This window comes from Variovorax sp. LARHSF232 (genome assembly GCF_052871435.1).
The window spans coordinates 1-55659 of sequence record NZ_JBIXJS010000013.1 but is presented as its reverse complement, the minus strand read 5'-3'; the positions used below and the strand labels follow the sequence as shown (position 1 = coordinate 55659).

53 protein-coding genes (1 of these 53 only partly in view) are annotated in these 55659 nt (G+C 67.4%); 34 read left to right on the top strand and 19 right to left on the bottom strand.

Translation table 11 applies throughout. The features are described from left to right. The 4 genes from glnA to ACIPRI_RS24165 all read left to right on the top strand — a co-directional run. Positions 1 to 834, top strand: the 3' portion of a protein-coding gene (gene glnA, locus ACIPRI_RS24180; protein ID WP_446624046.1) for a type I glutamate--ammonia ligase. It extends 663 nt beyond the left edge of the window; only the last 834 of its 1497 coding nucleotides appear in the window; its start codon lies off the left edge, out of view; the stop codon is at positions 832 to 834. Between the two features lie 168 nt (positions 835 to 1002). Beyond that, positions 1003 to 1383 (top strand): hypothetical protein, encoded by a 381-nt coding sequence (locus ACIPRI_RS24175; RefSeq protein WP_446624045.1) that lies wholly within the window; start codon positions 1003 to 1005, stop codon positions 1381 to 1383. Next, entirely contained in the window at positions 1380 to 2267 is an 888-nt protein-coding gene (locus ACIPRI_RS24170) for a hypothetical protein (RefSeq protein ID WP_446624044.1), read from the top strand. The genes ACIPRI_RS24175 and ACIPRI_RS24170 overlap by 4 nt, the downstream gene beginning before the upstream one ends. 60 nt (positions 2268 to 2327) lie before the next feature. After that, positions 2328 to 2771: a cupin domain-containing protein gene (locus ACIPRI_RS24165; RefSeq protein ID WP_446624043.1), complete on the top strand. Its 444-nt coding sequence runs from the start codon at positions 2328 to 2330 to the stop codon at positions 2769 to 2771. Positions 2772 to 2789: 18 nt separating this feature from the next. Here the strand turns inward: ACIPRI_RS24165 and ACIPRI_RS24160 are convergent, their stop codons facing one another. After that, complete coding sequence (locus ACIPRI_RS24160; RefSeq protein ID WP_446624042.1) at positions 2790 to 3173, bottom strand: hypothetical protein; 384 nt, start codon at positions 3171 to 3173, stop codon at positions 2790 to 2792. 261 nt (positions 3174 to 3434) lie between these two features. Here ACIPRI_RS24160 and xdhA point away from each other — a divergent pair, with 261 nt between their 5' ends. The 14 genes from xdhA to ACIPRI_RS24090 all read left to right on the top strand — a co-directional run bounded on the left by xdhA (position 3435) and on the right by ACIPRI_RS24090 (position 19747). Continuing rightward, the gene (gene xdhA, locus ACIPRI_RS24155; RefSeq protein WP_446624041.1) at positions 3435 to 5063 is read left to right on the top strand and encodes a xanthine dehydrogenase small subunit; all 1629 of its coding nucleotides are present in this window, start codon (positions 3435 to 3437) and stop codon (positions 5061 to 5063) included. A 2-nt stretch (positions 5064 to 5065) separates the two neighbouring features. After that, positions 5066 to 7483: a xanthine dehydrogenase molybdopterin binding subunit gene (gene xdhB / locus ACIPRI_RS24150; protein ID WP_446624040.1), complete on the top strand. Its 2418-nt coding sequence runs from the start codon at positions 5066 to 5068 to the stop codon at positions 7481 to 7483. A gap of 89 nt (positions 7484 to 7572) precedes the next feature. Continuing rightward, complete coding sequence (locus ACIPRI_RS24145) at positions 7573 to 8520, top strand: LysR family transcriptional regulator (protein ID WP_446624039.1); 948 nt, start codon at positions 7573 to 7575, stop codon at positions 8518 to 8520. 67 nt (positions 8521 to 8587) lie between these two features. Further along, complete coding sequence (locus ACIPRI_RS24140; RefSeq protein ID WP_446624038.1) at positions 8588 to 9946, top strand: NCS2 family permease; 1359 nt, start codon at positions 8588 to 8590, stop codon at positions 9944 to 9946. Between the two features lie 39 nt (positions 9947 to 9985). Continuing rightward, entirely contained in the window at positions 9986 to 11536 is a 1551-nt protein-coding gene (locus ACIPRI_RS24135) for an ABC transporter ATP-binding protein (protein WP_446624037.1), read from the top strand. After that, positions 11523 to 12677 carry an ABC transporter permease gene (locus ACIPRI_RS24130; protein WP_446624036.1) on the top strand — a complete coding sequence of 385 codons (1155 nt, stop codon included), beginning with the start codon at positions 11523 to 11525 and terminating at the stop codon, positions 12675 to 12677. The genes ACIPRI_RS24135 and ACIPRI_RS24130 overlap by 14 nt, the downstream gene beginning before the upstream one ends. An 89-nt stretch (positions 12678 to 12766) precedes the next feature. Next, positions 12767 to 13687 (top strand): ABC transporter permease, encoded by a 921-nt coding sequence (locus tag ACIPRI_RS24125; protein ID WP_446624035.1) that lies wholly within the window; start codon positions 12767 to 12769, stop codon positions 13685 to 13687. A 127-nt stretch (positions 13688 to 13814) separates the two neighbouring features. Continuing rightward, entirely contained in the window at positions 13815 to 14978 is a 1164-nt protein-coding gene (locus tag ACIPRI_RS24120; RefSeq protein ID WP_446624034.1) for a BMP family ABC transporter substrate-binding protein, read from the top strand. A 389-nt stretch (positions 14979 to 15367) separates the two neighbouring features. Continuing rightward, positions 15368 to 15718, top strand: coding sequence for a hypothetical protein (locus ACIPRI_RS24115; protein WP_446624033.1), 351 nt, complete (start codon positions 15368 to 15370; stop codon positions 15716 to 15718). Beyond that, positions 15708 to 16256 (top strand): hypothetical protein, encoded by a 549-nt coding sequence (locus ACIPRI_RS24110; RefSeq protein WP_446624032.1) that lies wholly within the window; start codon positions 15708 to 15710, stop codon positions 16254 to 16256. Before ACIPRI_RS24115 ends, ACIPRI_RS24110 begins: the two co-directional genes overlap by 11 nt. Before the next feature lie 99 nt (positions 16257 to 16355). Further along, on the top strand, positions 16356 to 17354 hold the full coding sequence (locus ACIPRI_RS24105) for an aromatic ring-hydroxylating dioxygenase subunit alpha (protein WP_446624031.1): 999 nt from the start codon (positions 16356 to 16358) through the stop codon (positions 17352 to 17354). A gap of 2 nt (positions 17355 to 17356) precedes the next feature. Next, positions 17357 to 18397, top strand: coding sequence for an adenosine deaminase (locus ACIPRI_RS24100; RefSeq protein WP_446624030.1), 1041 nt, complete (start codon positions 17357 to 17359; stop codon positions 18395 to 18397). 63 nt (positions 18398 to 18460) lie between these two features. Continuing rightward, positions 18461 to 19225: a DUF3943 domain-containing protein gene (locus ACIPRI_RS24095; RefSeq protein WP_446624029.1), complete on the top strand. Its 765-nt coding sequence runs from the start codon at positions 18461 to 18463 to the stop codon at positions 19223 to 19225. A 63-nt stretch (positions 19226 to 19288) separates the two neighbouring features. Beyond that, on the top strand, positions 19289 to 19747 hold the full coding sequence (locus tag ACIPRI_RS24090) for a hypothetical protein (protein WP_446624028.1): 459 nt from the start codon (positions 19289 to 19291) through the stop codon (positions 19745 to 19747). A 4-nt stretch (positions 19748 to 19751) separates the two neighbouring features. On the opposite strand, the gene amrS is transcribed toward ACIPRI_RS24090, so the two are convergent. Together amrS and amrB are read right to left on the bottom strand one after the other, a co-directional pair. Further along, positions 19752 to 20837, bottom strand: coding sequence for an AmmeMemoRadiSam system radical SAM enzyme (amrS, locus tag ACIPRI_RS24085; protein ID WP_446624027.1), 1086 nt, complete (start codon positions 20835 to 20837; stop codon positions 19752 to 19754). Next, a complete protein-coding gene (amrB, locus tag ACIPRI_RS24080) occupies positions 20834 to 21631 on the bottom strand; it encodes an AmmeMemoRadiSam system protein B (protein WP_446624026.1) in 798 nt (265 codons plus the stop codon). Before amrB ends, amrS begins: the two co-directional genes overlap by 4 nt. Positions 21632 to 21796: 165 nt before the next feature. On the opposite strand from amrB, the gene ACIPRI_RS24075 reads away from it, so the two are divergent. Next, on the top strand, positions 21797 to 22906 hold the full coding sequence (locus ACIPRI_RS24075) for a BMP family ABC transporter substrate-binding protein (protein ID WP_446624025.1): 1110 nt from the start codon (positions 21797 to 21799) through the stop codon (positions 22904 to 22906). Between the two features lie 24 nt (positions 22907 to 22930). Here ACIPRI_RS24075 and ACIPRI_RS24070 read toward each other — a convergent pair whose 3' ends face one another. Then, positions 22931 to 24079, bottom strand: a complete 1149-nt coding sequence (locus tag ACIPRI_RS24070) for a glycosyltransferase family 4 protein (RefSeq protein ID WP_446624024.1) — start codon at positions 24077 to 24079, stop codon at positions 22931 to 22933. A gap of 97 nt (positions 24080 to 24176) precedes the next feature. On the opposite strand from ACIPRI_RS24070, the gene guaD reads away from it, so the two are divergent. From guaD to ACIPRI_RS24045, 5 genes are all read left to right on the top strand, one after another. Beyond that, positions 24177 to 25466, top strand: coding sequence for a guanine deaminase (gene guaD, locus ACIPRI_RS24065; protein WP_446624117.1), 1290 nt, complete (start codon positions 24177 to 24179; stop codon positions 25464 to 25466). 154 nt (positions 25467 to 25620) lie between these two features. Continuing rightward, positions 25621 to 26187, top strand: coding sequence for a dCTP deaminase (gene dcd / locus ACIPRI_RS24060; RefSeq protein ID WP_446624023.1), 567 nt, complete (start codon positions 25621 to 25623; stop codon positions 26185 to 26187). Between the two features lie 20 nt (positions 26188 to 26207). Then, a complete protein-coding gene (locus tag ACIPRI_RS24055; RefSeq protein WP_446624022.1) occupies positions 26208 to 27077 on the top strand; it encodes an alpha/beta hydrolase in 870 nt (289 codons plus the stop codon). A gap of 62 nt (positions 27078 to 27139) precedes the next feature. Then, positions 27140 to 28027 (top strand): KPN_02809 family neutral zinc metallopeptidase, encoded by an 888-nt coding sequence (ypfJ, locus tag ACIPRI_RS24050; RefSeq protein WP_446624021.1) that lies wholly within the window; start codon positions 27140 to 27142, stop codon positions 28025 to 28027. An 83-nt stretch (positions 28028 to 28110) separates the two neighbouring features. Continuing rightward, entirely contained in the window at positions 28111 to 29562 is a 1452-nt protein-coding gene (locus ACIPRI_RS24045; RefSeq protein WP_446624020.1) for a DEAD/DEAH box helicase, read from the top strand. 19 nt (positions 29563 to 29581) lie between these two features. Here ACIPRI_RS24045 and ACIPRI_RS24040 read toward each other — a convergent pair whose 3' ends face one another. Then, positions 29582 to 30424, bottom strand: coding sequence for a symmetrical bis(5'-nucleosyl)-tetraphosphatase (locus tag ACIPRI_RS24040; RefSeq protein ID WP_446624019.1), 843 nt, complete (start codon positions 30422 to 30424; stop codon positions 29582 to 29584). Between the two features lie 26 nt (positions 30425 to 30450). Here ACIPRI_RS24040 and ACIPRI_RS24035 point away from each other — a divergent pair, with 26 nt between their 5' ends. After that, a complete protein-coding gene (locus tag ACIPRI_RS24035; RefSeq protein WP_446624018.1) occupies positions 30451 to 31764 on the top strand; it encodes a hemolysin family protein in 1314 nt (437 codons plus the stop codon). Between the two features lie 228 nt (positions 31765 to 31992). Beyond that, positions 31993 to 32277: a hypothetical protein gene (locus ACIPRI_RS24030; RefSeq protein WP_446624017.1), complete on the top strand. Its 285-nt coding sequence runs from the start codon at positions 31993 to 31995 to the stop codon at positions 32275 to 32277. Here the strand turns inward: ACIPRI_RS24030 and ACIPRI_RS24025 are convergent. The 7 genes from ACIPRI_RS24025 to ACIPRI_RS23995 all read right to left on the bottom strand — a co-directional run bounded on the left by ACIPRI_RS24025 (position 32271) and on the right by ACIPRI_RS23995 (position 39668). Beyond that, positions 32271 to 32804 carry a thermonuclease family protein gene (locus ACIPRI_RS24025; protein WP_446624016.1) on the bottom strand — a complete coding sequence of 178 codons (534 nt, stop codon included), beginning with the start codon at positions 32802 to 32804 and terminating at the stop codon, positions 32271 to 32273. The two genes, ACIPRI_RS24030 and ACIPRI_RS24025, sit on opposite strands and share 7 nt — an antisense overlap. A gap of 57 nt (positions 32805 to 32861) precedes the next feature. Next, positions 32862 to 33872 (bottom strand): TRAP transporter substrate-binding protein, encoded by a 1011-nt coding sequence (locus ACIPRI_RS24020; RefSeq protein ID WP_446624015.1) that lies wholly within the window; start codon positions 33870 to 33872, stop codon positions 32862 to 32864. A 33-nt stretch (positions 33873 to 33905) separates the two neighbouring features. Next, positions 33906 to 35186 (bottom strand): TRAP transporter large permease subunit, encoded by a 1281-nt coding sequence (locus ACIPRI_RS24015; protein ID WP_446624014.1) that lies wholly within the window; start codon positions 35184 to 35186, stop codon positions 33906 to 33908. Beyond that, positions 35183 to 35779 carry a TRAP transporter small permease gene (locus ACIPRI_RS24010; protein WP_446624013.1) on the bottom strand — a complete coding sequence of 199 codons (597 nt, stop codon included), beginning with the start codon at positions 35777 to 35779 and terminating at the stop codon, positions 35183 to 35185. The genes ACIPRI_RS24015 and ACIPRI_RS24010 overlap by 4 nt, the downstream gene beginning before the upstream one ends. Positions 35780 to 35998: 219 nt before the next feature. Continuing rightward, positions 35999 to 37846 carry an IlvD/Edd family dehydratase gene (locus ACIPRI_RS24005; RefSeq protein ID WP_446624012.1) on the bottom strand — a complete coding sequence of 616 codons (1848 nt, stop codon included), beginning with the start codon at positions 37844 to 37846 and terminating at the stop codon, positions 35999 to 36001. Next, the gene (denD, locus tag ACIPRI_RS24000; RefSeq protein WP_446624011.1) at positions 37846 to 38862 is read right to left on the bottom strand and encodes a D-erythronate dehydrogenase; all 1017 of its coding nucleotides are present in this window, start codon (positions 38860 to 38862) and stop codon (positions 37846 to 37848) included. Before denD ends, ACIPRI_RS24005 begins: the two co-directional genes overlap by 1 nt. Then, complete coding sequence (locus tag ACIPRI_RS23995; RefSeq protein ID WP_446624010.1) at positions 38859 to 39668, bottom strand: FadR/GntR family transcriptional regulator; 810 nt, start codon at positions 39666 to 39668, stop codon at positions 38859 to 38861. The genes denD and ACIPRI_RS23995 overlap by 4 nt, the downstream gene beginning before the upstream one ends. Before the next feature lie 168 nt (positions 39669 to 39836). On the opposite strand from ACIPRI_RS23995, the gene ACIPRI_RS23990 reads away from it, so the two are divergent. Genes ACIPRI_RS23990 through ACIPRI_RS23975 form a run of 4 tightly spaced genes read left to right on the top strand, consistent with a single transcriptional unit; the run spans position 39837 to position 44087 of the window. Beyond that, positions 39837 to 40916 carry an ABC transporter ATP-binding protein gene (locus tag ACIPRI_RS23990; RefSeq protein ID WP_446624009.1) on the top strand — a complete coding sequence of 360 codons (1080 nt, stop codon included), beginning with the start codon at positions 39837 to 39839 and terminating at the stop codon, positions 40914 to 40916. 45 nt (positions 40917 to 40961) lie between these two features. Next, complete coding sequence (locus ACIPRI_RS23985; protein WP_446624008.1) at positions 40962 to 42290, top strand: ABC transporter substrate-binding protein; 1329 nt, start codon at positions 40962 to 40964, stop codon at positions 42288 to 42290. Between the two features lie 10 nt (positions 42291 to 42300). Further along, a complete protein-coding gene (locus ACIPRI_RS23980; protein WP_446624007.1) occupies positions 42301 to 43206 on the top strand; it encodes a carbohydrate ABC transporter permease in 906 nt (301 codons plus the stop codon). 38 nt (positions 43207 to 43244) lie between these two features. Then, on the top strand, positions 43245 to 44087 hold the full coding sequence (locus ACIPRI_RS23975; protein ID WP_446624116.1) for a carbohydrate ABC transporter permease: 843 nt from the start codon (positions 43245 to 43247) through the stop codon (positions 44085 to 44087). Positions 44088 to 44108: 21 nt separating this feature from the next. On the opposite strand, the gene ACIPRI_RS23970 is transcribed toward ACIPRI_RS23975, so the two are convergent. Further along, positions 44109 to 45428, bottom strand: coding sequence for a lytic murein transglycosylase (locus ACIPRI_RS23970; protein WP_446624006.1), 1320 nt, complete (start codon positions 45426 to 45428; stop codon positions 44109 to 44111). A gap of 111 nt (positions 45429 to 45539) precedes the next feature. Between ACIPRI_RS23970 and ACIPRI_RS23965 the strand changes: the two genes are divergently transcribed. Next, the gene (locus ACIPRI_RS23965; protein ID WP_446624005.1) at positions 45540 to 46868 is read left to right on the top strand and encodes an amidohydrolase; all 1329 of its coding nucleotides are present in this window, start codon (positions 45540 to 45542) and stop codon (positions 46866 to 46868) included. Between the two features lie 3 nt (positions 46869 to 46871). Here the strand turns inward: ACIPRI_RS23965 and ACIPRI_RS23960 are convergent, their stop codons facing one another. The 4 genes from ACIPRI_RS23960 to ACIPRI_RS23945 all read right to left on the bottom strand — a co-directional run bounded on the left by ACIPRI_RS23960 (position 46872) and on the right by ACIPRI_RS23945 (position 50466). After that, positions 46872 to 47657 (bottom strand): metal ABC transporter permease, encoded by a 786-nt coding sequence (locus tag ACIPRI_RS23960; protein ID WP_446624004.1) that lies wholly within the window; start codon positions 47655 to 47657, stop codon positions 46872 to 46874. After that, the gene (locus tag ACIPRI_RS23955; protein ID WP_446624003.1) at positions 47657 to 48580 is read right to left on the bottom strand and encodes a metal ABC transporter substrate-binding protein; all 924 of its coding nucleotides are present in this window, start codon (positions 48578 to 48580) and stop codon (positions 47657 to 47659) included. Before ACIPRI_RS23955 ends, ACIPRI_RS23960 begins: the two co-directional genes overlap by 1 nt. A gap of 27 nt (positions 48581 to 48607) precedes the next feature. Beyond that, the gene (locus tag ACIPRI_RS23950) at positions 48608 to 50062 is read right to left on the bottom strand and encodes a hypothetical protein (protein ID WP_446624002.1); all 1455 of its coding nucleotides are present in this window, start codon (positions 50060 to 50062) and stop codon (positions 48608 to 48610) included. An 80-nt stretch (positions 50063 to 50142) separates the two neighbouring features. Continuing rightward, positions 50143 to 50466: a hypothetical protein gene (locus tag ACIPRI_RS23945; protein WP_446624001.1), complete on the bottom strand. Its 324-nt coding sequence runs from the start codon at positions 50464 to 50466 to the stop codon at positions 50143 to 50145. A gap of 149 nt (positions 50467 to 50615) precedes the next feature. On the opposite strand from ACIPRI_RS23945, the gene ACIPRI_RS23940 reads away from it, so the two are divergent. Next, complete coding sequence (locus ACIPRI_RS23940) at positions 50616 to 51080, top strand: EVE domain-containing protein (RefSeq protein WP_446624000.1); 465 nt, start codon at positions 50616 to 50618, stop codon at positions 51078 to 51080. 66 nt (positions 51081 to 51146) lie between these two features. Beyond that, complete coding sequence (locus tag ACIPRI_RS23935) at positions 51147 to 52139, top strand: S1C family serine protease (RefSeq protein ID WP_446624115.1); 993 nt, start codon at positions 51147 to 51149, stop codon at positions 52137 to 52139. Positions 52140 to 52151: 12 nt separating this feature from the next. On the opposite strand, the gene amaB is transcribed toward ACIPRI_RS23935, so the two are convergent. Both amaB and ACIPRI_RS23925 read right to left on the bottom strand, forming a co-directional pair. Beyond that, positions 52152 to 53663, bottom strand: coding sequence for an L-piperidine-6-carboxylate dehydrogenase (gene amaB / locus ACIPRI_RS23930; RefSeq protein WP_446623999.1), 1512 nt, complete (start codon positions 53661 to 53663; stop codon positions 52152 to 52154). Between the two features lie 25 nt (positions 53664 to 53688). Further along, complete coding sequence (locus tag ACIPRI_RS23925) at positions 53689 to 54837, bottom strand: saccharopine dehydrogenase family protein (RefSeq protein WP_446623998.1); 1149 nt, start codon at positions 54835 to 54837, stop codon at positions 53689 to 53691. Between the two features lie 145 nt (positions 54838 to 54982). Here ACIPRI_RS23925 and ACIPRI_RS23920 point away from each other — a divergent pair, with 145 nt between their 5' ends. Beyond that, positions 54983 to 55432 carry an Lrp/AsnC family transcriptional regulator gene (locus ACIPRI_RS23920; protein ID WP_446623997.1) on the top strand — a complete coding sequence of 150 codons (450 nt, stop codon included), beginning with the start codon at positions 54983 to 54985 and terminating at the stop codon, positions 55430 to 55432. The last annotated feature ends 227 nt before the right edge of the window (positions 55433 to 55659 follow it).

The following is a 55659-nucleotide window of genomic DNA, read 5'->3' as shown; positions in this document are numbered from 1 at the left end:
ATCGTGCTGGGGCTGATGAACGCGGGTGTGCAGGTCGAGGTGCACCACCACGAGGTGTCGACCGCGGGCCAGAACGAGATCGACATGAAGTTCGCGCCGCTGGTTCGGATGGCCGACAACGTGATGGTCTACAAGTACTTCGTCAAGAACATCGCGCGCCGGCACGGCAAGGTTGCCACTTTCATGCCCAAGCCGCTCTTCGCCGATAACGCGAGCGGCATGCACTGCCACCAGAGCCTGTGGAGCGACAAGCGCAATCTTTTCTACGACGCCAAGGGCTGGGCGTTGACGTCGCAGCTGTGCCGCTTCTACATCGGCGGGTTGCTCCAGCATGCGCACGCGCTGATGGCCTTCTGCGCGCCGACCACCAACTCCTACCGGCGGCTGGTGCCGGGCTACGAGGCGCCGGTGAACCTGGCGATGTCGCAGCGAAACCGCTCGGCCGCAGCCCGCATTCCGATGTATTCGGATTCGCCGAACGCCAAGCGTGTCGAGTTCCGCTGTCCGGACCCGACGGCCAATGCCTACCTCGCATTCGCAGCGATGCTGATGGCGGGCCTGGATGGAATCGCCGGCAAGATCGACCCGGGCCCGCCGCTCGACAAGAACATCTACGAGCTGCCCCCTGAAGAAGCCGAGCGCATCCCGAAGGTGCCCGGATCGCTCGACGAATCGCTGCGCGCGCTGGAGAAGGACCATGACTTCCTGTTGCGCGGTGATGTGTTCACCAGGGACGTCATCGAGACCTGGCTGGAATACAAGTGGAAGCACGAGGTCGATCCCGTGAGGCTGCGCCCGCACCCATGGGAGTTCCAGCTCTACTTCGACGCCTGAAGCAGTGCGAAGGCGTTGCGCAATAGCGTCAATCCGACCGTCTTTTTCGGCCCGGGACAGGGACATCAGCCGAAGTCCTACAGGGGCCTGCGGCCCGCAGTAAGACAACGGAATCCTGGTGGTGAAGGTTCCATTTCCGAACCTTCCGGCGAACACAGGAGAGCGTCCATGGCTACTGTCACCTATCCCGCGCCGGCGCACGAATCCTCGGGCCACGCATATGGCAATCTGATCGATCTTGCGAGGTTGCGCATGGGCAGCGCGCATGCGCAGGTCTGCGAAGTCTGCAACACCATCAACAGGGATTCGGCACGCTTGTGCAAATGCTGCGCCTACAAGCTGCCTGCGTTCTATGCAAGCGCAAGCGTGAGTGCGTGTCCCGGTGGCAAGGCCGTGCGGGCCATCCCGCCGCGCAAGCCAACGGTCGATTGGTGGGCGACGGGCCATGCCGTGGCCATGGCGCTTTGCGGCCGGTTCGCCGACTACCGCCGTGGCATTCATCGTTTTCTCGTCGTGCATTTCGCCCCTGCCGCGCAGGCACTGCAATGACGAAGTTCTGCGGCGCATGTCATTCACCCAACCGCGACGGCGCCAGGCACTGCCAATGCTGCGGCGGCAAGTTCTCGGGCGTCGTGTCGGGCTCGACCGTCTTTCATATCCTGGATGAGCCCGACGAGGCGCGGACCGCCTCGCGGCCGGTCGAACCAGGGGTGCCCGAGCCACCACCCTCGCCAGCGCGACAACGCTTGGCAGAAGCACCTCTGCGCGCCGAAACCGGCGCAGACAACGGCTTGGCCATCGTGCGACTGGGGATCGTGATCACGATGCTGTTGGGCGCTTTCGGCGCCTGGTACTGGAACCGCCCGGCGGCAGCATCCAGCAGCGACATGGCCGCGGCCATTGCCAAGCTGGTGGTCGACATCGCGGCGCCATCGCCCAAATCGCCTCCGCCAGCCCTCGTCGCCCCGCAGGGGGCAACGAACACGGCGCAAGCGCATGAAAAGGCAATGCAAGCCGATCCGCAGGCCAAGGACGACCTCGTGCCGGAGATGCCGCGCGCCGCCTTGACCCCGTTGCCGCGACAGCAAGTCGCTGCTTCTCCTGAACGGCCTGCAACGGCCACGGCCGTGCCGCCGCCCGCATCCTTGACGAGGAGGGCGTGGACGCCGCCGCCGCAGGCCATGCAAGCGGCGACCACCCATGAGGCACCGCAAGGCTCGTCTGCCTGCGATGGCAACGCGCTCTGCGTGCCGATGACGCGTTCCAGGCCGGCAGCGGCGAGCGCTGCGGCTCCGGTTGCGGCTGCGGCGGTCGAGGCAGCCAGTCCTGCTGACATGGCTGCGGGCGCCGGAACGCAGCGCGTCATCGTTTTCAAGGGGACGCCGGTCGTCGTGAATGTGGGGGTTCCTGCAGTCCAGTCCGGCGGGCGGTGACGGCTTGTGCCCTCCAGGTGGGGCGCGCAAAATTGCGCTCCCACTTCGGAGGAATGGCGTATGACCACCCCGTACTTTGTCTTGACGCCCGATCAGCGCGAAGTTCCCCTGAACGTGGTCGGTACGCAGGTGACGGTGCTGGCGCCGAATGCTGCGGCGCACAGCTACGGAATCACCTTCCAGCGGGGTGACGAGGGAACGGGGCCGCCCCCGCACAGCCACGACTGGGACGAATCCTTCTACGTCCTCGCGGGCGAGATCGAGTTCGTCTGCGACGGCCACACCTACGTGTGCCAGCCCGGCACACTCGTCCATTTGCAGCGCGGAACGGTGCACACCTTCCACTACGGCAAGGGCGGCGGCCAGATGCTCGAGATCACCGGGCAGGACGCGTTGGCCTCCCAGATGTTCACCGCCGTCGACCGCGAGATTCCGGTGGGTCCGCCCGATATCCCGAAGCTTCTGGCAGTGCTCGGGCGCAACGGGGTTACCGTCGCAGGCTAGGAGCGGACTAGCCGCTGGTCAGATGGCCCGCCAGGCTTCCAGGCAATGCCTGGCCAGCGCCGTCACCCATGGCGGGCAGTCCGGCGCAAAGGCAAGGCCGAAGCGCGGGCTGATCACGAAGTCCGCCTTCTCGAAGGCCGACGGATCGCGATCACGGACAAAGGCCGCCAGTTCGCCAAAGGCCATCTCGATGCCGCCGATGTGCACCATCGGCGCCCGCATCGTCATCTCCTCCAGCCTGCCGCAGTCCTGGAAGCGGTAGATGGCGTCGCCGTAGTCGAGCTCGTTGAGGCCCACGCCATTGCGGCAGGTCGCGGCCGGCGTGCCGCGCGCCTGCAAGACGTGATCCATCGACGCCGAAAAAGGCATGTCGTCGACGCTGACAAAGGGATCGATGTTCATCGGGGGAGGGTGATCGTTGCCGGCGGGCACCAACCGGCAGTGGCAGTGTGCGCGCAAGAAGACAGTCGTGTCCGGGCGGGGCCGACTTGTCCTGCTCGCCGCCTAGGCGCAACATTTGCTTTTGGATTGCGGGTTTCCCCGGGTCACCCATATGGCACGCCACATATCGCCTATGGTTTCGAACATATGCGCGGACCGGCGCAAGGCACTACCTTCCACGGTGGCCCGAATCCGGGCCCATGAACACTTGGCCCCACGAGCATGAGCAGCACCAGCAGCACCCAACCCATCCGCTTCTACCACCGCGGGCAGATCGTCGACGTCAGCGGTGTCCATCCCACCCGCACCGTGCTCGACTGGCTGCGCGACGACGCGCACTGCACCGGCACCAAGGAAGGCTGCAACGAGGGCGACTGCGGCGCCTGCACCGTGGTGATCGGCGAATTGGCGGCGCCCGGCGCGGCTGGCGCGGTCGGCGGCCTGAACCTGCAGACGGTCAACGCCTGCATCCAGTTTCTGCCGACCCTGAACGGCAAGGCGCTGTTCACCGTGGAAGACCTCAAGCGCCAGGCTGGCCCGGCCGCCACTGGCGCACCTGCGCACGGCCATCACGGCAAGCATCCGGTGACCCCGCTGCACCCGGTGCAGCAGGCCATGGTCGACTGCCATGGTTCGCAGTGCGGCTTCTGCACCCCTGGTTTCGTGATGTCGCTGTGGTCCACCTACGAGCACCACCAGGCTTGCGGCACCCAGCCCACCCGCCAGCAGCTGGCGGATGAGCTGTCGGGCAACCTGTGCCGCTGCACCGGCTACCGTCCCATCCTGGACGCTGGCCAGCGCATGTTCGACCTGCCGGCGGTGCGCCTCGATACGCAGCCGGTGGTGGCTGCGCTGCAAGGCCTCAAGGCCGACCAGGCTGCCTTCGAATACACCGCTGCGCTGGGCGCGCGCACCGACCATTTCCACGCCCCCAAGACGCTGGCCCAGCTGGCCGCCCTGCGCGTGGCCAAGCCGCGCGCGCAGCTGCTGGCCGGCTCCACCGACGTCGGCCTGTGGGTCAACAAGCAGTTCCGCGACCTGGGCGACATCATCTACGTGGGCGATGTGGACGCGCTGAAGGTGATCGACGAGCGCCAGGGCGCCCAGGGCCGCGAGCTCTACATCGGCGCCGGCGCCTCGCTGGAAGCCGCGTGGGCCGCGCTGGCGGCTCGCTTCGAAGGGCTGACCGATGTCTGGCTGCGCTTTGCCTCGCCGCCCATCCGCAACGCCGGCACCATGGGCGGCAACGTGGCCAACGGCTCGCCCATCGGCGATTCGCCGCCGGTGCTGATGGCGCTGGATGCGCACATCGAGCTGCGCCAGGGCGAACGGGTGCGCCGCATGCCGCTGACGGACTTCTACCTGGACTACATGAAGAACCAGCTGGAGCCGGGCGAATTCGTGCAGGCCGTGGCCGTGCCGCTCGCAGTGGCTTCGCGCCGGGTGCGCGCCTACAAGATCAGCAAGCGCTTCGATTGCGACATCTCGGCCCTGTGCGGCGCCTTTTCCATCGCGCTGGACGGCAATGACAAGGTGAAGGAAGTGCGCCTGGCCTTCGGCGGCATGGCCGCCACCGTCAAGCGCGCGGCCAAGGCCGAGGCGGCGCTGGTCGGCCAGCCGTGGACCCAGGCCAGCGTGGACGCGGCCCGCCAGGCATTGGCCGAGGATTTCACCCCGCTGAGTGACATGCGTGCATCGGCCGGCTACCGGCTGCAGGTGGCGCAGAACCTGATCACGCGCCTGTGGCTGGAAACGCGCGGCCAGGATGCGCTGCCGCAAGAGGCCACCAGCGTGTGGAGCGTGATGCCGCACGTCGTTGCCGCCACCGCTACCGATGCCGAAGGAGCCTGAAGATGAACAAGCCCATTGATCCCCGCCTGCTCCAGAACGCCGAAGCCTTCGCCGACTACCTGACGAACACCGCGGCGCGCATCGACACCGGCGCCGAAGCCAAGGCGCACGCCCAGGGCGCGCGCGTCGGCATCAGCCGCCCGCACGAATCCGCCGCGCTGCACGTGGCGGGCGAGGCCACCTACATCGACGACATCCCCGAGCTGACCGGCACCCTGCATTGCGCACTGGGCCTGTCGCCAGTGGCCAACGGCCGGCTGACCGGCATGTCGCTCGACGCCATCCGTGCCATGCCCGGCGTGGTGGACGTGCTGACGGCCAAGGACATTCCCGGCAGCAACGACTGCGGCTCGATCGTCCACGACGACCCGATCCTGTGCGACGGCGAAATCCGCTACATCGGCCAGCCGGTGTTTGCCGTGATCGCGAAGAGCCGCGATGCGGCCCGCCGCGCGGCCGCCAGGGCCCAGGAAGCGCTCACGATCGAGGCCGCACCGCCGGTGCTGACGCCGCAGCAGGCGCATGAAAAAGGCCAGTACGTGCTGCCGCCCATGCACCTGGAGCGCGCCACCAGCGAAGGCGGCGCCAAGGCGGCCATCGCGCGCGCGCCGCGCCGGCTGAAGAGCACCTTCGACGTCGGCGGCCAGGAGCAGTTCTACCTGGAAGGCCAGATCAGCTACGCCATCCCGAAGGAGGGCGGGGCGATGCTGGTGCACTGCTCGACCCAGCACCCCAGCGAGATGCAGCACCTGGTGGCGCACGCCCTGCACCTGCACGCGAACGAGGTGCAGGTGGAATGCCGCCGCATGGGCGGCGGTTTCGGCGGCAAGGAATCGCAGTCGGGCCTGTTCGCCTGCGTGGCGGCGGTGGCGGCGCACAAGCTGCAGCGCCCCGTCAAGCTGCGGCTGGACCGCGACGACGACTTCCTCATCACCGGCCGGCGCCACTGCTTCTGGTATGCGTACGAAGTCGGCTACGACGACGAGGGCCGCGTGCTGGGCGCCGAGATCACCATGGTGTCGCGCGCGGGCCATTCGGCCGACCTGTCGGGCCCGGTGATGACCCGTGCCATGTGCCACTTCGACAATGCCTACTGGCTGCCGGACGTGTCGATGCACGGCTACTCGGGCAAGACCAACACGCAGAGCAACACCGCCTTTCGCGGCTTCGGTGGTCCGCAGGGCGCCATCGCCATCGAGAACATCCTGGATTCGATCGCGCGCGACCTGGGCCGCGACCCGCTCGACGTACGGCGCATCAACTTCTACGGCAAGACCGAGAACAACGTGACGCCCTACCGCCAGGTGGTGAGCGACAACATCATCCACGAGCTGGTGGGCCAGCTGGAGACCAGCAGCGACTACCGCGCGCGCCGCGAAGCGATTGCGCAGTTCAATGCGGGCAGTCCGGTGCTCAAGCGCGGCATCGCGCTGGCGCCGCTGAAGTTCGGCATCTCCTTCAACGTCAAGCACTTCAACCAGGCCGGCGCGCTGGTGCATGTCTACACCGACGGCTCGATCCTGGTGAACCACGGCGGCACCGAGATGGGGCAGGGCCTCAATACCAAGGTGGCGCAGGTGGTGGCGCATGAGCTGGGCGTGCGCTTCGAGAGCGTGCGCGCCACGGCAACCGACACCAGCAAGGTGGCCAACACCTCGGCCACTGCCGCATCGACCGGCGCCGACCTGAACGGCAAGGCCGCGCAGGACGCGGCGCGCCAGATCCGCGAGCGCCTGGCCGCCTGCGCCGCTGCGCGGCATGGCGGCAAGGCAGAAGACGTGCACTTTGCCAACGACCGGGTTGTGGTCAACGGCCGCACGCTGGACTTCTCCACCGTGGTGGGCGAGGCCTACATGGACCGCGTGCAGCTCTGGTCCGACGGCTTCTACGCCACGCCGGGCCTCAGCTGGGACCGCGAGACCATGACCGGCCGGCCCTTCTACTACTACGCCTACGGCGCCGCCGTGAGCGAAGTGGTGGTGGACACGCTGACGGGCGAATGGAAGCTCTTGCGCGCCGACATCCTGCACGACGCCGGCCGCTCGCTGAACCCGGCGGTGGACATCGGCCAGGTGGAAGGCGCCTTCATCCAGGGCATGGGCTGGCTCACCACCGAAGAGCTGGTCTGGCATCCCAAGAGCGGCCTGCTCACCACCCATGCGCCCAGCACCTACAAGATCCCGACGGCCAACGACTGCCCGCCGGTGTTCAACGTGCAGTTGTTCGAGGGTGATAACTACGAAGATTCGATCCACCGCAGCAAGGCGGTGGGCGAGCCGCCGCTCCTGCTGCCCTTCTCGGTCTTCTACGCGATCCGCGACGCCGTGTCGGCCGCGGGCGACCACAAGGCCGACCCGCCGCTGCGCGCGCCGGCCACCAGCGAAGCCATCTTGAACGCCATCACCGCCGTGCGGGCCTGACTCCCTGCCCCAGAGGGGGAAGGAGCAATCCACCTTTGAAAGCGCGCTGTGTATAACTCCCCGCGTATGAACAACCTGTGCGGGCAGATATGAGAGAACAAGCGCTTTTCGACAAGATCGACCTTCACCTCATCCGCGTATTGCACACCGTGTTGACCGACCGCAGCGTCTCGCGTGCCGCCATCCGGCTGGGCATGTACCAACCCGCAGTTTCGGCGGCGCTCAAGCGCTTGCGCGACCTGGCGGGCGACCCGCTGCTGGTGCGCTCGGGCACGGGCATGGTTCCCACGGATGCGGGCCTGCGCATGATCGAGCCGGCGGCCGCCATCCTGCGTTCGGCCGAGATGCTGTTCAGCGACGCGCGCGGCTTCGATCCGCAAACCGCCACCGGCACCTTCCGCATTGCCGCCAGCGACTACCTCGATCCGCTGTTCCTGCCCCTCCTGGTGGCACAGATCAAGAGCCAGGCGCCGCTGACCCGCATCGAGATTCATCCGCTCACTTCCGACTCGGACTACCACGCGCACCTGTCGCTGGGCCAGGTCGACGTGGTGGTCGGCAATTGGCTCAAGCCCCCGGGCGACCTGCACATGGCCCGCCTGTTCGACGACGACCTGGTGTCGCTGGTGAACCAGGACCATCCGGCCACGCGGCGCGGCTGGGATGCCGACACCTGGCTCGCGGTCGACCACATCGCGCCGACGCCGCTGCACCCCGGGGCGCGCGGAATCATCGACCAGATGCTCGATGACCTCGGGCTGCAACGCAACATCGCGGCGCGCTGCGCGCACTTCGGCCTGATCCCGGACATGGTGGCCTCGAGCCTTCTGGTGCTGACCACCGGCCGCCAGTACTGCGAGCGCTACGTCGGCAAGCTGCCGGTGAAGATCCTCGAGTGCCCGATCCAGCTGCCGCGCCTCGTGTACTACCAGCTGTGGCACGAGCGCACACATTCCTCGGCCTCGGCGCGCTGGTTGCGCGAGCGCATCAAGTCGGTGGCCGCCTCGCTGCGACCGGCCGCGGCCACGGACACCTAGATTTATTCCCAAGAGCGGCGGCCAACCCTCGGCCGCAGCTTATTCAAAAAGAGACGGAGACAAGCAAATGGACAGGACCGAAAAATTGCCCCGGGCCACCGGGCAGGGCGCGGCCCATCACGAAGAAGCGAGTTGGCTCGAGAAGGTGTTCAAGCTCAGGGAGCACAACACCACCGTGCGCACCGAAGTGGTGGCCGGCATCACCACCTTCCTGACGATGGCCTACATCATCTTCGTCAACCCGAGCATCCTGAGCGCCGCCGGCATGCCCAAGGAGGCCGTGTTCGTCGCCACCTGCCTCATTGCCGCGCTGGGCACGGGCATCATGGCCCTGTACGCCAACTACCCGATCGCCTTGGCGCCCGGCATGGGGCTCAACGCCTACTTCGCCTTCGTGGTGGTGGGGCAGATGGGCTTCACCTGGCAGGTGGCGCTGGGCGCGGTGTTCGTCTCGGGCTGCCTGTTCCTGCTGGTCACGATCACCGGCTTGCGGGAGCTGATCGTCAACGGCATACCGCATTCGATGCGCATCGCGATCACGGTGGGCATCGGCATGTTCCTGGCGCTGATCGCGCTGAAGAGCGCCGGCGTGGTGGCGGCCTCGCCAGCCACCTTCGTCACCCTGGGCGACCTGCACACGGCGCCGGTGGTGCTGTTCTCGATCGGCTTTCTGCTCATCGTGGCGCTGGACCGGCTCAAGGTGCCGGGCGCCATCCTGATCGGCATCCTGCTGGTGACGGTGCTGTCCTTCTTCTTCGGCGGCAACCAGTTCAACGGCGTGGTGTCGGTCCCGCCGTCGATCGCACCCACCTTCTTGCAGCTGGACATCATGGGCGCGCTCAAGGGCGGCATCCTGAACGTGATCCTGGTGTTCTTCCTGGTCGAGCTGTTCGACGCCACCGGCACGCTGATGGGCGTGGCCAAGCGCGCCGGCCTGCTGACGCAGGGCAAGATGCATCGCATGAACAAGGCCCTGCTGGCCGACAGCGGCGCCATCTTCGCCGGCTCGCTGCTCGGCACCTCCAGCACCACCGCCTACGTGGAAAGCGCTGCCGGCGTGCAGGCGGGCGGCCGCACCGGCCTCACCGCGCTCACCGTGGGCGTGCTGTTCCTGGCCTGCCTGGTGATCTCGCCGCTGGCCGGCTCGGTGCCGGCCTATGCGACGGCACCGGCATTGCTGTACGTGGCCTGCCTGATGCTGCGCGAGCTGACCGAGCTGGACTGGAACGAATCCACCGAGGTGATCCCGGCCGTGATCACCGCGCTGGTGATGCCCTTCACCTACTCGATCGCCAATGGCCTGGCATTCGGTTTCATTTCCTACGCGGCGATCAAGCTCGCCACCGGCCGGGCACGGGACGTGCATGCGATGGTCTGGATAATCGCGGCCGTGTTCCTGTTCAAGTTCGTCTACATCGGCGGTTGAGCGGGACACAGCCTCTCGAATCAAAAGAGGGAGACCCGCATGACCACACCAAGACTTCAACTTTCCAGCATCACCAAGCGCTACCCCTCCGTGGTGGCGAACAGCGATGTCTCCCTGGTCGTCCAGCCCGGCGAAGCGCATGCCGTGCTGGGCGAGAACGGCGCCGGCAAATCGACCCTGATGAAGATCATCTACGGCTCGGTGAAGCCGGACGAGGGGACCGTGCATTTCAACGGCCAGCCAGTGTCCATCCGCAATCCGCAGGAAGCGCGGGCGCTGGGCATCAGCATGGTGTTCCAGCATTTCAGCCTGTTCGACACGCTGACCGTCGCCGAGAACGTCTGGCTGGGCCTGGAGAAGCACCTGGCGCTGGCCGAGGTCGCGCGCCGCATCACGCAAAAGGCGGCCGAATACGGGCTGGACATCGAGCCTTCGCGCCCGGTGCACACGCTGTCGGTGGGCGAGATGCAGCGCGTGGAAATCATCCGCGCGCTGCTGACCGACCCCAAGCTCCTGATCCTGGACGAGCCCACCTCGGTGCTGACGCCGCAGGCGGTGCAAAAGCTCTTCGTGGTGCTCAAGAAGCTGGCCTCCGAAGGTTGCAGCATCCTGTACATCAGCCACAAGCTGCACGAGATCCGCGAACTGTGCAGCGCCTGCACGGTGCTGCGCGGCGGCAAGGTCACCGGCGTGTGCAATCCGCAGAACGAAAGCAACGAGTCGCTGTCGCGCCTGATGATCGGCGCCGAGCCGCCGCCGCTCACGCACCGGGCCATGCACGCGGGCGCCGTGGCGCTGCGCGTCAAGGCCTTGAGCCTGCCGCGCGAGGACCAGTTCGGGGTCGACCTCGACCATGTCTCGCTCGATGTGCGAGCCGGCGAGGTGGTGGGCATTGCCGGCGTGTCGGGCAATGGCCAGAAGGAACTGCTCTACGCGCTTTCGGGCGAAGACACGCGCGCCGAGCCCGCCATGATCGAGGTGCTGGGCCGGAGCGCCGGGCGCCTGCATCCGCGCCAGCGGCGCGCCCTGGGCCTGCACTTCGTGCCGGAAGAGCGGCTCGGTCGCGGGGCCGTGCCGACGCTGGGCCTGGCGCACAACCTTCTGCTGACGCGCGGCGAATCGGTGGGCAAGGGCGGCTGGATCCGCACCGGCGCGCTGGACAAGCAGGCCGCGTCCATCATCCAGCGCTTCAACGTCAAGGCGGGCGGGCCGGCTTCGGCGGCGCGTTCGCTGTCGGGCGGCAATCTGCAGAAGTTCATCGTCGGCCGCGAGATCGACGCGGCGCCCAAGGTCTTTATCGTCTCGCAGCCCACCTGGGGCGTGGACGTGGGGGCCGCCGCCTTGATCCGCGGCGAGATCCTGGCGATGCGCGATGCCGGCTGCGCCGTGCTGGTGGTGAGCGAGGAGCTGGACGAACTGTTCGAGATCAGCGACCGCCTCCATGTGATTGCCAAGGGCCGCATGTCGCCACCCATCGAGCGTGCTGCCGCCAGCGTGGCGCAGATCGGCGAATGGATGAGCGGCCTGTGGGACAAGAAGGCGGCCGGCAGTGCCGCCGCCAAGGAGGAGGTGAGCCATGCTCAAGCTTGAACCGCGCCCGCAGCTTTCGCGCTTCTGGAGCTACGGCTCGCCGATCCTGGCGCTGGCCGTCACGGTGCTGATCGGCGTGCTGCTCTTCATGGCCCTCGGCAAGGACCCGGTGAAGGGCCTGCTGGTCTTCTTCTGGGAACCGATCAAGAGCGGCTATGCCATCGGCGAGCTGATGGTGAAGGCGACGCCGCTGCTCATCATCGCGCTGGGCCTGGCCGTGTGCTTCCGCTCCAACGTGTGGAACATCGGCGCCGAAGGGCAGTTCGTCTTTGGGGCGATCACGGCCGGCAGCGTCGCACTGCTGGCGGACAAGAGCACCGGCGGCTGGATCATCGCCGCCATCCTGCTGGCCGGCATCGCCGGCGGCATGGTGTGGGCGGGCATCGTGGCGTGGCTGCGTGACCGCTTCAACGCCAGCGAGATTCTCGTGAGCCTGATGCTGGTGTACGTGGCGACGCTGCTTCTGGGCTACATGGTCTACGGGCCCCTGAAAGACCCGGCCGGCTACAACTTCCCGCAGACCAAGACCTTCGAGGCGGTGACGCAGATCCCGCGCCTGATGAAGGGCTCGCGCGTCAGCATCGGGCTCATCCTCGCGCTGATCGGCGCGGGGGCGCTGTGGGTCTTCCTGTTTCGCACCCGGGCCGGCTTTGCCCAGCAGGTGGGCGGGCTGGCGCCGGCGGCGGCGCGCTATGCCGGCTTCTCGGCGCGGCGTGCCATCTGGATCGCGCTGCTCACCTCGGGCGGCGCGGCGGGCCTGGCCGGCGCGCTGGAAGTGGCGGGCCCGATCGGCCAGCTCAACCCCTACGTGCCGGCCGGCTACGGCTTCGCCGCCATCATCGTGGCCTTTGTCGGGCGGCTGCACCCGGTGGGCATGGTCTTCTCGGCCATCCTGATGAGCATGTTCTACATCGGCGGCGAGTTGGCGCAGTCGCGGCTTGGCCTGCCCAAGTCGCTCACTGGGGTGTTCCAGGGCCTGCTGCTGTTCACGCTGCTGGCTTGCGACACGCTGATTGCCTACCGCATCAAGCGCAAGGCGGCACGCAAGCCCGTGTCCGGGGCGATGAGCACATCGTCGCTGCAAGCCAGCACGCCCATCACTGCGCCGCAACCCGCCAGCGCTACAGAGGGAGCCGTCTGATATGAACCCCCACGTTCGGCACTTCGTGTCCTCTCTGCCCCCCGAGGGGGCTGCAAGCTCCCTTGGGAGCGGCCCGGCAGGAGCTTGATATGGAATCCTACGCACTCCTCCTCGGCTCCACGCTGAGCGCCGGCACGGTGCTGGCCATCGCGGCGCTGGGCCTGCTCATCAACGAGAAGGCCGGCATCGTCAATCTGGGCGCCGAAGGCATCATGCTGTGCGCGGCCATTGCCGGCTTCGCCACGGTGGTCACCACGCAGAGCCCCTGGCTCGGCTTTGCCGCCGGCATGGCGGCGGGGGCGCTGCTCGCCGCCTTCTTCGGCGTGCTGGTGATCTGGCTCAACACCAACCAGTACGCCACCGGCCTGGCGCTGAGCCTGTTCGGCGTGGGCTTCTCGGCCTTTGCCGGCATCCGCTTCGTGCAGGCCAAGCTGCCGGAAAGCGTGAACTACGCGATTCCCGTGCTGGGCGACATCCCGCTGGTGGGGCCGGCCCTGTTCCGCCATCACCCGATGGTGTATTTCGCAGTGCTGCTCACGGTGGGGCTGATCTGGTTCCTCTACCGCACCCGCTCCGGCCTGGTGCTGCGCTCGGTGGGCGAGTCGCCCGAGTCGGCGCATGCGCTGGGCTACCCGGTGCGGCGCATCCGCCTCTTGGCCGTGATTGCCGGCGGCGCGCTGTGCGGGCTGGCAGGTGCCTACCTGTCGACCGTCTACACGCCGTTGTGGGTAGAGGGCATGGTGGCCGGCCGCGGCTGGATCGCGCTGGCGCTCACCACCTTTGCCACCTGGCGCCCGGTGCGCGTGCTGCTGGGCGCCTACCTGTTCGGCGGTGTCTCGATGCTGGGCTTTCACCTGCAAAGCACGGGCGTCGACGTGCCCAGCCAGTTCCTGAGCATGCTGCAGTACATCGCGCCCATCGTGGTGCTGGCCATCATCTCGCGCAACCCGACCTTCATCCGGGTGAACATGCCGGCCTCGATCGGGAAGCCCTTCTATCCAGGCTCATGAGAAAGCGCCGGGCCGCCCCGAGCTTTCTCGCGCCCCTCGGGGGCAGGCCTCGGTGAGCCGAGGCCTTGGGGCACATAATTCGCGCTGCAATTTGTTTCGCCAACCTGTCCTTCAAGAGGATTCGACAATGACTGACCTGAAAAAGCGTTCCCTGCTCCTGGCCACCGTTTCGGCGGCGGCCGCGGCGGCCCTGATCGGCTGCGGCAAGAAGGAAGAGGCGCCCGCGCCCGCGGCGACCCCCGCTGCACCGGCGCCCGCCGCGCCTGCGCCGGCGGCCGGTCCGCTGAACATCGCGTTTGCCTACATCGGCCCGGTTGGCGACGGTGGCTGGACCTTTGCCCACGACAACGCCCGCAAGGCGCTCGAGAAGGAATTCGGCGACAAGATCAAGACCACCTTTGTCGAAGGCGTGCCCGAGGCGGCGGACGCCGAGCGCGTGTTCCGCGACATGGTCGGCCAGGGCAACAAGCTGATCTTCGGCACCACCTTCGGCTACATGGAGCCCATGCTCAAGGTCGCGGCTGACCACAAGGACGTCAAGTTCGAGCATGCCACCGGCTACAAGACGGCCGAGAACATGCGCACCTACGACAGCCGCACTTACGAAGGCGCCTACATGGCCGGCGTGATCGCCGGCGCCATGACCAAGAGCAACGTGCTGGGCGTGGTCGGCTCGGTGCCGATCCCCGAGGTGCTGCGCAACATCAACAGCTTCACCATGGGCGCGCAGTCGGTCAATCCGAAGGTCACGACCAAGGTGGTGTGGGTCAACGAATGGTTCAGCCCGCCCAAGGAAACCGAAGCGGCCACCGCCCTCATCAACGGCGGTGCCGACGTGCTGTTCCAGAACACCGATTCGCCCGCCGTGCTGAAGACGGCGCAAGAGAAGGGCAAGCGCGCCTTCGGCTGGGATTCGGACATGACCGCCTACGGCCCCAAGGCCCACCTGGCCTCGGCCACCATCAACTGGGCGCCGTACTACATCAAGTCCACGCAGGACGCGCTGGACGGCAAGTGGGCGACGGGCCAGACCTGGTGGGGCGTGAAGGAAGGCGCCATCGACATCGTCTCGATCGCCGAGGACGTGCCGGCCGAGATCAAGACCAAGGTCGAGGAAGTCAAGAAGGGCCTGAAGGACGGCAGCTTCGCCATCTGGAAGGGCCCGATCGTCGGCCAGGACGGCAAGGAGCTGGTGGCTGCCGGCGCCGTGGCCGACGACAAGTTCCTGTCGGGCGTCAACTTCTACGTCAAGGGCGTCGAAGGCAAGGTGCCGGGCGGCGACAAGAAGTAAACCCGTAAACAGCCAACTGTTTCACGGGCCATGCCTCCCAAGGCATGGCCCGTTGTCATTGCCGAGCGCCCCTCGAGGTCTACGATGGATTTGCACCGATGGCGCACTTGCGCCTCGCAAGTGCACATCACCAATAACATCTTCAGGGGGAAATTGACATGGCTACAGGGCCTCGAAGCGGGCTTGCGCCCATATCCGCTGCAAGCGGATCTTCTCGAAATGAAATGAGCGGCCGGCAATGGGTCTCGAGATTTCCAACGGGAACTTCCACGAACGATCTGGCGCCGATATTCAGGCGGGGCGTAGACGACTTCATTGCAGCCATCCGGGCCGCGGGTGGGACGGTGAGGATTACTGCGACTTATCGCCCCAAAGAGCGCGCGTATCTCATGCACTATTCCGCCGCTATCGCCAATGGCTCGATCGCCGCCGCGAATGTGCCGCCCATGGTTGGGGTGAGCATTGAATGGGATCACGGCTCGACCGAGAAATCCAGGGCTGCTGCCCGAGAGATGATGTCTGCCTACGGCATCGTTTATCCGCCTGCGCTGACATCACGCCACACGGAGCGAAGCGCCATCGACATGACGATTTCGGGCGTGAAGAACAAGAAGGTAAAGAATGCAGCAAGAACCGAGATACTCATCAAGACGGATCGTGACCTTCATGCCGTGGGCGCGACATACGGCGTCAAGAAGCTTCTCAGCGATCCTCCGCATTGGTCTGACAATGGCTCTTAAGGCATGCCTCCTGCCGGTGCTGCTGTGGGGCTCGGCCACGGCGGCGTCGGCCATGCAGCCTGCCGGATTGATCGAAGTCCGGCCGGATGGCACGAGAACGATATACACAACCGAGCGGTTGAACCGCAACGACCGTGTCCTTGCGCAGCATGGCGATGCCGAAGCGCAAGGCGCCGGTGCAAAGTGTTGCGTCTCCTTGCGAATTCTCGGAGTGCGGAAACCGAGGGCAGGAATCTCGGATGAATTGAATGGGCGGCCAGTAAAGGCCTATGCCTTGCCCTCCCTGAAGGCGACGGAGATCACTCCTTTCATCGGCGGGGCGCTCGTGTTCAAGGCCGGTGAGCGAATGCCAGCCGGCACCGGGCGCGCCCTGCTCGATCGCGCCGCAGGCAACGGGTTTCCGCAGGCCTGCACCAGCAGCGAGGGCATGCATCTTCTGCAGTTGAACGAAGGCAAGCCGCAGACGCATCTGTACATGCATTTCGGCTACGCGGTCGAACCCACCTGCAGCACGGCACTGCTCGAGAGGTTCTACTGAGGGGTAGAGCCATGGTCGACGACAAAAAGCTGTTAAAGCGGCGTGAATATTTGTCAAACTGAGTGACCACGACCACACCATTTGTTCTTGAATTTTCCCATGATTGAAAAAGAGCTTTGGCATCCGGTGGCGCTCTCGGTCGACGTGGCCGAAGCCCCGGCTCCGGCGCGCCTGCTGGGCGAAGACCTGGTGCTGTGGCGCGATGCCCAGGGCCAGGCGCATGCCTGGCAGGACCGCTGCCCGCACCGCGGCGCGCAGCTTTCGCTGGGCCGTGTCGTGCCTTGCGAGAAAGAGGGCGGCGCGCGGCTCGAGTGCCCCTACCACGGCTGGCGCTTCGACGCCGCCGGCCAATGCATGCAGGTGCCGGCGCTGCCGGGCTTCAAGCCGCCCGCCACGCACCGAGCGCGCACCTTTGCGGCGCGCGAGGCGCATGGCCTGATCTGGGTGCGGCTGGATGGCGAAGAGGCGGGCGAACTGCCGGTCTTCGAGGCTGAATCCGACGCGCGCCTGCGCAAGCTCAACTGCGGCCCCTACGATGTGGCGACCAGCGCGCCGCGCCTGATCGAGAACTTCCTGGACATGTCGCATTTCGGCTTCGTGCACGAAGGCTGGCTGGGCGCGCGCGAGATGACGGCCATCGATGACTACCAGGTTCAGGCCACGCCCACCGGGCTGCTCGCCACCGGCTGCAAGGCCTGGCAGCCGCAGGCCAGCATCAACTCCACCCGCCCCGCGCACGTGGAGTACAGCTACGAAGTCACCGCGCCCTACACGGCCGTGCTGCTGAAGATTCCCGAGGCGCAGAGCGTGGGCGCCGAGGGCTACCGCGAAGCCATCGCGCTCTTCATCTGCCCGATCGATGCCGAGCGCTGCCGCGTCTGGTTCCGCCTCGCCACGGCCGACTGGACGCGCGGCGATGCGCAGCTGCGCGAGTTCCAGGACACCATCTTCCTGCAGGACAAGCCGGTGCTCGAATCGCAGCGCCCCAGGAGCCTGCCGCTGGACCTGCGGGCCGAACTGCACACGGCGGCCGACAAGGCCTCATCCTTCTATCGCCGATACCTCAAAGGGCTCGGCATCACCATCGGAGTCTGCTGATCATGAGCAACATTCCCACCATCGCCCCCGAGCGCCTGCCCGAGCTGCTGCGCGCCATTCCCAAGGCCGAGCTGCACATGCACATCGAGGGCTCGCTGGAGCCCGAGCTGATCTTCGCCCTGGCCCAGCGCAACGGCGTGAGCATGCCCTACGCCAGCGTCGAAGCGCTGCGCCAGGCCTATGCCTTCACCAACCTGCAGAGCTTCCTGGACATCTACTACGCCGGCGCCAGCGTCCTCTTGAAGGAGCAGGACTTCTACGACATGGCCTGGGCCTACCTGGAGCGCGCCAAGGCCGACAACGTGGTGCACACCGAGATGTTCTTCGACCCGCAGACGCACACGGCGCGCGGCGTGCCGGTGAAGACGGTGATCGAAGGCCTGCATCGCGCGTGCGTCGATGCGCAGGCCAAGCTGGGCGTCAGCGCCTCGCTGATCCTGTGCTTCCTGCGCCACCTGAGCGAGGAAGAGGCCTTCGCCACGCTGGAAGAGGCGCTGCCCTTTCGCGACAGGTTCATCGGCGTCGGCCTCGATTCCAGCGAGCTCGGCCATCCACCCGAGAAGTTCGCGCGCGTCTTCGCGCGCTGCCGCGAGCTCGGCTTGCACCTCGTGGCCCATGCGGGCGAGGAGGGTCCGCCGGCTTATGTATGGAGCGCACTGGACGTGCTGAAGGTCGAGCGCATCGACCACGGCGTGCAGGCAGCCAAGGATCCGGCCCTGATGAAGCGCTTGGCGCAAGAGCGCATCCCGCTCACCGTCTGCCCGCTGTCCAACCTCAAGCTGTGCGTGTTCCCCGACCTGGCGCAGCACAACATCAAGGCGCTGCTGGATGCCGGCCTGGTGGCCACCATCAACTCGGACGACCCGGCCTACTTTGGCGGCTACATGAACGAGAACTGGCTGCAGACCTTTGCCGCCACCGGCCTCACGGCCCACCATGCCTGGCAGTTGGCGGCCAACAGCTTCGAGGCCAGCTTCATCGACGCGGCCGCCAAGAAGGCCTACAGGGAGCGCCTGGACGCAGCCTTCGACGCCTTCGCCTGAGGAGCCGCGGGCAGCCTTTGCAGGCCCGGCGTGCGAGGTCCATACTTCGCGATTGAAAGCCGGATGCCGCGTAGCCGCTTCGTCCCTGCCGTTCTCACCCTTGGTCTCGCACTCGCGCCCTGGCTGGCGGCGCCGGTTCTCGGCGCCCATCCCGAGCCGGAAGGCGTGGCTCCGCCCGAGCCACCGCTCATCACCCCCGACTGGGAAGGCCTGAAGCGCGATACCTGGTACTTCATCGGCTACCAGGCCGCGACCGTCGCCGTGCTCTACGCGCTGCCGGAATCGCAAACCAACTTCGATCGCGAAGATGCCAGCCTCGGCAAGTGGCGCGACAACGTGACCAACCCCGAGTGGGACAAGGACGACTACTTCGTCAACTACGTTCTGCATCCCTACTGGGGCGCGGCCTACTACATCCGCGGCCGGGAGCGCGGCCTCTCGCGTTGGCAGTCGCTGGGTTATTCGACCCTGCTGTCGGTGATCTACGAATTCGGCGCGGAGGCCTTGTTCGAGCCGGTGTCCTATCAGGACCTCGTCATCACGCCGCTGGCGGGCTGGCTGATCGGCGAGTACGTGTTCTCGCCGATGCGCGAGAGCATCAAGGCCAAGGAGGGCGAGCTCGACTTCCTGGACAAGACGGCGCTGGTGATCACCGATCCGCTGGGCACGCTCAACGGACTGACCGACAAGCTTTTTGGCGTGCAGACGCAAGTCGCGCTGGCGCCGATCGGACCGATGGCGCCGCAGCGCGGCGCCTGGGCCGGCGGCGAGGGACAGCGCAATCCTCGTCGGATGGCCTGGGGCGTGCGCCTGCAGGTGCGATGGTAGGCGGGCGCCGCCAATGCCCTCACGCGTCCCACGCCTTTGGTGAACGCCTCCAAAATGCGCCCCATGCTCGACCTCGACCTGTCCCAGCAGACCGAAGCCGTGCGCAGCACGCTGAACACACATGGCGTCAGCGCGGCCTTGGCCTTGCTCAATGACCGAACCCCCTATCGCTTCACCGCCCTGTACAAGCTCAACGGCGGCGAAATGCGCGCCGTCCATGCTTTCGACCGCACCAGCGAGTACCGCACCTGGCTGACCGCCGTGCCGCTGGAGCGCAGCTTCTGCCAGTACGCGATCGAGCAGGGCGAGTTCATGACTGCTCATGCCTCGACCGATCCGCGGCTGCGCAACAAGCCGCATGCCGGCCTGATCGAGTCCTACTACGGGCGCGTGCTCACCGGCGAGGACGGCAGGGCCTGGGGCACCTTCATCCACTTCGACCTGGAGCCGTGCAGCATCGACCCGCGCGAAACGGATTTCCTGCGCGAAGTCCTGCCGCTGTTCCGCCCCTACCTCGACTGAGGGATCAGGCCGTCAGCCGGACCGGGATCCGGCGCCGGCCGAATCCACTCCTGAAGGCGCCAAAACGCCCGGCGATTGCCGTGCCGCAGTGCGGGCACCGGCCGTCGTCCCGCAGTTCGCACTGCAGCACTTCGTACCAGTCGCGCCGCACCAGCGCCGCCCGGCAGCCCGGGCAGAAGGTGGTGCCGCCTTCCACGTCGTGCACGTTGCCGGTGTAGACGTAGTGCAGCCCGTTGGCGAGGGCGATGGCACGGGCGCGGCGCAGGGTGGCGGCCGGCGTCGGCGGCACGTCCAGCATCTTGTAGTCGGGGTGGAAGGCGGTGAAATGCAGCGGTACATCCAGCCCCAGCGTGTCTGCGATCCAGCGCGTCATGGCATCGATCTCGGTATCGCTGTCGTTGTGTTGCGGGATCAGCAGGTTGGTGATCTCCAGCCAGCAATCGGTCTGGTGATGCAGATAGGCGAGCGTGTCCAGCACCGGTGCCAGGTGGGCTCCGGTCTGCTGGAAGTAGAACTGCTCGGTGAAGCCCTTCAGGTCGACGTTGGCGGCGTCCATCTTCGCGTAGAAGTCCCGCCGCGGCGCCGCATGCATGTAGCCGGCGGTGACGGCCACGCTGTGGATGCCCAGCGCGTGGCAGGCGTCGGCGCAGTCCATGGCGTACTCGGCAAAGATCACCGGGTCGTTGTAGGTGAATGCCACGCTGGCCGCGCCGCGCGCCCGCGCTGCCTGGGCGATGCGCTCGGGCGAGGCGGCGTCGGCCAGCCGGTCCATCTCGCGGCTCTTGCTGATGTCCCAGTTCTGGCAGAACTTGCAGGCCAGGTTGCAGCCGGCGGTGCCGAAGCTCAGCACGCTGCTGCCGGGCATGAAGTGGTTCAGGGGCTTCTTCTCGATCGGATCGATGCAAAAGCCCGAGCTGCGGCCGTAGGTGGTGAGCACCATGGCATCGTCCACGCGCTGGCGCACGAAGCACAGGCCGCGCTGGCCTTCATGCAGGCGGCAGTCGCGCGGGCACAGGTCGCACTGGATGCGGCCATCTTCCAGCCGGTGCCACCACCGGGCTTCGACCCGTTGCTGTTGCTGGGGGTTCATGTGAAGGCGAAGGCCCCGTAGCCCACCACGCGCGCCGTGTCGCCTGCGGTGTCGCCGGAATTGCGCAGGTCCAGGAGGCGCGGCGACAGGCCATGGCGGCGCGCCGCCAGCAATGCGCCGTTGATGGCGGCCGCCCCGCAGGCCTCGTGCGACGAGAGTCCGCTGTCGAAGGCCAGGATGCGCCCCGCGGTGGCATGGTCGACGTTCTGGGCCAGCGCATAAGGCAGGTAGTGCGAGAGGTCCGAACTGATCACGATCAGCGTGCTGGCGTCGCCCCAGAGCACATCCAGCACCTGTGCCACCGCTTCGGCAGTGGCACCGCCCACCAGCAGCGGCACCAGCACGAAGCCATCGCCCAGCAGTGTCTGCAGGAAGGGCAACTGGACCTCCAGCGAATGCTCCAGCGCGTGCGGCTCGTCGCTGCGCACGATCTGCGGCAGCAGCTCGAGTTCGGCCAGGGCTGCGGTGTCGAGCGGCACCGTGCCCAGCGGAGTGACAAAAGCCTGGACTGTCGGGGCGGCGAAGCCGCGCACCGCCAGCCGATGGGCCGGGCCGAGCAGCACCACCCGCTCGATGTCCGGGCGCGCACCGCCGTCCGGCCGCAGCAGGGCATAGGCCTTGGCCGCCACCGGGCCGGAATAGGCGTAGCCGGCATGCGGAACGATCAGGAGCTTGGGTGCGGGTGCCGGCGGCGTGTCGGCCGCATCCAATTCCTGCGTCACCAGGCGGCGAAGCGCAATGGGTTCGGCGGGATAGAACAGGCCGGCGACGGCCGCTTGGCGCAGGGCGGGCATGGCGTTGGGTTTCCTGTTGCCCTTCCAATCTGATCGCATGGCGGGCCCATGGCAAGGACTCCTCGCTTGCCAGCAGGGCTATTGCACTGCACCGGGTAAAATCGAGGCTTGGCGCTGCTGCCCCGCAGCGCCTTTTCTTTGTCCGGGGCCATGTAGAGGACTACCATGTATAAAAACCTCGTGGGCCGCGCCGTTGTTCTGGCGTTGGCATCCACCAGCTTTTTTCTTTCTTCTTCCCTTCTTTCTTCCACCGCCGCGCAGGCCGCCGATCCGCTGAAGATCGGCTTCGTCTACGTCACGCCTGTGACGCCCGCGGGCTGGACACGCCAGCATGACGAGGGCCGCAAGGCCGTCGACGCCGCGCTGGGCGACAAGGTCAAGACCAGCTTCGTCGAGAACGTGCCCGAAGGGCCGGACGCCGAGCGCGTGCTCCGCGACCTGGCCATGCAAGGCAACAAGCTGATCTTCACCACCAGCTTCGGCTACATGGAGCCCGGGCTGAAGGTGGCGCGCGACTTTCCGGACGTGAAGTTCGAATCCATCACCGGCTACAAGACCGCGCCCAACGTGGCCACCGCCAATGCGCGCTACTACGAGGGCCGCTACCTGGCCGGCGTGGCGGCCGGCCGCATGAGCAAGACGCATGTGGCGGGCTACGTGGCGGGCTTCCCGATCCCCGAGGTGCTGCAGGGCATCAACGCCTTCACCTTGGGGCTGCGCTCGGTCGACCCGAAGGCGCAAGTCAAGGTGGTGTGGCTGAACGAGTGGTTCAACCCGCCCAAGGAGCGCGATGCCGCCATGACCCTGTTCAACCAGGACGTGGACGTGATCGCCTTCCACACCGGCTCCACCGCCGTGATGGCGGCGGCGCAGGAGCGCGGCAAGATGGCCATCGGCTACCACTCCGACATGAGCAAGGTGGCGCCCGATGCGCAGATCGTCGCCGTGCAGCACCTCTGGGGCGACTACTACACGCAGCGGGCCCGCGCCGTGCTGGACGGCAGCTGGAAGAGCGGCAACGTGTGGGGCGGCGTCAAGGAGGGGATGATCCGCGTCGGCAACTTCGGGCCCACGGTGCCCAAGACCGTGCAGGCCGAGGTGCTGGCGCGCCAGAAGGACATTGCCGACGGCAAGCTGCAGCCCTTCCGTGCCGCTTCGGCCGACGTGCGCGACAACGAGGGCAAGGTTCGCATTCCTGCCGGCAAGGCGCTCGGCGACGCCGAGATCCTGCAGATCGACTGGCTGGTCGAAGGCGTCCAGGGGCGCGTGAAATAGGCCCGTGGGCGCGCCCGTCGGGCTTCAAGCGCTGACGCCTGCCGGGGCGCGCTGGCGCGCCGCGATCACTTCGCGGTAGCGCTCGACATAGCGCGCGGCCATGTGCGCGGCGGCGTAGTGCTGCGCGTTGGCCAGGCCTTGTTCGCGCATGGTGGCGAAGTTGGGCGCGGCATCGCGGATGGCATTTGCGATGGCCGTCGGGTCATGCGGATCCACGTACACCGCCGCGTCCGAGCCGATCTCGTTCATCGGCGCCAGGTTGGAGGTGAAGACCGGGCAGCCGCAGGCCTGGGCTTCGATGATGGGCCAGCCAAAGCCTTCCTGCAGCGAGGGAAAGAGCAGGGCGCCGGCGCCGCAGTAGAGGGCCCGCAGATTGTCGTGCGAGACATCGCGCAGCACGTGCACCTTGCCGGCCAGGCCGGGCTGCTCGGCCACCAGGGCGATCATCTCCTGCGTGAGCGCCGAGCCGACGAAGACCAGCGTGCGCAGCGGCGGATCGGCTTCTTGCTGCAGCTCGGCGAAGGCCCGCAGCACTGCCATGCGGTTCTTGCGCGGGTGCTCGTGGCCCACGTGCAGCAGGTAGCGCTCTTCCAGGGCCACGCCGAAGCCGGCGAGCCGCTGGCGCACCGCCTCGTCAGGCAGCGGCCCGAATTCGTTGTTGAGCCCGATCGGCACGGTTTCCACCCGGGCCGCATCGGCCAGTTCCAGGGCGAGCACATCGCGCCGGGTGGCCGCCGAATCGCAGATCACACGATCGGCGTGCGCGAAGCCGTCGGCGATCAGCCGCTGGAAGATGCGGCCGGTGGCGCCCACCTGCCAGTCGGTCACGATGCCGCGCGCCGCCTGGATGGCGATCACGTCGTGGCAGGTCAGCACCGTGGGGTAGGCGGTGAGCCGCGGCAGGTACATCGCGTTGGAGTGGTCGCAGACATGCACCACGTCGGCCCAGCGCGCGTCCTTCGCCAGGGTGGGCGGAAAGAGGACGAACTTGTCGACGTAGCCGGCCCATTTGCGCAGCTTGTGCGGCATGGGCAGCAGGCTGGCGCGTGCCTTGGGGCTGCGCACGCGTACTTCGCAACCCAGGTGCGGCAGTTCGCGCTCCAGCATGGCCGAGAAGGCCGCCATGCTCTTCTGGTCGTCCGGCGCGTAGTTGCCGATCAGCAGGACTTTCATCCGAGGAAATTATGTCCGTCGTGCCGGGCATATGGGGCTTATACGTTCAGCCACATTGCAAAGCGTGGCGCTTGAACTACGCTTTGCGCCCATGACGATGAAAGCCCTGCGCGCCTCCCTGTTGCGATTCGACGCTGCCACCGGCCAAGCCCAGTTCGACGAGGACGGCCTGCTGGTCATCGGCCCGGATGCGCGCGGCCGCCAGGTGGTGCAGGCGGCCGGTGCCTGGATGGCGCTGAAGGGGCAATTCGCCCTTGTGCCCACCGAGCACCTGCCGGGCCGCATCCTGGCGCCCGGCTTCATCGACATGCACGTGCACTACCCGCAGACCGACATCATCGGCGCGCCGGCGGCGGGCCTGCTGCCCTGGCTGGAGAACTACACCTTCCCGGCCGAGAGCCGCTTTGCCGACCCGGCGCACGCCGGCGCGGTCGCCGAGTTCTTCCTCGACGAACTGGCGCGCAACGGCGTCACCACGGCGCTGACCTTTGCCACATCGCACCCCGCCTCGGTCGATGCCTTCTTCGAAGCCTCGCGCCAGCGCGGCTTGCGCATGATCACCGGCAAGGTGCTGCAAGACCGCCATTCGCCCGATGGCGTTCGCGATGACACCGAGCAGAGCCTGGTCGACACCGAGGCGCTGATCCGCCGCTGGCACGGCATGGACCGCCTGGGCTACGCCATCACGCCGCGCTTCGCCCCCACCAGCACCGATGCCCAGCTGCACGGCGCCGGCGAGCTGGCCAAGGCCTTCCCCGACACCTGGATCCATTCGCACGTGGCCGAGAACAAGGACGAGGTGAAGTGGGCGCGCGAGCTTTTTCCGAAGGCCCGTTCCTACCTGGACGTCTACGTGGGTTTCGGCCTGATGCGCGAGCGGGCCGTCTACGCCCACTGCATCCACTTCGACGATGACGACCGCCGCCTGATGCGCGACACCGGTGCCGTCACCGCCGTCAGCCCCACCAGCAACCTGTTTCTGGGCAGCGGCTTCTTCGACTTCGAGGGCGCCGACCGCATCGGCTACGGCTACGGCCTGGCCAGCGATGTCGGCGGCGGCACCAGCTTCAGCCCCTTTGCCACCATGCTGGCCGCCTACTACGCCGGCCGCGAAGGGCAGACCAAGCCGGGCCTGAGCATTGCGCCCTCGCAGCTGTGGTGGCGCCACACCGGCGGCGCGGCGCACGCGCTGGGCCTGGGTGGCGTGGTGGGCAACCTGCAGCCGGGCTGCGAGGCCGACTTCCTGGTGCTCAACCCGGCCGCCACGCCGCTGCTGGCGCGCAAGACGAAGCTGGCGAACAGCCTCGAAGAACTGCTGTTCTCCATGATCGTGCTGGGCGACGACCGGCTGGTGGAACGCACCGTCATTGGCCAGGCGCTGGAATAGGCAATAGGCAAGTACCAGCCACGCACCGCGGAACTGGCTTTGCCAGGCCGCAGGTGGGGTCCCCTCCTCGGGAGGTGGCGAATTACACGCAGCGCAGCGGAGTGAAAAGCCGGGAGGCCCATAGAATTGCGGCCCTGACTAGGACGCGCAATATATGAGCATCAAGAGCGACAAGTGGATCCGCCGCATGGCCGAGAAGAGCGGCATGATCGAGCCCTTCGAACCGGGCCAGATCCGCGAGGCCAACGGCCACCGGATCATCAGCTACGGCACCTCCAGCTACGGTTACGACATCCGCTGCGCGCCCGAGTTCAAGGTCTTCACCAACATCCACAGCACGGTGGTCGACCCGAAGAACTTCGACGAGAAGAGCTTCGTCGACATGCACGGCGACTACTGCATCATCCCGCCCAACAGCTTCGCGCTGGCGCGCACGGTGGAGTACTTCCGCATCCCGCGCAACGTGCTGACCATCTGCCTGGGCAAGAGCACCTACGCGCGCTGCGGCATCATCGTCAACGTGACGCCCTTCGAGCCCGAGTGGGAAGGCTACGTGACGCTGGAATTCAGCAACACCACGCCGCTGCCCGCCAAGATCTACGCCGGCGAGGGCTGCGCCCAGGTGCTGTTCTTCGAGAGCGACGAGGTCTGCGAGACCAGCTACAAGGACCGCGGCGGCAAGTACCAGGGCCAGCGCGGCGTCACCCTGCCCAAGGCCTGAGAGCTGAGAAGCTTCTAGCCATGCGCTTCCTGCGAGCCTGGCTGCTGGCGCTCGCGGCCGGCATGGCGGCCGCGTTGGCCCAGGCCGGCACCATCGAAGGCGCCCATTTCAAGAGCAGCGTGCTGGGCCGCGACTGGCTCTTCAACGTCTACCTGCCCACCGGCTACGACCCCAATGGCCCGCTGCGCTACCCGGTGCTCTACCTGCTGCACGGCAATGGCGGCGACCGCAACGACTGGGTCAACCTGGGGCGCATCAAGAAGACGGCCGATTCGCTGATCGAGTCCGGCCAGATCCCGCCGGCCATCATCGTGATGCCCGATGCCGGCACCACCTGGTACGTGGACCTCAGGGAGCGGGTGGAAAGCGCCTTCTTCCTCGAGCTGATCCCGGTGATCGAGAAGAACTACCGGGCTCTGGGCACGCGCGATGCCCGCGTCATCGGCGGCCTGTCGATGGGCGGCTACGGGGCGCTGCGCTACGTGCTGCAGTACCCGGACAAGTTCCAGGCTGCGGCCTTGCTGAGCCCGGCCATCTACACGCCCGAGCCACCGGAGAACTCGGGGGCGCGTACGGGTCGCGTGTTTTCCCTGCCAGGCGGCGACGGCAGCTACAGCCCCGAAATGTGGAAGGCCTACAACTACCCCGCGCTGTGGGATGCCTTCGTGCGCAAGGGCGTCCAGGTGCCGATCTACATCAACTCGGGCGACGACGACGAGTTCTTCATCGAGGCCGAGGCCGCGCGCCTGTATTCGCTGCTGCGCAAGAACCGCCAGCCGGCCGAGCTGCGCATCGTCAACGGCAAGCATGAGTGGGCCGTGTGGGAATCGACCGCCGCCGACGCCCTCCGATACGTGTTTCAGAACGTGCGGCGGCCACAGGCCCAGTAGGCGGGCGCCGGCAGCGTTACGATCTGCCTCCCCCGCGCGCGGCGGCAAATCTGGAGAACGCGATGAGATGGGAAGGCAACGAGCAATCCGAGAACGTGGAAGACCGCCGCAGCGGTGGCGGTGGCGGTGGGGGCTTTCATGTCGGCGGACGCGGCATCGGGATCGGCACCATTGCCGTGGCCCTGATCGCCGGCTGGATCTTCGGCATCAATCCGCTCACCGTGCTGGGACTCCTGAGTGGCGGCGGCGATCCGGCCCCGCAGGTGCAGCAGCAACAGCAGGGGCCGGCGCCCAAGCCGCCGGCCACCGACCGCGAGGCCGCCTTTGTCTCGGTGGTGCTGCGCAACACCGAGGTGGTGTGGTCCGACATCTTCCGCCAGGCCGGCGGCGCCTACCAGCCCACCCGGCTGGTGCTGTTCCGCGGCTACCAGCAGACGGCCTGCGGCGCCGGCCAGTCGGCCATGGGCCCCTTCTACTGCCCGGGCGACAAGAAGGTCTACATCGACCTGAGCTTCTTCGACACCCTCACGCGCGAACTGGGCGCGCCCGGCGAGTTCGCCCGGGCCTACGTGATCGCGCATGAAGTCGCCCACCACGTGCAGGACGAGCTGGGCATCACCGGCAAGGTCGACCAGATGCGCGGTCGCCTGAGCCAGCGCGAGAACAATGCCCTTTCGGTGCGGGTGGAATTGCAGGCCGACTGCTTCGCCGGCATCTGGGCCCACCATTCGCAGGAATCGAAGAAGTGGCTGGACCCGGGCGACATCGAATCGGCCATGAACGCCGCCCAGAAGATCGGCGACGACGCCCTGCAGCGCTCGGCTGGCCGCGCCGTGGTGCCCGACAGCTTCACCCACGGCACCAGCGCGCAGCGCCAGCGCTGGTTCGGCAGCGGCTTCAAGAGCGGCAAGGTTCAGGACTGCGATACCTTCTCTGCGCGCAGTCTGTAACTCGCTACAAAAAGCGTAGCAAAGAAGGCCTTCGGGGCCTTGTCACACCCGCTTTATGCGGCAGTGCGACAATAGAGGGCTTCATGACAAGCTCCTTCTCCAACCTTTCCCTGGCCGAACCCCTGGCGCGTGCCGTAGCCGAAATGGGCTACGAGACCATGACGCCGATCCAGGAGCAGGCCATTCCGGTCGTGCTCTCGGGCCAGGACGTGATGGGCGCCGCGCAGACCGGCACCGGCAAGACGGCGGCGTTTTCGCTGCCGCTGCTGCAGCGCATGCTCAAGCACGAGAACACCTCGACCTCGCCGGCGCGCCACCCCGTGCGCGCCCTGGTGCTGCTGCCCACGCGCGAACTGGCGGTGCAGGTGGCCCAGCAGGTCGAGCTGTACGCCAAGCACACCAAGCTGCGCAGCACGGTGGTGTTCGGCGGCATGGACATGAAACCGCAGACGCTGGAGCTCAAGAAGGGCGTCGAGGTGCTGGTGGCCACGCCCGGCCGCCTGCTGGATCACATCGAGGCCAAGAACGCGGTGCTGAACCAGGTCGAGTACGTGGTGCTCGACGAGGCCGACCGCATGCTGGACATCGGCTTTTTGCCCGACCTGCAACGCATCCTGAGCTACCTGCCCAAGACGCGCACCACCTTGCTCTTCTCGGCCACCTTCTCGCCCGAGATCAAGCGCCTGGCCGGCAGCTACCTGCAAAACCCCGTCACCATCGAGGTGGCGCGGCCCAACGAGACGGCGTCCACCGTCGAGCAGCATTTCTTCAGCGTGTCCGACGACGACAAGCGCCGGGCGCTCAAGCAGATCGTGCGTCAGCGCGGCATCTCGCAGGCCTTCGTCTTCGTCAACAGCAAGCTGGGATGCGCCCGTCTGGCGCGCTCGCTGGAGCGCGAGGGCCTGAAGACCAACGCTTTGCACGGCGACAAGAGCCAGGACGAGCGCCTGAAGGCGCTGAACGCCTTCAAGGCCGGCGAGGTTGATCTGCTGGTGTGCACCGACGTGGCAGCCCGCGGCCTGGACATCAAGGACGTGCCGGCGGTGTTCAACTTCGACGTGCCCTTCAACGCCGAAGACTACGTGCACCGCATCGGCCGCACCGGCCGTGCCGGCGCCTCCGGCCTGGCCGTGACCTTTGCCGCCGGCGGCAACGACGTGCGCCTGGTGGCCGACATCGAGAAGCTGATCAAGAAGAAGATCGAGCTGGAACCGATCGAGTTCGAGGAAGACCGCCCGCGCGGCCGCATCAACGACGGCCGCCGCCACTGGCGCGACGAAGGCGAGGCCGGCGATGCACGCGACGTGCTCGACAGCCCGCGCGAACGCTTCGAGCCGCGCACCACCCGCAGCCAGCGCCCGCACCGCCCGGCCGCGGCGCCGCGCGACCCCTTCTTCGACAAGCCCTACGAGGCGAGCGCCAACGATGAGGCGCCCGCGTGGGAGGCTGCCGGCAAGACCACGCCCGCGCGCGGCGTGTCGGCCAACATCAAGCCCAAGCGCAAGGTGGCGGCGCTTTTCAAGTCCGCTTCCTGAGCCCCTGAACCCCTGAGGTTCAGCCGGGCTTTTGCGCCTGCGGGCACGCGACCTGGATCAGCTCGCGCTCGGCCAGCGTGGCGCCGATGCGCACCGCGCTGAGCTGGCCGCCCCAGACGCAGCCGGTATCGGTCGAGATGATGTCCGGCCGCGACACCCAGCCCAGGGTGGACCAGTGGCCGAAAGCGACCGTCGCGTCCTTCGTCCGGCGACCTGGCACGTCAAACCACGGCATGTGGCCGGCCGGCGGATTGGCGGCGCCGTCCTTGGTCTCGAATTCCATGTGGCCGTCGGCGCTGCAAAAGCGCATGCGTGTCAGCGCGTTGACGATGACGCGCAGGCGGGCGTCGCCTCGCAGGCCGTCGTCCCATCGGTGGGGCTCGTTGCCGTACATATTGGCCAGGAAGGCGCCGAAGTCCGGGCCGCGCAGCACCGCCTCCAGCTCGGCGGCGCGCGCCAGGGTGTCGTTCACGCTCCACTGCGGCGCCAGGCCGGCATGCACCATCAGCAGGTCGGCGCCGCCGATCCGACGGTGCAGTGCCATGTGCTGATGCCGCAGCCATTCGAGCAGCTCGCCCCGGTCCGGCGCGCCGAGCAGTTGAGCGAAGGTGTCCTTGCGGCTAGCCTTGCGGTCGCCGTGCGCCACGCCCAGCAGATGCAGGTCATGGTTGCCCAGCAGGCTTTGCGCCGATGCGCCCAGGGCGCGCGCGCGGCGCAGCACCGACAACGAATCGGGGCCGCGGTTCACCAGGTCGCCAAGGAGCACCAAAGCGTCGCGGCTCGGCGAGAACGCGATCTTGTCCAGCAGTCGGTCCAGGGGCGCCGCGCAGCCCTGGACATCGCCTATCAAGTAAAGTGCCATGGTCCCGATTCTCCCTTGTCTCCCCCATGGATGTGTTCTTGCTGGCCGTGCTGACGACGTGCAATGCGTTGTTTGCCATGTCCGAAATGGCCCTGTCGACCGCCCGCCGCGCGCGCCTGGCTGCATTGGCCGAGATGGGGGATGCCGGCGCCAGGTCGGCGCTGGCGCTGATGGAAGACCCGACGCGCTTCCTGTCGACCATCCAGATCGGCATTACCTCGATCAGCATGCTCAGCGGCATCGTGGGCGAGGCCGCCTTCGCCGGCCCGCTCGCCGCCGTGATGGAACGCCACGGCCTGGGCGCCGGCACCGCCAGCGTGCTGTCCACCGCCGTCGTGGTGGGCTGCATCACCTTCTTCACCATCCTGGTGGGCGAACTGGTGCCCAAGCGCATCGGGCAGCTCTATCCGGAGCCGGTGGCGCGCTGGGTCTCGCGGCCGATGGCCTGGCTGGCCAAGGCGGCCCGGCCCTTCGTGCTGCTGCTGGCCGGGGCCACCGCCATGCTGCTCAAGCTGATGCGCATCGACGCCAATGCGGCGCGCCTGGTGACCGAGGAAGAGATTTCCGCCAGCCTGGAAGAGGGCGTGGACGCCGGCGTGATCGAGCAGCACGAGCACCAGATGGTGCGCAACGTGTTCCACCTGGATGACCGGCGCCTGTCCTCGCTGATGGTCCCGCGCGCCGACATCGAATGGATGGAGGCCTACGGCACCGTGGCCGAGACCCTGGACAAGGTGGCCAGGGCCGCCGCGCTGGACCTGGTGCATTCCTGGTACCCGGTGTGCCGCGGCTCGCTGGACGACGTGGTGGGCGTGGTCAGCGTGGCCCGGCTGCTGCAGTTGGGGCGCGAGCATTCGGGCCCGATCGAATCGATCGCCCAGCCCGCCGCCTTCGTGCCCGAGACCCTGACCGGCATGGAACTCTTGGAGCAGTTTCGCGCCCGCGCCGGCCGCCTGGTGTTCGTGGTGGACGAATACGGCGTGGTGCAGGGCCTGATGACGCCGCGCGACTTGCTCGAGGCCATCACCGGCGAGCTGCAGCCGGGCCAGCAGGACGACGCCTGGGCCACGCCGCGCCCGGACGGCGCCTGGGAGCTCGACGGGCTGATGCCGGTGTCCGAGCTGCGCGCGCGGCTGGCCATCCGCAGCCTGCCGGAGGAGGAGCGCGGCCGCTACAACACCCTGGCTGGCCTCCTTCTATCGGTGTCGGGCCAGATGCCCACGGTGGGCGAGTACATCGAGTGCGCCGGCTGGTCCTTCCAGGTGCTGGCGCTGGATGGGCGCCGCATCGATCGGGTGCTGGCGCGCCGGGGTGCGCCGATCCGCCCGCACCCGCATTGAGCTGAGCCGGGCAGCCCGGCTTGGCGCACCTTTTTTCACGAAATGTTTCCGGTTGTTAACAAGTAGCCCGACTTCGTGAAATAGCTCGCTTCCGCGCGGCGCCGGAGCGCACTTCAATGCGCATGTGGGCGATCCGGTTGCGCCGCCTGACACTTCTGTTGCTTGAAAGCGGACGCAGCCGGATCGTTCTCGGGGCATGAACCCCGTGATTGCGAAAGGAAGTGCACCGTGAGCCACGACAACATTGAACTGATGGTGGACGAGCCCATCCCGGGCCACTACTACTGGATGCTGCTGAAGGAAGAAAGCCCGGACCAGTATCCGCGGGCGATCGCCTATGCCGAGGGCCCGCTGCCCAGCTATTCAGCAGCCATGATGGCCGGCATCGCCGCCTTGCAGCGCCGCGCCGACGAACGCTCGGACGGCAACGGGGTGCCGGTGGTCACGTCCTTTGTCGATCGCCGGGCCGATTTCGGCCACAGCCACCCGGGCGGTCTGCACCGGCATCACTGACCGGCCGTTGCCGCGGCGCTCGGCCAGCCATGCTTGGCCGGATGCTCGCGGCGCCATTCCCAGGGCGGCACCGCGCCGTCCCCATCGCGCCAGAGGCCGGCCCGCCTGGCCTTGGCCTCGAATTGCGAGAACTCGTACTGGCCTCGCTGCTGTGCCGTCTGCTCACGCGCATATTGCGGCGACCACCAGGCCAGGCCCATGGTGAGCAGCGCGTGGCCCACGTCCAGCGTGTACTCGCAGCTGGCGCGGGTGCAGGAGGCCGGCGTCACCCAGGCGGTGCACAGCGAGCGGCCGTAGCGGTCCTTCTTTTCGCGGCATTCCAGCCGCACCGGCTTGCGCAGCGTCATTTCACTGAGCGACTTCCTGGCGCGCCAGCCGAAGGGCTGATCGCGCTCCGGCGCGTCGACGCTGGCCAGCCGAACGACCTGTGTGGTGACGGGATTCCGGTCCGGGCAACGGACCTTCAGGGTGTCGCCATCGGAGATGGCGAAGACGAGACAGAGGACGGTGGTGGAGACAAAAGGCATGGCCCTCTATCGTGCCAAACAAAGGGCAACGAAGAGGGCCTGCGGGGCGTAGCCGGCTTACTTTCTTGCCTTGGCCAGCTCGGCCTGCAGCTCGGCGACGGTGGCGGCGATGGGCGCACCGTGCTTTTCGATCACGGGCTTGAGCTTTTCGCGCAGCTTGGCCTGCTCGGCCCCGTTGAACTCGGTGACCTGCATGCCGGCCTTCTTCAGATCGGCCAGGTTGGAGCCGGCGGCTTCGCGCGAGGTCTTGCGCTGGAACACGATGGCTTCGGCCGCTGCGTCCTGCAGCACCTTGCGCTCAGGCGGCGAGAGCTGGTCCCACACCTTCTTGCTGAAGATCAGCGATTGCGGGTTGTATTGGTGGTTGGTGATGGCCAGGTGCTTCTGCACTTCGGCGAACTTGTTGGCCAGGATCACGTTGAGCGGGTTCTCCTGCCCGTCGATCGCCTTCTGCTCCAGCGCCGCGTACACCTCGGGAAAAGCCAGCGGCGTCGGATTGGCGCCCAGGGCCTTGACCCAGTCGACGTTGATGGCGTTGGGGATCACGCGCAGCTTCAGGCCGGCGATGTCTTCCACCGTGTTGATCGGCCGCTTGCTGTTGGTGATGTTGCGAAAGCCCAGCTCCATGTAGCCCAGGCCGATGATGCCCTTGTCGGCCAGCTTGGCGTGCAGCTTCTGGCCGAAGGGGCCGTCGACCACCGCGTCGGCTTCCTTCGCGTTGGCGAACATGAAGGGGAAGTCGTAGACCTCGAAGTCCTTCACCTGCGAGGCCAGGATGCCGGAGTTGAGCGCCACGAAGTCGATGGTGCCGCCCTGCAGCGCCGATACGTTGGGCGCGTCGCCGCCCAGTGTGCCGCCGGGGAACACGTTGACCTTCATCTTGCCGCCGGACTTGGCCGCCACCAGCTCGGCGAACTTCTCCGCGCCGCTGGCCAGCGGGTGGCCCTTGGGGTTCTGCAGCGCGTACTTGAAGGTCCGCTCCTTGATGTCCTGCGCCAGCGCGCTGGAGAAGGGCAGCATGGCCACCAGGGACGCCACGAGGGCGCGTCGAATGAAGGAAATGCGCATGGTTGTCTCCATGAAGTTGCGAAAGAAAAGGGATCAGCCGGTGAACCACCTGGCCGGCACCATCACCAGCTGCGGGAACAGCACCATCAGGAAAAGAATCACGAACTCCGCCAGCATGAAGGGCAGCACGCCGCGGGTCACGTCGTCCATCTTCATGCGCCCGACGCCGGCCACCACGTTGAGCACGGTGCCCACCGGCGGGGTGATCAGCCCGATCGAGTTGTTGATGATGAACAGCACGCCGAAGTACACCGGGTCGATGCCCGCCTGCTTGATCACCGGCATCAGCACCGGCGTCAGGATCAGGATGGTGGGCGTCATGTCCATCGCGGTGCCCACCACCATCACCAGCACCATGATGGCGATCAGCAGCAGCGTCTTGTTGCCCATGAAGGGCTCCAGCAGGCCGATCACCTTGCTGGGCAGGTCGGCCACCGTGATCAGCCAGGCCGACACCATCGCCGCCGCCACCAGGAACATGATGACCGACGTCGTCTTGGCCGCACTGACGAACACTGCGTAGAGCTGGTTGAACTTGAGTTCGCGGTACACCACCGCCGCCACGAAGAAGGCGTAGACGGCCGCCACCACCGCCGCCTCGGTCGGGGTGAACACGCCGAAGCGCAGGCCCACCAGGATGATCACCGGCAGCATCAGCGCCCAGGTGGCCTGGCGCAGCGCCGCCAGAATTTCCGCGCTGCTCTTGCGCGGCGGCGGCGTGATCTTCTCCTTGCGTACCAGGATCATCCAGGTCAGCCACAGCGCGGCGCCGATCAGGATGCCCGGGAAGATGCCGGCCAGGAACAGCTTGGAGATGGAGACGTTGGCCGCCACGCCGAAGATGACGAAGCCGATCGACGGCGGAATCACCGGCCCGATCACGCCGGACGCCGCGATCAGCCCGCCCGAGCGCGCCTTGTCGTGGCCCGCGCTCACCATCATCGGCAAGAGCAGCGCGGTGAGCGCCGCCGCATCGGCCACCGCCGAGCCCGACAGGGCCGACAGCAGGATGGCCGCCACGATCGCGACGTAGCCCAGGCCGCCCTTGATGTGGCCCACCAGCGCCAGGGCGAAGTCGACGATGCGCTTGGACAGGCCGCCCACGTTCATGATCTCGCCGGCCAGCATGAAGAAGGGCACGGCCAAGAGCGGAAAGCTGTCGGCGCCGTTGATCACGTTCTGCGCCAGGATCTGCGCGTCGAACATGTTCAGGTGCCACATCAGGGCCACGCCGGTGGCCAGCAGTGCGTAGGCGATCGGGATGCCCAGCGCCATGGCGCCGATCAGGGCGCCGACGAAGATGACGACGGTCACGGCTTGCCCCCGCGATGGGTGTCGATGGTGGAAGGAAGGTCGGCGTTCTCGCGTGCCAGCTGCGCCTGCAGCGCTTCCAGCTCGGCCGCTTCCTCGGACTCGCGCACCATGACCAGTTCGCTTTCGCTCGACCGGCCCGACAGCACCCGCCCCAGGCTGCGCAGCAGCAGCAACCCGGCCGACACCGCGAACACGACGCCGGCCGAATAGAAGATGGCAACCGAGGCGCCGGTGACGGGCGCCTCGACCTCCAGGTTGATCTTCGCCTGCGCCAGGCTGCCCTCGAAGATGAGCCAGGTGATGTAGAGCATCAGTGCGTGGCCCAGCACCATGCAGATCTTCTTGCCCAGCACCGGAAGGCGCGAGACGAGCATGTCGCTGCCCAGGTGCGAGCCTTCCTTCAGCGCGACGATGGCGCCCAGGAAGACCAGCCAGACGAACAGCCAGCGCGAGACTTCCTCGCTGACGGTGATGCCGGTGTTGAAGGCGTAGCGCAGCACCACGTTGCCGAACACCAGCACCACCATGACCGCGAGGGCCAGGGCAATCAGGGCGTCGAGCAGCCTGCAATAGCCGTCGATCAGCTTGTTCATGCGGCCTTGTCTCCTTGTTGTTGGCCTCCTGTGCGTTGATCGCACTTGAGGCGTGAAGCGGCCTGAACTTTATGGGTTACCCAGTCGATCGCACAGCCACAACGCTGGCGCGTTGTTCGATAGACGTCACAGGGCGATCGTTTAACGCACGTTTTAGGGGTTTCACCCGTTCGGGCGCGTGCTCCCCACCTGCCGGGCATTGCGCCCGGCAGGCCCTTTTCAGTGGTTGTCCCGCGGCAAGCCCTTGGTCGCATGAATGCGCTGGTACTTCACCGCCGGCTTCAGCACCATGCCGTGCGACAGCTCGTCCACCACGGCGCGCTGGATCTCCTGCCAGGGCGTCTGGCTGTCCGGATAGGGGTAGCCGCCGGCGGCTTCGAGCTTGGCGCGGCGCTTGGCGAGTTCGTCCTCCGGCACCAGCATGTTGGCGCTGCGCTTTTTCAGGTCGATGCGCACCCGGTCGCCGGTCTTGAGCAGCGCCAAGCCGCCGCCGGTGGCGGCTTCGGGCGAGGCGTTGAGGATCGAGGGCGAGCCCGAGGTGCCCGATTGGCGGCCGTCGCCGATGCAGGGCAGGGCCATGATGCCCTTCTTCAGCAGGTAGGCCGGCGGGCGCATGTTCACCACCTCGGCTGCGCCCGGGTAGCCGATCGGGCCGACACCGCGCATGAACAGCACGCAGTGCTCGTCGATCTTCAGCTTGGGGTCGTCGATGCGTGCGTGGTAGTCCTCCGGCCCGTCGAACACGACGGCGCGGCCTTCGAAGGCCATCGGGTCCTTCGGGTTCTCCAGGTAGCGCTGCCGGAAATCGGGCGAGATCACGCTGGTCTTCATGATTGCCGAGTCGAACAAATTGCCCTTGAAGTTGAGGAAGCCCGCGTCCTTCTTCATCGGCTTGGCATAGGGCCAGATGACCTTGCGGTCGCTGGCGAAGTGGCCTTCGCAGTTTTCGATCAGGGTCTTGCCGTTGGCGGTGAGTGCCGGCTGGATCTTGCCCTTGGCGATCAGCTCGGCCACCACCGCCGGCAGGCCGCCGGCGCGGTAGTAGTCCTCGCCCAGGTACTCGCCGGCCGGTTGCAGGTTGACCAGCAGCGGCACCTTGTAGCCGTGCTTCTCCCAGTCGTCGTTGTCCAGCTTCACGCCGATGTGGCGGGCGATGGCGTTGAGGTGGATCGGCGCGTTGGTCGAGCCGCCGATGGCCGAGTTCACGACGATCGCGTTCTCGAAGGCTTCGCGGGTCAGGATCTGGGAGGGCTTGAGATCCTCGCGCACCATTTCGACGATGCGCTTGCCGGTCATGTAGGCCATCTCCTGGCGGTCGCGGTAGGGCGCCGGGATGGCGGCGCTGCCGGGCAGGGTCATGCCCAGGGCCTCGGCCAGCGCGTTCATGGTGGAGGCCGTGCCCATGGTGTTGCAGTGGCCCGTCGATGGCGCCGAAGACGCCACCAGCTTCAGGAAGCCTTCGTAGCCGATCTCGCCGGCGGCCATCATCTCGCGCGCGCGCCAGACGATGGTGCCCGAGCCGGTGCGCTGGCCTTCGTGCCAGCCGTTGAGCATGGGGCCGCTATTCAGCGCAATGGCCGGCAGATCCACCGTGGCCGCGGCCATCAGCTGCGCCGGCGTGGTCTTGTCGCAGCCGGTGGTGAGCACCACGCCGTCGATCGGGTAGCCATACAGGATCTCGACCAGCGACAGGTATTGCAGGTTGCGGTCCAGCGAGGCGGTGGGGCGCTTGCAGGTTTCCTGGATCGGGTGGATCGGAAACTCGAAGGCGATGCCGCCGGCGTCGCGGATGCCTTCGCGCACACGTTCGGCCAACACCAGGTGGTGCCGATTGCAGGGCGCGATGTCCGAGCCGGTCTGCGCGATGCCGATGATCGGCCGGCCCGACTGCAGCTCTGCCAGGCCCAGGCCGAAATTCATGGTGCGCTCGATGTAGAGCGCCGTCATGTCGGCGTTGGCGGGGTTGTCGAACCAGGCCTGGGAGCGCAGCTTGAGCCTGCTCTTGCCGCCGGCGTTCTTCTTGTTCTTCTTGCCCTTGGGGGCGGCTTGGTGTTCGGCGATCGGCATCAGGCAAGTCCCTTCAGGGTTGGGTCGGCGTTGGGTGCGGCGCGGCAGTCGTCGATGTATTGGCGAATGATCTCGCCGAAGTTCTCGTGCGGATGAAGCCCCAGCCTTGCCGCCCGCGCCGCCTTTGCACCCGAGGGCCAGTTGGCCACGATGCCGGCAATGCGCTCGTCGCGCTCGAAGCGCACGCGTGCGCGCACGGCCGATCCGGCCACTTCTTCCAGCGCGTCGAGCATGTCGGATACGCGCACGTTGAGCCCCGGCAGGTTGAGCGCGGTGCGTCCGCAAAAAGCGTCCCGGCTCGCCTCGTACACGGCGATCAGGCCCTCGACGGTGCGGGCGGGCGAGGACACGGGGTGCGAGACATCGGGCGACACCGGGCAGATGGCTTCGACCCCGGCCAGCGGCTCGCGGATGATGCCGCTGAAGAAGGAGGACGCCGCGCCATTGGGCCGGCCGGGGCGCACCGTCACCGTCATCAGGCGGGCGGCGCGGCCGTCGACGTAGCCCTTGCGGGTGTAGTCGGACAGCAGGTGTTCGCAGATGAGCTTTTGCGTGCCGTAGGAGGTTTGCGGCGTGGGCAGGGTGTCGTCCGCCACGATGCCCGGAAAGGGCACGCCCGGATCCGGCCCGAACACGGCGATCGAGCTGGAGAACACCAGGCGAGTCGGCATGCCGCCGGCGTCGACCCGGGCGCGCAGCGCATCGAGCAGCGCGCGGGTGCTGTCGAGGTTGGAGCTCATGCCCAGCTGGAAGTCGGCCTCGCATTCGCCCGAGACGGCGGAGGCCAAGTGGAACACGCCGTCGAAGGCCTCGCTCTTGAGCGCCTCGGTCTGGCCGAGCAGCGGGCCGGTGCGCGCCTCGACGCGCTTGTCGGCCAGCAGGTCGCTGGGCGGCGGTGCGATGTCGGTCAGCACCATGCGCTCGATGCGCTGGCCGGCCAGTTCGCCGCGCGCCAGCAGGGTGCGCGCCAGCCGCGCACCGAGGAAGCCGCCGCCTCCGGTGATCAGTAGTTTCATCGTTGCTTCTCCTTGCTTGTCTTGATGGGGGCCGGCCGCGGGCGGCGCGGCCGTGGGGCGCTCAGCACGCCGCCTTCGACCAGGCGCTGCCGGCCGCGAGCCAGGTGCTGCAGTGCGCGCTGGCGCGCCGCCGCCGGATCGTGTGCGGCGATGGCGTCGACGATGGCGCGATGCTCGCGCTGCACTTCTTCCATGAAGTCCTGGCGCCTGGCCTCGTTGCCGCGGGTGATGCGCATGGCCTCGCGCAGGTACTGCTCCAGGAAGGCGAGCAGCAGCCTGAACTGCGGGTTGCCGGTGGCTTCGCCGATGGCATTGTGAAAGGCCAGGTCTTCCGCCACGCCGTCGCGGCCTTCGGCCACCGCCTTGTCGATGGCCTTGAGCGTGCGGCGCATGGTGGCGACCTGGGCGCGGGTGGCGCGTTCGGCGGCCAGCGCGGCAATCTCGCCCTCCAGCACGCGGCGCACTTCCACCACGTGCACCACCGCATCGACCGATTCGAGCACGCGCGGATCGAAGGCCAGTGGCAAGTTGTGCGGCGTGGGCGCGACGAACACGCCTGAGCCCTGGCGCGAGGCCACCAGGGCCCTGGACTTGAGCTGGTGCACCGCTTCGCGCACCACGGTGCGCGACACGCCGTGCGCGCTGGCCAGCTGCTGCTCGGTGGGCAGGCGGTCGCCTGGGGCCAGGGTGCCCGATTCGATCAGCGTCGCCAGCCGAAGCGCCAGCCGGTCCGACAGGCGGTCGGCCGGCAGCCGCAGAGGTTCGGCCGGTCGGGTGGGGGGCGCGGATTTGGAAGCGTGCAGCACGGTTATCAGGTCATCATACAAATTTTCTCAGGGTTCACACGTATTGGTTTGCCCTGATGGCGACACGCCGATGCGTTGCCGATACTGCGCCGCTGCGAATGCGGGGTCTGGCCTTGTCGTTGGCCCCGCGCTCCTTCCCTTGTCCTCGAACCCACAGGATTGCGTTGCATGGCGAGTGTCACGATCCGGTCAGTCAAGAAGAACTTCGGCGATGTCGCGGTGCTGCATGGCGTGGATATCGACATCCGCGACGGATCGTTCACCGTGCTGGTCGGTCCCTCGGGCTGCGGCAAGTCCACCCTGCTGCGCATGATCGCGGGGCTGGAAGAAATCAACGGCGGCGAGATCCTCATCGGCGATCGGCGCGTCAACGATCTACCGCCCAAGGAGCGCGACATCGCCATGGTGTTCCAGAACTACGCCCTGTATCCGCACATGACGGTGCGCGACAACATGGCTTTTGCGCTGGCGCTGGCCAAGGCCGACAAGGCCACCATCGAATCCAAGGTCAAGCGGGCGGCTGAGATCCTGGCGCTGACGCCGCTGCTCGAGCGCTATCCGCGCCAGCTCTCCGGCGGACAACGCCAGCGGGTGGCCATGGGGCGGGCCATCGTGCGCGACCCGCAGGTCTTCCTGTTCGACGAGCCGCTGTCCAACCTCGACGCCAAGTTGCGCGTGGCCATGCGCAGCGAGATCAAGGAGCTGCACCAGCGGCTGAAGACCACTTCGATCTACGTCACGCACGATCAGATCGAGGCCATGACCATGGGCGACAAGATCGTGGTGATGCGCGACGGCCGGATCGAGCAGACCGGCAACCCGCTGGAGCTGTACGACCAGCCGGCCAACCAGTTCGTGGCCGGCTTCATCGGCTCGCCAGCCATGAACTTCCTGCCGGGCACCCTGCGTGTCAGCGGCGGGGCGGCCAAGGTGGAGTTGAAGGACGGCACGCAACTGGCCGTGCCACTGCACGCCGGCGGCGTCGATGGCCAGCCGGTGATCTATGGCACCCGGCCGGAGCACCTCATCCTGGTCAACGGCAGCGGTGGCGGCATCGCCGCCGAAGTGGCGGTGATGGAGCCGACCGGCATGGACACCTTCGTTGCCTGCCGTCACCACGGCACCGAGTTGTCGGCGGTGTTTCGCGAGCGCCACGACTTCACGCCTGGCAGCACCATTCATCTGCAGCCCGATCTGCAGCGCGCCCATCTTTTCGACGCAGGCACCGGCAAGCGGCTGGTGTCCTGAGTCCTGTTCCATCGGTCCCGCTTTTCTAAAACAGGAGACATACGAATGAATGAGTTCAATCGCCGCAAGTTTCTGGAAGGCTCGGCCGGCGTTGCCGCCGCCGCATCGCTCGGTGCCGGCAGCGCGCTGTTCTCGGCTTCCGCGCAGGCCCAGGCCATGACGTTCAAGCCGGAGAAGGGCGCCAAGCTGCGCGTGCTGCGCTGGAGCCGCTTCGTGCAGGGCGACATCGACGCCTACATGGCCAACGTCAAGAAGTTCCAGGAGGCGACCGGGGTCGAGGTGCGGGTGGACAACGAAGGCTGGGAGGACGTGCGGCCCAAGGCGGCGGTGGCGGCCAACACCGGGGCCGGCCCCGACATCATCTTGTCGACCAACGACGACGCCAACCTCTACCCCGACAAGCTGCTCGACGTGACCGACCTGGCCGAGTACCTGGGCAAGAAGTACGGCGGCTGGTACCCGGCGGTGCACCAGTACCTGCGGCCGGACGGCAAGAAGTGGCTGGGCCTGGGCCTGGGCGCGGCCGGCTCGATGATCGTGTACCGCCAGAGCATGGTGAAGGCGGCCGGCTTCGACACCTTTCCCAAGGACACGGCCGGCTTCCTGGCGCTGCACAAGGCCTTGAAGGAGAAGGGCACGCCCGGCGGCTACGCGCTTGGCAATGCCACCGGCGACAGCCTGTGGACCAACTGGCTCCTATGGTCGCACGGTGGCAAGCTGGTGGACAAGAACAACAAGGTGGTCATCGACAGCCCCGAGACCTTGAAGGCGCTGGAGTACGGCAAGGAGCTGTATCCCAACTTCATTCCCGGCACCTTGTCGTGGCTGGATCCGAACAACAACAAGGCCTTCCTGGACGGCCAGATCTCGGTGACCAACAACGGCATCTCGATCTACTACGCGGCCAAGAACTCGACCGATCCCAAAGTGAAGGAAATGGCGGCCGACATCCAGCACGCAACCTACCCGATCGGGCCGGCGGGCGTGCCCACCGAGTCGCACCTGTTCTTCAACCAGATGGTCATGAAGTACACCAAGTACCCGCAGGCGGCCAAGGAGTTCCTGCGCTTCATGATGGAGCGCGAGCAGTTCGACAACTGGCTGATCGGCGCGGGCGGCTACATCGCGCAACCGCTGGCAGCCTACGAGTCGTCCTCGGTCTGGACTTCGGACCCCAAGCACATGCCCTACCGCGACTGCGTGAAGAACATGCGGCCCACCGGCTACGAGGGGCGGCTGGGCTACGCCTCGGCCGGCGCCGGCGCCGACTTCATCGTGGCCAACATGGTGGCTGAGGCGATCAGCGGTTCGAAGACGCCGAAGGAAGCGATGGAGCGCGCGCAAAAGCGCGCCGAGCGTTACTACAAAGTCTGATCGAGCACACATGACGGCCCTCGAGAAGTTTCAGAACAACCGCCACGCGCTGGGGTGGGCCTTCATGCTGCCCGCAGCGGTGCTGCTGCTGGTGTTCCTGACCTACCCGCTGGGCCTGGGCACCTGGCTGGGATTCACCGACGCGAAGATCGGCCGCGACGGCGAGTGGCTGGGGTTGGACAACTTCAGCTTTCTGGTGACCGACAGCGTCACCCAGCTGGCCCTGTTCAACACCATCTTCTACACGGTGATCGCCAGCGTGGTGAAGTTCGGCCTGGGGCTGTGGCTGGCGCTGCTCTTGAACAAGCGCCTGCCCTTCCAGAGCTTCTTTCGCGCGGTGGTGCTGCTGCCCTGGATCGTGCCCACCGCGCTCTCGGCCATCGCCTTCTGGTGGATCTTCGATGCGCAGTTCTCCATCATCAGCTGGGTGCTGGTGAAGCTGGGCCTGATGGACCATTACATCGACTTCCTGGGCGACCCCTGGAACGCGCGCTTCTCCACCATCATCGCCAACGTATGGCGCGGCATTCCCTTCGTGGCGATCTCGCTCCTGGCCGGTCTGCAGACCATTTCGCCTTCGTACTACGAGGCCTCGGCCATCGACGGCGCGACGCCCTGGCAGCAATTCCGCCACATCACCCTGCCGCTGCTCACGCCGATCATCGCGGTGGTGATGACCTTCTCGGTGCTCTTCACCTTCACCGACTTCCAACTGATCTACGTGCTCACGCGCGGCGGCCCGCTCAATGCCACGCACCTGATGGCGACGCTGGCCTTCCAGCGCGCCATCTCGGGTGGTGCGCTGGCCGAGGGCGCGGCCATTGCCACGCTGATGGTGCCTTTCCTGCTGGCCGCCATCATGTTCAGCTACTTCGGCTTGCAGCGCCGGGCCTGGCAGCAAGGGAGCGACAAATGAGCAGCGCAGAGGGAAAGAACAAGGACGTTGCGCACGGCATGGACTTTCTCACCTCCATGCCGCGGCGCTGGGTGACGGTCTACATCCCGATCCTGTGCTTCGTCTTCGTGCTGCTCTTTCCCTTCTACTGGATGGCGATCACGTCCTTCAAGCCGGACAACGAGCTGCTGTCGCGCGACGGCAACCCGTTCTGGATCATCGGCCCCACGCTGGCGCATTTCGAGAAGCTCTTGTTTCGCACCGAGTACCCGAACTGGCTATGGAACACGGTGGTGGTGTCGGTGGTGGCCACCGGCCTGTCGCTGGTGTTCTCGGTGCTCGCCGCCTACGCCATCGAGCGGCTGCGCTTCCAGGGCGCCAAGCCGGCCGGCGGCGCGATCTTCCTGGCCTACCTGGTGCCGCCCTCGATCCTGTTCATTCCGCTGGCGGCCATCGTGGTGAAGCTGGGGCTGTTCGACAGCCGCATGGCTCTGATCCTGACCTACCCGACCTTCCTCATCCCGTTCTCGACCTGGCTCTTGATGGGCTACTTCCGCTCCATACCGTACGAGCTGGAGGAGTGCGCGCTGATCGACGGCGCCTCTCGCTGGCAGATCCTGGTGAAGATCGTGCTGCCGCTGGCGGTGCCTGGCCTCATCTCGGCCGGCATCTTCGCCTTCACCCTGTCGTGGAACGAGTTCATCTACGCGCTCACCTTCGTCTCGTCCTCCGAGAGCAAGACGGTGCCGGTGGGCGTGGTGACCGAGCTGGTGGAAGGCGACGTCTACCACTGGGGCCCGCTGATGGCGGGCGCGTTGCTGGGCTCGCTGCCGGTGGCTTTCGTCTACTCCTTCTTCGTGGAGTACTACGTGTCGGGCATGACCGGATCGGTCAAGGAGTGAACTGCCAAAGCAGCGTCGTCGTCAAGGCGCCTGCAGGCGCGTCAGCAAATCCAGCGTCGGATAGCCGTCGGCGGGCAGACCGAGCTGCTGCTGGAATCGCCGCAGCGCGGCGCGCGTGGCCGGGCCCAGCACGCCATCCGGCGTGCCGGCCGCGAAGCCCTGCTGGTTGAGGTTGTCCTGCAGTTCCGTCACCTGGCTGCGCGACAAGGGCAACAGCGCGCGCGGCCATGCCGCCTGCACGCCAGGGCCTCCGGCCAGGCGCTGCGCCAGCAGGCTCACCGCCAGCGCGTAGTTGGTCGAGTTGTTGTAGCGCAGGATGGCGCGAAAGTTCGGCCCCACCAGGAAGGCTGGCCCGTGCGCGCCGGCGGGCAGCAGGAGCGAGGCATCGGCCAAGTGCTGCGGCAGCGGCTGTCCGTCGAGGCTGCGCACACCTTCGGCATTCCATTGGGCCGCGGATTGCCGCACCGCCGGATCGGCTCGCGCGTAGTCGAAGCCGCTGGCCGGCAGTTGCACTTCCGTGCCCCAAGGCTGGCCGGCTTGCCAGCCGGCCTTGGCCAGGTAGTTGGCGGTGGACGCGATCACGTCGGGCATGCTGCCCCAGATGTCGCGCTTGCCGTCGGCGTCTGCGTCGACGGCGTTGGCCAGGAAGGCCGAGGGCATGAACTGCGTCTGGCCCATGGCGCCGGCCCACGATCCGATCATGTGCGTGCGGTCGATGTCGCCGGCCTGGACGATCTTCAGCGCGGCCAGCAGCTCGCTGCGCGCCCAGGCCTCACGCCGGCGGTCGAAGCCCAGCGTCGCCAATGCGCTGATGGTCGGCGTGCTGCCGTAGTTGCCGCCGTAGTTGCTTTCCATGCCCCAGATGGCCACGACGACTTCCGGAGGCACGCCGTAGCGCGCGGTGGCGGCATCCAGCGCTGGGCGAAACTGCGCCAGCTTCTCTTGGCCCTGCGCCACCCGCTGGGGCGACACGGTGTTGTCGAGGTATTGCCAAGGCGGGCGCGTGAACTCGGGCTGCGCGCGATCGAGCTCCACCACGCGCGGCAGGTACTGCACGTCGTCGAGCGTGGCACGCAGGGTGGGCTCGCCGATGCCGGCCGCGCGTGCCTGGGCGCGGAAGTCCGCGACCCAGTCGGCGAAGCCCTGCGGCGCCACGGTGGTGTCGGGCGCGCCGCCGGGCGCGGGCGCAGGCGCGGATGCGGGTGGCGTCTCGGGCACGACGCTCGGCGCAGAAGCGCAGCCCGCCAGGAGTGCCAGGGCCAGCAAGGAGGCGTGGCGCAAGGGGCCACCGGGACGGTTCGGCGGCAAGAGGGGTTTGTCGGTAGCAGCGGTGCGAAGCATGCGGTGCATTCTCACTCGCGCGCATCTGCCCCGACGTGACAGTGCGTAGGCACAGAGCCTGCTACCTTGTCGTCTCCATTCATCCGATCGTCACAAGAAGGAAGTTCTCGCATGCTTTTGGATTCATTTCGCCGCTGCGCCATCGCCAGCGCCGTGTGGGGCACCTTCGCCGCCGTTGCCATGGCCCAGGGCGCTTCGCCGCTGCAGGCGCAGATTTCGCCCATCGTCGCCGGCATGTACCCCTCGTTGGAGGCGCTCTACAAGGACCTGCACGCGCATCCCGAGTTGGCCTTCCAGGAAGTGCGCACCGCCGCCAAGCTGGCCGAGGAGATGCGCAAGCTGGGCTTCGAAGTGACCGAGAAGGTGGGCGGCACCGGCGTGGTGGCGATCTACAAGAATGGCGCCGGTCCCACGGTGCTGGTGCGCACCGAGCTCGATGCGCTGCCGATGGAAGAAAAGACCGGCCTGCCGTACGCCAGCAAGGCCAAGGCCCAGTTCGGCGGGCGCGAGACTTTCGTCGCCCACAGTTGCGGGCACGACGTGCACATGGCCAGCTGGGTCGGCACCGCGCGCACCCTGCTGGCCATGAAGGACCAGTGGAAGGGCACCTTGATGTTTGTCGCCCAGCCGGCCGAAGAAACGGTGTCGGGTGCCAAGGCCATGATCAACGACGGCCTGTTCAAGCGCTTTCCCAAGCCCGACTTCGCCTACGCGCTCCACACTTCGGCCACGCCCTACGGCACCATCGGCTATCGCGCCGGCCCGACCAGCTCGAATTCGGATTCGCTGGACATCACCTTCAAGGGCCGCGGCGGCCACGGTTCGGCGCCGGACAAGACGATCGACCCGATCACCATCGCCGCGCGCTTCGTCACCGACGTGCAGGCGGTCGTGAGCCGCGAAAAGGATCCCGCTGAGTTCGGCGTGGTCACCGTCGGCGCGATCCAGGGGGGCACGGTGGGCAACATCATCCCGGACCAGGTGGTGCTGCGCGGCACCATCCGTTCCTACAAGCCCGAGGTGCGCGAAAAACTGCTGGCCGGCATCCGCCGCACTGCCAATGCGGCCGCGGCCATGGGCGGCGCGCCGGAGCCCGTGGTGGAACTGGTCGCCGGCGGCGCGGCCATCGTCAACGACGAGGCGGTGGTCAACCGCACGGCCAGCGCGCTGAAAGCCGCGTTCGGCGACGGCAAGGTGGTGCAGGTGCCGCCCATTACGGCCAGCGAGGACTTCTCGGAGTTCCTCAACGCCGGCGTGCCCGGCATGATGTTCTTCGTCGGCACCGTGTCGCCGGACGATTGGGCGGCCGCACGCAAGCCGGGCGGCAAGCCCATCGCCTTCAATCACTCGCCCTTCTTCGCGCCGGTGCCCGAGCCGTCGATCAAGACCAGCGTGGAAGCGATGAGCGTGGCCGTGCTGACCACGATGGCGCCGAAGTAGTCGTCAGGGTTGCCCGCCGGCTTGCGGCTGCAGGCCGGGCAGGGCCAGCCTGGCCGCCAGCGCGCACGCGGCCAGGGTCCAGACGATCACCGCGCCCGAAGGCAAATCCAGCAGCGCCGACAGCGCCAGGCCGAGCGCGTAGCCCAGGGCGCCGATGCCGTAGGCCAGCGCGTTGCGGCGCGCGCTGCGGGGCAGGCCGATGGTGGCCAGCGCCGGAATGATCAGGCTGGAGAACACCAGGTACACCCCCACCAGCTGCACCGAGGCCGTCACCGCAATGGCAAAGACGCCATAGAAGCCGAAGCGCCCGAGCCGCTGCACCCAGCCCAGCCACATGGCCAGAACCAGCACGGCGGAGATGGCGCCCAGCCCCAGCAACTGCGTGCCGTCCACCCACAAGATCTGGCCGACCAGCAGGTCTTTCAGATGCTCGCCGCCATGCGGATTGCTGGCCAGGAGCAGGATGCCGGCGCAGGCCGCCAGGATGAACATCACGCCGATCAGCGCTTCCTGTTGCTGCGGGTTGCGCCGTTCGGTCCAGGTCAGCAGCCAGGCGCCGGCCAGGGCGGAGCTCACTGCGGCCAGCTGCACCGCAACGCCGCCGTGTGGCAGGCCGAAGGCATCGGCCGCGATCACGCCCAGCCCGGCGATCTGCGCGATGGCCAGGTCGATGAACACGATGCCGCGGTCCAGCACCTGCGCGCCCAGCGGCACGTGGGTGGCCAGCACCAGCAGGCCCGCGACCAGGGCTGGAGCGAGGATGCCGAGGTCGAGGGCGTGCCAGTTCATTACTTGCTTCCTGCCGCGAGCAGGCGGTTCACCGTGTCGTCGAACAGGCCGAACAGGTCCTTGGCGGCATCGCTGCCGCCTACGGTGAAGGGCAGCCTGACCACCGGCAGGTTGGCGTTCTTGGCGAGCCATTCAGACGCGCGTGGATCCTGGTAGGCCGCGTAGACCACCATGCGCGCCGGATTGCCCTTGAGCGCCGCCTGCACCGACTGCAGGTGCGACACCGTCGGCTCGATGCCCGGCTTGGGCTCCAGCACCGCCACCTCCTTCAGGCCCAGCCAGTCGTACAGATAGGCAAAGCCTTTGTGCTGCGACACCACCGCGGCGCCCTTGAGGGGCGCTGCCTTGGCGGTCCAGCGCGCCGTGGCTTCCTGCCAGCGCTTGTCGAAGTCGGCTTGCAAGCGCGCGTACTCGGCGGCATTGGCCGCATCCAGCTGCGCCAGGCGCGGGCCCAGGGCCGCGGCCACCCGGGCGATGTTGCGCGGGTCGGTCTGGATGTGCGGATTGCCGGCGGCGTGCACGTCGCCTTGCGAGCGGTCCAGCTGGGTCGGCACTTCCAGCTTGGGCACGAAGTCGGCTGCCGCGAAGTTGCCGGGCTGGCCGGGCTGCACCCTGGGATTGCCCGACTGCTGCAGGAGCATGGGCAGCCAGCCGATTTCCAGTTCGGCGCCGTTGCACAGCAGCAGGTCGGCGTTGCGGGTGCGGGCGATCAGGCTGGGCTTGGCCTGGATCTGGTGCGGGTCCTGCAGGGCGCTGGTGGCAACGGTCACCTCGACGTTCTTGCCGCCCAGCTCCTGCGCCAGCGCGCCCCATTCGGGCTCGCAGGCAAACACGCGCAAGGCGGCATCGGCCGGCGCCGCGAGCAGCACGGACAAGAGTGGCGCGGCCAGCACGGCCGCGAGCGATGAGCGAAGGCTTTTCATGTTCGATCCTCTTTCTTGCGGCGGATGTCAGAAGCCGTGCGCGCCATGGGCACCCAGGCTCATCTGGTATTGCAGCCAGATCTGGTTGTCGGGCAGGCCTTGGCGAGCCTCGTCGCGCGCATACTGCAAGCGGATGCGCGAGAACTCGCTGGGCGCGTATTCCAGCAGCACGGAGTTCTTCTTCGGGTTGTAGCCGGTGTTGGCCACCAGCTCGCTGCCGCCTTCGAAGAAAGGCGAGCCCGGGTCCAGCCGCTCGGTGCGCAGGCCGACGCGCCAGCGCGGCATGAACTGGTAGATGCCTTGCAGGTACCAGCCCGATTGCGCATCGCGGTAGGCGCCGGGCAGGGCCAGGCCGGCGTTGTCGTAGACCAGCTCGCCATCGCGCTCGGCGCGCATGTATTCGCCCTGCAACTTGAAGTTGGTGCGCGAGGCGTTGCCGTTCGGTGCCCACTTCCAGACGCCGTCCAGCACCCAGATGCGCGACTTGCCGGTGAAGGCGTTGGCGAACTCGCTGCCGGTCGCGTCACCCATCAGCAGTTCCTGCTGGCTGGCCTTGGTGCCCAGGAAGGAGACGCCGGCGCGCCAGCTGTTGCTGGCGCCGATGTCGCCGCCGGTGTGCGCGCCCAGCATGTACATGCCGTTGCCGTTCTTGCCGCTGTCGCTGCCGGGGAAGCCGGCGCCGCGGCCGACTTCGGCCGAAAGCTCCAGGTACTGCTCCAGCGGCGCCACCCATTTCATCTGCAGGCCGTCGTTGCCGTACTGGCCGCCGAGGATCGCCTGGTAAGACAGCGGTGCATCAACGAAATCCCACACGTGCGCATGCTGCGGGTTGAGGTAGCCGAGGTTGGAGAAGAAGCGGCCGCCCTTGAGCGTGAGGCCGTTGCCCAGCGCCGTGGTTTCGACAAAGGCTTCTTCCACCTCGACCTCGTTCTCCGGCGTCACCGCCAGGGTGGCGGCGCCGCGGAAGTAGGGGTCGATGCTGGCGGAGAAGGTCAGCTCGGTCTCACCCAGGCTGAAGCTGCGCGAGCCGGGGCCGAGCTCGGCGTCGGGGGTGCGGGCGAAGCCGCTGATGAAGTAGTTGGCCGGGTCCTGCGAGGTGTTGACGTAGGCGCCCGACAGGATCATCGATACGGCCGGGTTGAAGCTGGCGGCGCTGCCGCCGCCGCGGCTGGCCGGGGCGCTGGCCAAGGTCGGGCTGGCGGGTACTGCACCGGTGGGTGCGGCGCCCGTGGCGCCGGCGGTGGCCGTGGCGCCGGCCGCCGCTGGAGGGGCGGACCACTGCGCCTTGGCGGCCGCGGATTCGGCGTCCTTCACGCGCTTTTCCAGCGCCTGGATGCGCGACTCGTAGTCGGCGCGCATGGAGCCGATTTCTTTTCGCAGCGCGTCGAGATCGGAAGAAGAGGGGGCCGTTGCGGTCTGTGCGCCGGCCGGAAAGGCGAGGGCGAGCGCAAGGCTGCCCGCGGGAATGAGTTTTTTGTGCATGGATCGCTCCTGGCAAGCACGTCGGAAATGCGCGCCCGCGCACCAAGGATTGCGTGCGGTTCGGGCGCGGGGAACAACGGTCAGGACAGGGCGATGGGCGGGGCGCGGCCCTGGTAGCCAAGCGCGGGCGCGGCTTCCCAGAGCGAATCGAAGGCGGCATGGGGCACCGCCTGTTGGAGATGCTGCAGATCGAGGCCCGGCGGCAGGCCAGGCAGTGCGCCGCCGTGCAGCAGGGTGCCGGCGAGGCTCAGGTCGCAATGCAGGATGCCCGAAGCGTGCTTGCCGTGCGCATCCGCGGCGGCCCTGCTGCTGCTTGGGTCGCTCGCGGTGTGCGAGTAGACGTGCACGCTGGCGGCCGTCTGCGCCAGCGGCAGCAGCAGCGCAAGCCACAGCAGCCACGCCATGGGGCGGGGCGTGGGGGTAGTGCGGAGTCGACGGGCGGCTGCAAACATGGCGAAGGGCGGCAATCTTAGCCGGTGGCAAGGGCGCCGCGCATCGCGGACCAAGCCCTGCTACGCTTTCCCGCCCTGGCCTCACCCGCGAGATCGACACCATGACCCAATACTGGTTGATGAAATCCGAGCCCGACGATGTCTCCATCGACGACGCCCTGGCCGCGCCCAACGCCACCGTGCCTTGGACCGGCGTGCGCGGCTACCAGGCGCGCAACTTCATGGCCAAGCAGATGCAGATCGGCGACGGGGTGCTGTTCTATCACTCGAGCTGCCCGCAGCCGGGCATCGTCGGCATTGCCCGCGTAGCCTCCGGCACGCGGCCCGACCCGACCCAGTTCGACCCCGAGTCGCCCTACTACGACGCCGATTCGAAGCCCGAGCATCCGCGCTGGCTGCTGCTGGACGTGCAGGCGCTGCGCAAGACGCGCCTGTTGTCACTGCCGGAGATGCGCGCCGCCCCCGAGCTGGCCGACATGATCGTGCTGCGCCGGGGCAACCGGCTGTCGATCACGCCGGTGGATGAAGGGCATTGGAAGCTGATCGTGGATCAAATGCTGGCTTGAGGTGCAGCTCAAGCGAGGGCGCCCTTGCCCCTTGCAAACGCCGGTAGCGCCGTCAACTACGGCGGCATGGGCGCCCGTCCCCTCATTCCCGGCAACCCCGACGCCGCCCCCGGCGACGACGAGTTGCTGGACGCCTACTCGGAAACCGTGGCCGGCACGGTGGAGCAGGTGCGCGACGCGGTGGTCGCCATTGCGGCCCAGGGCGCGCCCGGCAAGGGCGGGCGCAGCGGCACCGGCTCCGGCTTTCTTTTCACGCCCGACGGCTACCTGCTGACCAACAGCCACGTGGTGCACCGCGCCGCCCGGCTCGAGGTGCTGCGGCCCGACGGCACGCGCAGCGAGGCGCAGCTGCTGGGCGAAGACCCCGACACCGACCTGGCAGTGCTGCGCATCGGCGCCAGCCGGGCCTTGCCGCATCTGCTGCTCGGCGACTCGTCGCGCCTGCGGGTGGGGCAGATCGCCATCGCCATCGGCAACCCGCTGGGCTTCAACCACACAGTGACCAGCGGCATCGTCTCGGCCCTGGGCCGCTCGCTGCGCTCCGTGGCGGGACGCATGATCGACAACGTGATCCAGACCGATGCCGCGCTCAATCCGGGCAACTCGGGCGGTCCACTGCTGGACAGCCGGGGCCGGGTGATCGGCGTCAACACCGCGATCATTCCGGGCGCCCAGGCCATCTGCTTCGCGGTGGCGGTGAACTCGGCCCAGTGGGTGGTGACGCAGCTCTTTGCCCATGGCCGGGTGCGGCGGGCTTTCATCGGCCTTTCCGGTTCCACCGTGTCCCTGTCGCGCCGGGCCGCGCGGGTGCTGGGGCTGGACGATCAAGACAGCTGCGTGCGCGTGTCCGAGGTGCAGGCCGGTTCGCCGGCGGCCATGGCGGGGCTGAAGGCCGACGACCTGATCGTCGGCATCGACGGCGCGCCGGCGCGCACGGTGGACGATCTGCATCGGCTGCTGGACGAATCGCGCATCGGCAAGCTGTGCGTGCTGCGCATCGTGCGCGGCGGCCAGGCGCTGTACCTGCATGTCACGCCGCTGGAGGCGCGACGCGCGTGAAACGAGGCGGCGTCAGCCGAAGTGGATGCCCTGCGCCAGCGGCAGCTCGCGCGAGTAGTTGATGGTGTTGGTGCTGCGGCGCATGTACTGCTTCCAGGCGTCGGAGCCGCTCTCGCGGTCGCCGCCGGTTTCCTTCTCGCCGCCGAAGGCACCGCCGATCTCGGCGCCGTTCGGGCCGATGTTGACGTTGGCAATGCCGCAGTCGGAGCCGGCGGCCGACAGGAACAGCTCCACCTCGCGCATGTCGTTGGAGAAGATGCAGGACGACAGGCCCTGCGGCACGTCGTTGTGCATCTCGATGGCCCGCGCGAGGTCGTCGTAGGCCAGCACATAGAGCAAGGGCGCGAAGGTCTCGCTGCGCACGATCTCGGTTTGCGCCGGCATCTCGACAATGGCGGGCTGCACGTACCAGGCGTTCGGATATTTGTCGGCCAGCACGCGTTCGCCGCCGGTCAGCAGCTGGCCGCCTTGCTCGCGCGCCGCGGCCATGGCGCGCTGCATGGCCTGCCAGGCTGCCTCGTCGATCAGCGGGCCCACCAGGTTGCCGGCCACCAGCGGGTTGCCGATGCGCAGGGCCGAGTAGGTTTTCAACAGGCGCTGCAGCAGCGCGTCTTTCACCAAGTGGTGCACGATCAGCCGGCGCAAGGTGGTGCAGCGTTGGCCGGCCGTGGCCACCGCGCCGAACAGGATGGCGCGCAGCGCCATGTCGAGGTCAGCCGCCGGCGTCACGATCATCGCGTTGTTGCCCCCCAGCTCCAGGATGCGCCGGCCGAAGCGCTCGGCCACCTGGGGGCCGACCGCGCGGCCCATGCGCGTGGAGCCGGTGGCGGACACCAGCGCGACGTTGGGGCTCTTCACCAGTGCCTGCGCCAGTTCAGTGCCGCCGATGACGATCTGCGCCAGGCCCTCCGGTGCCTTGTCGCCGAAGCGGGCGATGGCGCGCTCCAGCGCCCGGAAGGTGGCCAGGCCGGAGAGCGGCGCCTTCTCCGAAGGCTTGAAGATCACCGGATCGCCGCACACCAGGGCCAAGGCGGCGTTCCAGGCGAACACGGCGCTGGGGAAATTGAAGGCCGTGATGATCGCCACCGGCCCCAGAGGGTGGTATTGCTCCATCATGCGATGGCCCGGGCGCTCCGACACGATGGTCTTGCCATGGAGCTGGCGCGACAGGCCCAGCGCAAAGTCGCAGATGTCGATGCATTCCTGCACCTCGCCCAGGCCTTCTTCCACGATCTTGCCGACCTCGACCGAGACGACATGGCCGATGTCCTGCTTGGCCCGGCGCAGTTCTTCGCCCCACAAGCGCACCAGCTCGCCACGCACCGGGGCCGGCACGTCGCGCCATTGGCGGAATGCGGCGCTGGCCTTGGCGAGCAGCCCGTCCATCGCATTGGCGGGTGTCGTCGTCATGCGCGCGATCTCTGCGCCGTCGATGGGCGAGCGCACCGGCAGGCTGCCGCCTTGGCATTCGCTGGCCCCAATGCCGCAGCGCTCCAGAACACGGGACAGGTCGGTCGTCGTCATGGCAACTCCAGGGTAATGCGTCAAGTCAGGCCAGCGCAGCTTCGCGCTCGCCCTGGACCGGCGCGAGGCCGGCCAGCTCCTTGTAATGGTGCCCGACCCGGGTGGCAAGAAAATCCGCGAGCGGCACCTGCTCCTGGCGCACGAAGCCCTTGGACGGCAGCTTGCCTTGCTGCAGCAGCTCCAGCACGCCGACCACGCCGGCGGCCGTGCTGAGCTCGATGGCGGTGCGTGCCTTGCCGCGCAGGCTGCCGCCGAAGATGCGGGCCAGGCGCGTTTCCTGTTCGAAGCGGCCCGCGCGCAGGCCCGAGGCCGACGCAAAGACGATCACCACGTCGTCGCGGCTGTGCGGCACCGCGTGCTCCAGCACCTGGCGCAAAAGGTCGCGCCGCTCGATGAGGCGCAGGTCGTGCAAGAGGAAGTTCATCGCCTCGCGGTGGCCGGGATAGCGGATCGACTTGTAGTCCAGGTTGCGCACCCGGCCCTGCAGGCTTTCGCACAGGGTGCCCAGGCCGCCCGAGGTGTTGAAGGCCTCGAAGGCCTCGGCGTCCAGGGTGAAGGTCTCGTGCCCTTCCAGCGGCTGCACCATCACCCGCTCGCCATTGACGATGGCCTCGGCCGGATTGCAGTACTCGTTGATGACGCCGTCGATGCTCCAGGTGAAGTTGTAGCGCAGGCTGTTGGTGGCATGGCGGGTCAAGGCGCCGACGCGCAGGCGCAGGTCGTACAGCTGATCGAAGCGGCTGGCCAGCTGCCAGCCCAGCATGCCGATCACGCCGGGCGCGAGGCCGCATTGCGGCATCAGCACGGCACTGGCATTGCCCGCCATTTGGCGGATCGCCTGCGTTGCCGCCACGTCCTCGGTCAGGTCGAAGTAGTGCGTGCCGCAAGTGGCGGCCAGCGCCGCCACGGATTGCGCCAGGTAGAAGGGCAGGCAGTTGATGACGGCGGAGTGCGCGGTGAGGGCGGCGCACAGATCGTCGGAACGGGTGGCGTCCAGGGCGATCTTGCGCACGCGGGCGTCGCTTGCATCGTCTTGCTGCAGGCCGCCAAGCCACTGGTCCGCCAGTGTGACCGGCAGCCGGTCGTGCGCCGCCAGCATGTCTGCCACCGTGCTGCCGATCTTGCCGGCGCCCAGCACCAGGACGTTGTCGAGTTGAATCTTGTTGTTGGCCATTGCTTTCCTCCTTTTGAAGACCCGTCGAAGTGCGCAAAAGAACTCTAGAAGCAGGTGCTGGCAGAAGGAAGCGTGCAGAACGTCGAAGCAAGATGCGATTTCGTCGCAATGACGAAACGCTTCGTCAGCTTGCACAATGCAGCGCATGGACAAGCTCGACGACCTGGACCGCCGCCTGCTGGCCCTGCTGCAGGCCAATGCCCGCGCGCCGGCTGCCGAGCTGGCGCGGCACTTGAAGATTGCCCGCACCACGGTGGTGGCCCGCATCGCCCGGCTCGAGCGCGAGGCCGTGGTGGCGGGCTACGGCGTGCGCCTGGGCCAGCGGCTGGAACACGCAGCCGTGCGCGCCTTCTGCGCCCTGAGCGTCAACGCCCGGGGCGCCAGCGCCATCATCCGGGCGCTGGAGCGCATGCCGGAAGTGGAGGGCGCCTGGGCCGTCAGTGGCGAGTTCGACTACATGGTGCAGCTGCGCTGCGAATCGCCCGAGGCGCTGGATGCGCTGCTCGATCAGCTGGGGCAGATCGAGGGCATCAAGAAGACGCAGACCTCGGTGGTGCTGAGCCGCAAGATCGACAGGCGCGCGGCGCAGCCCTAGGAGCCTGCGCGGCAGAGAGCGGGGCCCGCGTTGGGCCTGCAAGGGGGTGCAGGCTAGGCGTAACGCGCAGCCGGGTTGAACACCCGGCGAGCAGTTGCAACGACGCATGCGCCCCCTTGCAGGCCCAACCCTTCGGGCCGGGGCGATTTGCGGCGCCATCCGTTGTTGCCGGCTCGTTGTGTGGCCAGCCACACGGCCTCGCCGGCGCCTAGGCTGGCGCCGCAAAT

Coding starts and splice junctions, on each gene's coding strand:
- ACIPRI_RS24175 (WP_446624045.1), top strand. CDS start 1,003: ATGGCTACTGTCACCTATCCCGCGCCGGCGCACGAATCCTCGGGCCAC.
- ACIPRI_RS24170 (WP_446624044.1), top strand. CDS start 1,380: ATGACGAAGTTCTGCGGCGCATGTCATTCACCCAACCGCGACGGCGCC.
- ACIPRI_RS24165 (WP_446624043.1), top strand. CDS start 2,328: ATGACCACCCCGTACTTTGTCTTGACGCCCGATCAGCGCGAAGTTCCC.
- ACIPRI_RS24160 (WP_446624042.1), bottom strand. CDS start 3,173: ATGAACATCGATCCCTTTGTCAGCGTCGACGACATGCCTTTTTCGGCG.
- xdhA (WP_446624041.1), top strand. CDS start 3,435: ATGAGCAGCACCAGCAGCACCCAACCCATCCGCTTCTACCACCGCGGG.
- xdhB (WP_446624040.1), top strand. CDS start 5,066: ATGAACAAGCCCATTGATCCCCGCCTGCTCCAGAACGCCGAAGCCTTC.
- ACIPRI_RS24145 (WP_446624039.1), top strand. CDS start 7,573: ATGAGAGAACAAGCGCTTTTCGACAAGATCGACCTTCACCTCATCCGC.
- ACIPRI_RS24140 (WP_446624038.1), top strand. CDS start 8,588: ATGGACAGGACCGAAAAATTGCCCCGGGCCACCGGGCAGGGCGCGGCC.
- ACIPRI_RS24135 (WP_446624037.1), top strand. CDS start 9,986: ATGACCACACCAAGACTTCAACTTTCCAGCATCACCAAGCGCTACCCC.
- ACIPRI_RS24130 (WP_446624036.1), top strand. CDS start 11,523: ATGCTCAAGCTTGAACCGCGCCCGCAGCTTTCGCGCTTCTGGAGCTAC.
- ACIPRI_RS24125 (WP_446624035.1), top strand. CDS start 12,767: ATGGAATCCTACGCACTCCTCCTCGGCTCCACGCTGAGCGCCGGCACG.
- ACIPRI_RS24120 (WP_446624034.1), top strand. CDS start 13,815: ATGACTGACCTGAAAAAGCGTTCCCTGCTCCTGGCCACCGTTTCGGCG.
- ACIPRI_RS24115 (WP_446624033.1), top strand. CDS start 15,368: ATGCACTATTCCGCCGCTATCGCCAATGGCTCGATCGCCGCCGCGAAT.
- ACIPRI_RS24110 (WP_446624032.1), top strand. CDS start 15,708: ATGGCTCTTAAGGCATGCCTCCTGCCGGTGCTGCTGTGGGGCTCGGCC.
- ACIPRI_RS24105 (WP_446624031.1), top strand. CDS start 16,356: ATGATTGAAAAAGAGCTTTGGCATCCGGTGGCGCTCTCGGTCGACGTG.
- ACIPRI_RS24100 (WP_446624030.1), top strand. CDS start 17,357: ATGAGCAACATTCCCACCATCGCCCCCGAGCGCCTGCCCGAGCTGCTG.
- ACIPRI_RS24095 (WP_446624029.1), top strand. CDS start 18,461: ATGCCGCGTAGCCGCTTCGTCCCTGCCGTTCTCACCCTTGGTCTCGCA.
- ACIPRI_RS24090 (WP_446624028.1), top strand. CDS start 19,289: ATGCTCGACCTCGACCTGTCCCAGCAGACCGAAGCCGTGCGCAGCACG.
- amrS (WP_446624027.1), bottom strand. CDS start 20,837: ATGAACCCCCAGCAACAGCAACGGGTCGAAGCCCGGTGGTGGCACCGG.
- amrB (WP_446624026.1), bottom strand. CDS start 21,631: ATGCCCGCCCTGCGCCAAGCGGCCGTCGCCGGCCTGTTCTATCCCGCC.
- ACIPRI_RS24075 (WP_446624025.1), top strand. CDS start 21,797: ATGTATAAAAACCTCGTGGGCCGCGCCGTTGTTCTGGCGTTGGCATCC.
- ACIPRI_RS24070 (WP_446624024.1), bottom strand. CDS start 24,079: ATGAAAGTCCTGCTGATCGGCAACTACGCGCCGGACGACCAGAAGAGC.
- guaD (WP_446624117.1), top strand. CDS start 24,177: ATGAAAGCCCTGCGCGCCTCCCTGTTGCGATTCGACGCTGCCACCGGC.
- dcd (WP_446624023.1), top strand. CDS start 25,621: ATGAGCATCAAGAGCGACAAGTGGATCCGCCGCATGGCCGAGAAGAGC.
- ACIPRI_RS24055 (WP_446624022.1), top strand. CDS start 26,208: ATGCGCTTCCTGCGAGCCTGGCTGCTGGCGCTCGCGGCCGGCATGGCG.
- ypfJ (WP_446624021.1), top strand. CDS start 27,140: ATGAGATGGGAAGGCAACGAGCAATCCGAGAACGTGGAAGACCGCCGC.
- ACIPRI_RS24045 (WP_446624020.1), top strand. CDS start 28,111: ATGACAAGCTCCTTCTCCAACCTTTCCCTGGCCGAACCCCTGGCGCGT.
- ACIPRI_RS24040 (WP_446624019.1), bottom strand. CDS start 30,424: ATGGCACTTTACTTGATAGGCGATGTCCAGGGCTGCGCGGCGCCCCTG.
- ACIPRI_RS24035 (WP_446624018.1), top strand. CDS start 30,451: ATGGATGTGTTCTTGCTGGCCGTGCTGACGACGTGCAATGCGTTGTTT.
- ACIPRI_RS24025 (WP_446624016.1), bottom strand. CDS start 32,804: ATGCCTTTTGTCTCCACCACCGTCCTCTGTCTCGTCTTCGCCATCTCC.
- ACIPRI_RS24020 (WP_446624015.1), bottom strand. CDS start 33,872: ATGCGCATTTCCTTCATTCGACGCGCCCTCGTGGCGTCCCTGGTGGCC.
- ACIPRI_RS24010 (WP_446624013.1), bottom strand. CDS start 35,779: ATGAACAAGCTGATCGACGGCTATTGCAGGCTGCTCGACGCCCTGATT.
- ACIPRI_RS24005 (WP_446624012.1), bottom strand. CDS start 37,846: ATGCCGATCGCCGAACACCAAGCCGCCCCCAAGGGCAAGAAGAACAAG.
- denD (WP_446624011.1), bottom strand. CDS start 38,862: ATGAAACTACTGATCACCGGAGGCGGCGGCTTCCTCGGTGCGCGGCTG.
- ACIPRI_RS23990 (WP_446624009.1), top strand. CDS start 39,837: ATGGCGAGTGTCACGATCCGGTCAGTCAAGAAGAACTTCGGCGATGTC.
- ACIPRI_RS23985 (WP_446624008.1), top strand. CDS start 40,962: ATGAATGAGTTCAATCGCCGCAAGTTTCTGGAAGGCTCGGCCGGCGTT.
- ACIPRI_RS23980 (WP_446624007.1), top strand. CDS start 42,301: ATGACGGCCCTCGAGAAGTTTCAGAACAACCGCCACGCGCTGGGGTGG.
- ACIPRI_RS23975 (WP_446624116.1), top strand. CDS start 43,245: ATGGACTTTCTCACCTCCATGCCGCGGCGCTGGGTGACGGTCTACATC.
- ACIPRI_RS23970 (WP_446624006.1), bottom strand. CDS start 45,428: ATGCTTCGCACCGCTGCTACCGACAAACCCCTCTTGCCGCCGAACCGT.
- ACIPRI_RS23965 (WP_446624005.1), top strand. CDS start 45,540: ATGCTTTTGGATTCATTTCGCCGCTGCGCCATCGCCAGCGCCGTGTGG.
- ACIPRI_RS23960 (WP_446624004.1), bottom strand. CDS start 47,657: ATGAACTGGCACGCCCTCGACCTCGGCATCCTCGCTCCAGCCCTGGTC.
- ACIPRI_RS23955 (WP_446624003.1), bottom strand. CDS start 48,580: ATGAAAAGCCTTCGCTCATCGCTCGCGGCCGTGCTGGCCGCGCCACTC.
- ACIPRI_RS23950 (WP_446624002.1), bottom strand. CDS start 50,062: ATGCACAAAAAACTCATTCCCGCGGGCAGCCTTGCGCTCGCCCTCGCC.
- ACIPRI_RS23945 (WP_446624001.1), bottom strand. CDS start 50,466: ATGGCGTGGCTGCTGTGGCTTGCGCTGCTGCTGCCGCTGGCGCAGACG.
- ACIPRI_RS23940 (WP_446624000.1), top strand. CDS start 50,616: ATGACCCAATACTGGTTGATGAAATCCGAGCCCGACGATGTCTCCATC.
- ACIPRI_RS23935 (WP_446624115.1), top strand. CDS start 51,147: ATGGGCGCCCGTCCCCTCATTCCCGGCAACCCCGACGCCGCCCCCGGC.
- amaB (WP_446623999.1), bottom strand. CDS start 53,663: ATGACGACGACCGACCTGTCCCGTGTTCTGGAGCGCTGCGGCATTGGG.
- ACIPRI_RS23925 (WP_446623998.1), bottom strand. CDS start 54,837: ATGGCCAACAACAAGATTCAACTCGACAACGTCCTGGTGCTGGGCGCC.
- ACIPRI_RS23920 (WP_446623997.1), top strand. CDS start 54,983: ATGGACAAGCTCGACGACCTGGACCGCCGCCTGCTGGCCCTGCTGCAG.